The sequence below is a fragment of the Gemmatimonadaceae bacterium genome, from assembly GCA_020852815.1.
Lineage (GTDB): Bacteria > Gemmatimonadota > Gemmatimonadetes > Gemmatimonadales > Gemmatimonadaceae > SCN-70-22.
Genome location: JADZAN010000010.1, coordinates 115344 through 173014 on the forward strand (window position 1 = coordinate 115344; position 57671 = coordinate 173014).

The window sequence follows — 57671 nt, forward strand, 5'->3', positions numbered from 1 at the left end:
TGAGGGGCGGCGCGGGCACGGTCGCGCGGCGAAAGCGATCGAGGATCGTGGCCACGGGCTCCACGGCGTGGATCCCTGCCACGCTGCGGCCGGCCTGCCAGTAGTCGCGCGACGCGTCGCCGCGCGCATTCGAACGTTTGAGCGACAGCACGGAGCGCAGTGCGTAGATGGTGCGCATCCACTTCTTGGTGGTGCGAGCGCGCAGGAGCCATCGCGCCAGCGGGCCGGCGTGCAGCCCGATGCGCTGGATGTAGGGGGTGTTGATCACGGCGACCGGGACGCCGGTGAGGCGCTCGGTGAGGACGATGTCCTGCGCATCGGCGTCGACGATCCCCTGCTTGTAGCGGGGGTGCGCGCTGCACTCGTCGGTGGCAATGAAGCGCGTCCCCATCTGCACGCCGGCATAGCCGAGCGAGAGTGCGCGCGCGTAGTCATCGACGTCGCCGATCCCGCCCGCGCACACGAGGGGGAGGGCAAACGGGGCGAGTTCGTCGTACAGCGCTTCCATGGTGCGCGAGCCGGCATGCCCGCCGGCACGCGCGTTTACCCCGATGAGGCCATCGCACCCGGCGTCCACCCCCTTGCGCGCCCACCGCGCCTCGGTCACGTCGTGGTAGACGACTCCGCCAGCTGCATGCACGCGGTCGCACACCCAGCGCGGGTTTCCCAGCGACGTGACGAAGAAGCGAACCCCTTCCTCGAGCGCGATCTCGACCCATCGCACCATGCGCTCGTGATAGGTGCGCGAGGTGGCCTCGATGAGCGCGTTCATCCCGATCGGGCGTCCGCCGGCGAGGCGCCGCATGAGGCGCACCCCCTCGCGGAAGTCGTGCCCGTGCACGTAGGTGAGCGAGATGGGCTGCAGGATGCCTAACGCGCCGGCCGCGGAAACGGCGGCCACCAGCGCCGGGTTGGAGCAGGGGTACATCGCCCCGCACAGAATGGGGAGCTCGATGCCGGCGTGGCGCGTGAGCGGCGTATCCATCGGTGCGGCAGAACCTACAGCGTGCGCCCCTGCCTGACGAGGGGCGCCGATGGTTGCCGCGACGAGCGCCCGACGTTCCTCACAGGTGCCGGAGGAATCGATCGGGGCTCGCCAGGAAGTCGCGCGTGAGCGCGACGTGCTCCAGCGCTCCGTACGGCACGGCGCTCACCGGGAGCGCGTCGAACGAGTAGATGGTGGAGTCGGGAAAGGCGAGGAGGATGGGCGAGTGCGTGGCGATGATGAACTGGGAACCCTGCGCAATCATCTCCTTGAGCATCGCCATGAGCGCGAGCTGGCTCTGCGGCGAGAGCGGCGCCTCGGGTTCGTCCAGGAGATAGAGGCCACCGGGGACGAAGCGCGACTGGAACAGCTTGAGGAAGCTCTGCCCGTGCGAGTTGGCGTCGAGGTCGATGCCGTAGCGCGCCTCCATGTCATGCAACGAGGCGGCGATCGGCCCGCGTCGCAACGCGCGCGCGTACGCCGTGCGATCGCGGTACTCCTCGTCCACCGCGGCCAGTTCGGCGACGAAGGCGGCTCGCATCAGCGCCAGCGTCTTTGTGAAACCGAAGAAGTCCTCGGCGCGCAGGAAGAAACCGCGCCGCGCCCGGCCGCGGCGCCAGCTGAGCGCAATGCTCGCCGCCAGCGATCGTTGGGCGACGAGCGTCTCGTCGGCCTCCACGCGCATCTCGCTCCCTACCGCGGGAAGCCCGGCGGCGGCAGCAACGGCCTCCAGCAGCGTCGACTTCCCCGACCCGTTCTCTCCCACGAAGAAGGTGACCGCCGACGGGAAGTCGAGCACGTCCATCGTGCGGATGGCGGGGACCGAGTACGGAAAGCGCTCGCTCCCGCCGGCTGGCGCCGGGCGCAGTCGCAACGAGCGCAGCGGGAGGGAGGTGGTCGAACTCGACATGGATGCCCGAACGGGCAGCATTGTGGGGAGGCGCTTCGTATACGGGCGTCGGCACTGGCGCCGCACGTCGCCCGGCCGGAGTTTAGCGCCTGAATCATCACGTCTGGAGCCATCTCATGCGAACATCCGTCAGCATCGCGCTCTCGTCAGGGGCGCTGCTCGCCATCAGTACGCTCGCGCCGGCGGGCATCGGGGCTCAGGGAGGAGGGCGTGCCTTCACCCCTGCCGACTGGTACAAGGTCACCACGCTCGGCAGCCCATCGATTTCCCCCGATGGCAAGCGAGTGGCCTTCACCGTGACCACGGTCAAGGAGAGCGAGAACCGGCGCCACAGCGAGGTCTGGGTGGTCTCGACGGCGGGCGGTGAGGCGCAACGCTTCACGACCGCTGCGTACGAGTCCTCGAATCCGCGCTGGTCGCCGGACGGGACGTGGCTCCTCTTTGCGTCGCAGCGTCCGGGAGGCGGACGGGGGCGCTCGTGGGGGCTGCGCATGGATCAACCTGGTGGTGAGGCGGTCGCGACCGATCGCTACCCGGCGGGTTCGGTGCCGAGCGACAAGCGATTCGTGGTGTGGAGTGAGGGGGGAGCGGCCGACTCCGCGGGCGTCGACACCACGCGCCGCGATCCGTTCGCCCGCATGCAGCCCATGGCGCGCCCGCCGTTTGGCGCGATCACGCGCCCGGTGGAGCCGGCGCGCTTCGACGGGCGGCATATCACCGAGATGCGCTACAAGTCCAACGGGCCGGGCTTCCTTCCCGGGCCGCGCGAGAAGCGGACGTATCGCCCCATGCAGGTGTGGATGCAGCCGCTGGACGCGACGGGGAAGAAGCGACTCATCGATAGCACGGCGTATTCGCGGCGGTCGGCGGTTGTTTCACCTGACGGGAAGTCCATCGTCTTCATTGCCGATCCGGCGCTGCGCCCCGACTCGGTGGTGGAGGCCGAGCGTGATTCGCTGGCCCGGTTACCGTACAACGCCAAGCGCGACGAGGCGCCGCGTAACGACGCGGACCTCTTCATCATCCCGGTTGGCGGCGGCACGCCGCGCCGCCTCACGAGTGCGATGGGGAGTGAGGGAGACCCGCAGTGGTCGCCCGACGGGAAGTGGATCGCCTTCACCGGCTCTCCCACGCGCACGAGCAGCGAGCGGCTCTATGTCGTCGACGCGAATGGCGGGACGCCCACCAACCTGCTGGGTGACTGGCAGTACGAGCCGGGCGCCTTCGAGTGGCTCCCCGACGGGCGCATCCTGATGGGCGCCGAGGTCGGCGGGCGTTCGGCGCTCTTTCACCTCGACCCCAGGGACAAGTCGCTCAAGGAAGTGCTGGGCGGGCGCCGCCAGCTGCGCGGCTTCTCCACCGACGAATCGGGCCAGCACGTGGTGTACGTCGCGACGAGCATGGACAAGCCGACCGAACTCTACATCGCGAATGTCGACGGGAGCAACGAACGCCGCCTCACGAGCTTCAACGATGCGCTCCTCAAGGATGTGGCCTTCAGCGATGCGGAACGCTTCACCTACAAGAGCGTCGGCAACCTCGACATCGAAGGGTGGCTGATGAAGCCGTACGGATACCAGCCGGGGAAGCGGTATCCGGTGGCGCTGTACATCCACGGCGGCCCGCACTCGGCTTATGGCGAGGGATGGTTCGACGAGTTCCAGAACCTGGCCGGCGCCGGGATGTTTGTCCTCTTCACCAATCCGCGCGGCTCGTCAGGCTACGGGGCCAAGTTCACGTACGCCACGCGCGGACGCTGGTTCGCCGAGGACTACGAGGACCTGATGAAGGCGGTGGACCTGGTCGCGAAGCGCCCCGACATCGACTCGACGCGCATGGGAGTCACCGGGGGGTCGTACGGCGGCGTGATGACCGCGTGGGTCACGGTGAAGACCAGCCGGTTCCGTGCGGCGCAAACCGATCGCATGATCAGCGACTGGTGGTCGTGGTACGGCACCTCGGATGCACAGGGGCTCACGGAGTTCGAGTTCTATGGCAAGCCGTGGGACAACCCGGCGATGTACGACTCGCTCTCTCCCATCCGCTACATCCGCAAGGTGAAGACGCCGACGCTGATGGTGCAGTCGGAAGAAGACCACCGCACGCCGATGACGGACGCCGAGCAGTGGTTCATCGGGCTCAAGAAGCAGGGGACGCCGGTCGAGTTCGTGCGGTACCCGCGCTCTACGCACGACCTGTCGCGCACGGGTGAGCCGTGGCTCCTCGTCGATCGCCTGGGGCGGTTGCGGCAGTGGTTCGGCTATTGGCTGTTGGGGGAAACGGGTGAGAAGGCAGCCAGCGGTCGATAACCTGACGCCTGGCGACGTTGCATCATTCGCGCGGCGCGGAACTGTCCGCGCCGCGCGCTTCGTTTGCCTGGTGTGACAGCGATTCTCGCTTGGCTCGCCGCCTTGCAGGGGGCGGCGCTCGTGCTGGTCATCGCGCGGCTCCTTCCGGGGCGGACGCGCCGCCCCCCCGTTGCACCGCGTCCCGAAGGGCTGGAGGGGACGTCGGTGTCGGTCGTGGTCGCCACGCTCAACGAGGCGCGACGCATTGGGCCGTGCCTTTCGGGGCTGGGGCGCCAGGGGGCGCCACTCGCCGAAGTGATCGTCGTCGATTCGCATTCCACCGACGGCACGCCGGAGTTGGTGGAGGCCGTTGCGGCTGGCGACGCGCGCTTTCGCCTCGTGAACGATCCGCCGCTCCCACCAGGGTGGGTGGGAAAGGTCTGGGCGCTCCAGCATGGATTGTTCGCGGCAACAGGCGAGTGGGTGCTCGGCATCGACGCCGACACCGAGCCGCGACCGGGAATGGTGGCCGCCGTCGTGCATTCGGCGCGTGAGCACGGCTACGACGTGGTCTCGTTCTCCCCGCGCTTCGCCGACATGACGGTGGGCGAGCAGTGGTTGCAGCCGTCGATGCTCCTCACGCTCGTCTATCGCGTCGGGGCCGCCGGGATGGTCGATCCGCCGCCCCATCGCGTGATGGCCAATGGGCAGTGCTTCCTGGCGCGCCGCGACGTTCTCCTGGCCAACGGCGGCTACGAAGGTGCCCGGCAGTCGTGGGCCGACGATGTCACCCTCGCGCGCACACTGGCCGCGCGCGGCGTCCGTGTAGGCTTCCTGGACGGGTCTGAGCTCTACAAGGTGCGTGCATACGAGGGACTCGCGCACATGTGGCGGGAGTGGGGGCGCTCGTTCGACCTGAGCGACGCCACCACCCGCGCCCGGCAGTGGTTCGACGTCGCCCACGTCGTCCTCGCACAAGGGCTGCCGTGGCTCGTGCTCGCGGCGTTCGCCTTGGGCCTCGTCACCGGCGAGGGGTGGGCCGCTCGCGCACTGCTGGGCGTGAACGTGGCGCTGGTGATCATCCGGCTGGCGATGCTTGGGGCGCTCCGCGGGAGCTATGAGCGGTGCGGTATCGGCTTCTGGCTGTCGCCGCTGTCCGACCCGGTGGCCGCGTGGCGCCTGGTCCTGTCGTCGGCGCGCCGACCGCGGGGGTGGCGTGGTCGGACCTTTTCGTTAGGCGAGACGGACGCCGGGTGAGCGGGGCGCCGAGACACCGGTGCGGTCCGACCGCCCGAACCTATTGCTGACGTCGCCGACAAACCAACTCCCCTATTCAAGAAAAACAGGAGAAGACGCACGGCGATTTGGTCGCGTCAGCGCTTCCCCTCCATTTCCCCGGAAGTCGTCAGCGGGTTTCCCGACAGACGAATCCCGTCCCAAGTCCGATGCTCTCTGCGTCGGTACGCAACGACCGGAGGCGCTGTTCCCTGCAGCGCTCGCGTTGGCGGGCAGGTGACTCCGGGAGGTACTACACCACAGGCGCATCATGCATCAGTGACCCGCCGACGGTCACATGCGCCGCCCGGAGGAGTCCGTCGTGTCCGTGACGAACGAAGTCGTGGCGAGCGGCAGAACCCTCGCGCCCAGAAGGGCGCCCGAGGTCCGTCGACTGCGTGAACACACCGTCGAAGTCGTCTCCGACTCCGGTGAAGGGGCGCAGAAGTGTTCGCAGATCTTCGGAGCGGTTACCGCCAAGATGGGCAACGGCGTGTGGACCGTGGAGATCATCCCCGCCGAGATCCAGCCCCCGGCCCGCGTGCCCGAGGGGGCCAGCGGCAACCGAATCCGCATCGGTGCCACCGCGGTGACCAACTGGGGCGACCAGACCAACCTGGTGGTCGCCTTCAACGAGCAGGTCCTGCTGGCGCGCCACCGGCTGGCGGCGCTCGCCCCGGATGCCACGATCCTCATCGAGGACAAGTGGGCGACGCACGAGGATCCGGACATTCGCGAGCAGTGGACGCGCGCCATGCAGGAGCTGAGCGGCGCGAGCTACCGCATTGTCCCGGTGCCGATGGAGGAGCAGTGCCTGACGCTGGTGGACAACCCGCGCAAGGGCAAGAACATGTTCGCGCTCGGCATGCTCGCGTGGATCTACGACCGCGACCTCGAGCGCATCCACGAGCAGATTGCCCACACCTTCCGCAGAAAGTCGGAGGCGGTCTACCAGAGCAGTGTGGACCTGGTGCGGCTGGGCTACGACTGGGCGAGCGAGCACCTGGACTTCCGCGTCGAGGTGCCGCCGGCGCCGAGCGATCGCGCCATGGTGGTGATGAACGGCAACGAGGCGTTGGGGATGGGTGCCATCGCCTCGGGAATGGAGCTGTGCGCGATGTATCCCATCACGCCGGCCACCTCGGTCTCGCACTACCTGTCGGAGGTGTTCGAGCGCTTTGGAGGCGTGGTGCACCAGGCGGAGGACGAGATTGCGGCTGCCGGTGTGGCGATCGGCGCGTCGTACGCGGGCAAGGTCGCCTTCACCATCACCTCCGGCCCCGGACTCGCGCTCAAGACGGAGTTCATCGGCCTCGCGGTGATGACCGAGATCCCGCTGGTGGTGGTCGACGTGCAACGTGGCGGCCCCAGCACCGGGCTCCCGACCAAGGTCGAACAGTCGGACCTGCTGGCGGCGCTCTACGCGCAGCCGGGTGACGCCCCGCGCGTCGTCATCGCACCGGCGACGATAGAGGAGTGCTTCCACGTCATGGTCACCGCGCGCCGGATTGCCGAGGCGTTCCGCTGCGTCGTGATGGTGCTGTCGGATGCCAACCTCGCCACCGGGGTGCAGCCGTATCCGCGTCCGGCGATCGATGCGCGGTGGCAGGCCGACCCGATCGACCTCTCGGCGATCCCGGACGGGCTCAAGCCCTACCAGTGGAATGCGGAGACAGGGCTCTCGCGCCGCGTCATTCCCGGGCAGGGGGGCGGGATGCACACCGTCACCGGGCTCTCGCACGACGAGGGGAGCAAGGTGGCGTACAGCGCCGGCGTCCACGCGAAGGGGATGGCGATGCGCAGCCGCAAGCTCGCCGTGCTCGGCTCGCTGCTCACGCCGCCCACGACGTACGGGGCCGACGAGGGCGAACTGCTGATCGTGGGATGGGGGAGCACCAAGGGGGCGATCGAGGAAGCGGTGGATCGAGCGCGCGCCGCGGGGCTGTCGGTGGCGGCGTTGCACCTGCGCTTCCTGTCGCCCATGGAACCGGGGCTCAAGGAGATCTTCTCGCGCTTCCGGAAGGTGGCGACGGTCGAGATCAACTACAGCGATTCGATGGGCGATCCGTACATCACCGAGGACAACCGCCGCCGCGGCCAGCTTTCGTGGTTGCTGCGTGCGCAGACGCTGATCGATGTCGACTGCTGGACGCGGACCCCGGGCGAACCGCTGCGCCCCGGCGCCATCGTCGAGGCCATTCACTCCCTGATGCCACAGACGCGCGCGGCGCGAGGTGACGCATGAGCGCCTGTTCCCTCCACGTCCTGGCCACGGACGACGAGCGTACCTTCGAGGTGAACGATTACGAAGGGGCGCGGGCGAGATGGTGTCCCGGCTGCGGCGATCACTCGGTACTCGCCGCGGTGGAACGCCTCCTGGCCGCCGAGCAACTCAAGCCCGAGGAGACGGTCTTTGTCTCCGGGATCGGGTGCTCGTCACGCTTTCCGCACTACCTCAGGACGTACGGCTTTCACGGGATCCACGGGCGCGCCCTGCCCGTGGCAACGGGGATCAAGCTGCATCGTCCGGAGCTGTCGGTCTTTGTGGTGATGGGCGATGGCGACTGCACGTCGATCGGGGCGGGGCACTGGGTGCACACGTTGCGCTACAACCCGCACATGGTCGTGATGATGCTCGACAACGGCATCTACGGCCTCACGAAGAACCAGACGTCGCCCACGACGCCGCAGGGCGTACCGAGCAACACCCAGCCGCACGGCTCGATCCTGATGCCACTCAACCCGCTCTCCGTGGCACTCGGCGTGAGCAATGCATCGTTTGTCGCGCAGACGGCCGAGTTCGTGCCGGCGCACCTGTATGCGACGCTGCGGGCCGCCTACCATCATCGCGGTCTCTCGTTTGTCCGCGTGCTGCAGCGCTGCCCGGTCTTCACCCCCGGGATCTTTGCCGACGCGGTGAAGAAGCCGGCGCTGGTGGAGATGCTCGTGCACGACGACGGCGTGATGGTGCCGGAGCTGGACGCGATCTACAAGTCGCGCATCGCGCACGACCCGCGCGACCTCGATCGCGCGCGGCAGCTGGCGGATGCCACCGACACCATCAAGCTCGGCGTCTACTTCAAGGACCCGGCGCGACCGCGGTACGAGGAGGTGCGTCGCGTGACGCCGCGCACTTCGCAGGAGCGCACGGACCTCCTCAATGCGGAGCTCGATCGCTATGCCGTCTGATCCGAGGGTCCAACTGGCGCTCGACCGGCTCGCGCGTCCCATCGGGGAGTTCCGCTCGACGGTCGCGGGCGCGCTCGCCCAGGCGGAGTCGTTCCTCGCCGCCGAGGAGCCTGACGAGTCGGCGCACGTCGCGCGCGTTGGCGTGGAGCTGGGGGAGTTCGCGCGCGGGCGGCTCGACGTGGCGCGCTTTGCCGCGGTTGCGGCCGTGCGCCCGGCGCTGTCGGTGGCGCACCGCGACCGGCTGCAACGCGCCATTGACGTGTTGCGCGACGTGCTTGCCCGCGGTGTGGCGCTGCACTTCGTTGATGTCCCCGCTGCCAGCTCGCTAGTCGCGGCGGTTGACGCCGCGCTGGCGCGTGCGGGGCGGGCGTTCGGGGCGGTTCTCGCCATCGAGCTGCTGCGCGGCGGGCGCTACGATCCCGCGCAACATGACGGGCTCCTCGACACCTTCGCGTTTCGCACGTGGACCAAGGCCGAACGTCGCTTCGCGCCGCCGCTGGTCGTCTCCGTGGACGGCGCCGACCTGCACATCGGCGGCCTGGCCGACTTCCTCGATGGTCGCGAGAAGCTCGTCCTCGTGGTGCGCGGCGCCTCGCCGCCGGCGCCACTCGTCCGGTTGATCACGCCGGGGACGCTGGTACTGCAGACCGCTGACGAGACGGGGCTGGACCTCGTGGCGACGACCAGCGGCACGGCGATCGCCGCCCTGGTTCCGCGCGAGGCCGCGCACTTCCAGCACGATCCGTCGCGCGGGCGCGAGCCCTGGCAACGGCTCTCGGTGTGGCACATGCCGGCGGCGCCACGCTCGGCGTTAGGCGGGATGAGTGCGTGGCAGATGCAGGAGGACCTGCGGCAGCTGGAGGCACTGGCGGCTGGCTCGTCGGCGGGGGCCGGCGTAGTTCGTGGCGGGGGGGAGCAGGGAGCCGAGGCGGTCGACGTCCTGGCGCGCTGGCTCCTGGGGCAGGCGGACCTCCAGGGCATGGCGTGACGGCGCGCGGAGTGTCGCAATGATCCTCTCCTCTATCCTGATCCTCGGCGGCGTGGGGCTCACCTTCGCCGTCCTCATCGCGCTGGCGTACAACCGGCTCAAGGTGTGGGAGGATCCGCGAATCGACATCGTGACGTCGATGCTTCCCAACGCCAACTGCGGCGCCTGCGGCCTTCCCGGCTGCCGAGCGTTTGCCGAGCAGGCGGTGGCGGGGAAGGTGGCCCCCGCCGGGTGCACCGTGTCCAACGAGGAGGGGGTCCTGGCGATCGCCGGCTTCCTCGGCGTCGACAAGGGCGAGGCGGTCAAGCGCGTGGCGCGCCTGCGCTGCGCTGGCGGGACCGACGTCGCGCTGCAACGCGTGGAGTATCGCGGCCCGCGGTCGTGCGCGGCGGCCACCGCCGTCGCGGGGGGTGGCAAGGGGTGCACGTGGGGATGCCTGGGGCTGGGCGACTGCGAGGTGGCGTGCGACTTCGACGCCATTGCCATGAGCGTCACCGGCATTCCGGTGGTAGACCCCGTGAAGTGCACGGCGTGCGGCGACTGCGTCGAGGCGTGCCCCAAGGACCTCTTCGTCCTCATGCCCATCGACCATCACCTGCTGGTGCAGTGCCGCAACCTGGTGGCGGGCGACGAGGTGCTGGAGCAGTGCAAGGTGGCGTGCACCGCCTGCGGGCGGTGCGTGCAGGACTCGGCGCCGGGGCTGATCAGCGTGGCGTCGGGGGTGGCGGTCATCGATTACGACCTCATCGCGCAGGAACAGGCGAGCGCCGTCGCGCGCTGCCCCACCGACGCGATCGTATGGCTTGAAGGGGCGCAGTTCGCCTCGATTCGTCGGACCACGGCTCGGAGTGCCGTCGCATGAACATCTGGCCTGGCAAGAGTGCCGCGCAGCCGGCACCGGCCCCCGCTGCTCCCCCGCCGTTCCCGGGCGTCGTGGAAGCGATGGACGGGAGCAGCGCAGTGGTGGAAATGGAGACCGCGGCCTCGGAGGCCGCTGGCGCCTATCCAATCACCCCGTCCACGCAGATGGGTGAGGGATGGGCGGCAGCGGTCGCCGACGGCAAGCCTAACGTGAATGGGCGCCGCCTCCTTTTCTTCGAGCCCGAAGGTGAGCATGCCGCCGCCGCCGTCACGGCGGGGATGAGCATGATGGGGCTCCGCGCCACCAACTTCTCCAGCGGCCAGGGGATCGTGTACATGCACGAGTCCCTGTACGCGGCGGTGGGCAAGCGCCTCACGTACGTGCTGAACGTGGCAGCGCGCGCCATCACCAAGCAGGGGCTCAACGTGCACGCGGGGCACGACGACTACCACGCCATCGACGACACCGGCTTCTTCCAGTTGTTTGCCAAGGACGTGCAGGAGTCGGCTGACCTCAACCTCATCGCCCATCGCATCGCGGAGCTGTCGCTCAATCCCGGCGTGTGTGCGCAGGACGGCTTCCTGACCAGTCACGTCATCGAGTCGATGCGACTCCCCGAGCGTGCGCTGGTGAAGCAGTACCTGGGCGATCCGTCCGACTTCATCGAGTCGCCCACGCCCTCGCAGCGCCTCGTGTTCGGCGCCAAGCGCCGGCGCATCCCCGAGATGTTCGACCTCGACTACCCGGCGATGCTGGGGGTGGTGCAAAACCAGGACAGCTACGCGCAAGGCGTGGCGGCGCAGCGCCCGTTCTACTTCGACCATGTCGCCGAGCTGACCGACCGCGCCATGGAGGAGTATGCGGCGCTCACCGGTCGTCGTTATGCACGGACGTCCGGGTACCGTGTCGACGATGCGGACTACGTGATCGTCGGGCAGGGGTCGGTCGTCTCGAACTCCGAGGCGGTGGCCGACTACCTGCGCGCGCAGCGCAACCTCAAGGTCGGCGTCGTCAACGTCACGATGTTCCGCCCGTTCCCGGCCGACTGCATCACGCGACTGCTCAAGGGGAAGAAGGGGGTCGTGGTGCTGGAGCGCACGGACCAGCCGCTCGCCGTCGACCTTCCGCTGCTGCGCGAGATTCGCGCGGCGATGGGGCAGGGGAGCGAGAACGCGCGCGTCGCGCGCGGCGAGCCGGTGCCGTATCCCAGGCTCGCATCGATTTCGCCAGACGACGTCCCGGTCTTCTACTCGGGGTGCTACGGTCTCGGGAGCCGCGACCTCCAGCCGGGCGACATCATCGCCGCGGTGGACAACATGCTCCCGAATGGGGCGCGCCGGCGCCAGTTCTATCTCGGCGTCGACTTCATCCGCAAGGGGACTAACCTTCCCAAGCTGCAGATCTGGCAGGAGCAGCTCGAGGACGAGTATCCGCAGCTGGCGAGTCTCTCGCTCCCTTCGGCGGGTGACGTCAACCTCATGCCCGCCGGGGCGCTGTCGATCCGCATCCACTCCGTGGGTGGATGGGGGGCGATCACGATGGGGAAGAACCTGGCGATGACCGCCTTCGAGCTGTTTGGCGTCAACGTCAAGGCCAACCCGAAGTACGGCTCGGAGAAGAAGGGGCAGCCGACGACGTTCTACGCCACGCTGGCGCACGAGCCCATCCGCCTCAACTCCGAGCTCAAGCACGTCGACGTCGTCCTGTCGCCTGACCCCAACGTCTTCCGCCACTCCAACCCGTTTGCCGGGTTGTCGGATGGCGGCGTCTTCGTGCTGCAGAGCGAGCTGTCGCCTGACGAGCAGTGGAAGGCGCTCCCGGTGTGGGCCCGCCAGGCCATCACCGAGAAGCACATCAGCTTCCACGTCCTCGACGCGTTCAAGATCGCGGCGAGCGAGGCGTCGGATGTGGAGCTGCGCTACCGCATGCAGGGAACGGCCTTCATGGGGGCGTTCTTCGCGGTCTCGCCGCTGGCCAAGCGCGAGGGGATCGACGAGGCGGCGCTGTTCAAGGGGTTGCGCGACCAGCTGGTGAAGAAGTTCGGCAAGAAGGGCGAGCGCGTGGTCGAGGACAACGTGCGCGTGATCCGGCGCGGCTTCGACGAGGTGCAGGAGGTGAAGCCGTTCCACGTCCCGCTCGACGACAGCTTCGTGGGCGAGGTGCCCGGCATTCCGGACGTGATGGACACGCCTAACGCCGAACCCGGCGTGGGGAATCCCGGGCGCTTCTGGGAGCAGGTGTGCGGCCTGTGCAAGATCTCGCAGGATGGCATTGCCGATCCCTTCGCCGCCATCAGTGCGATTCCCGCCGCCACCGGCGCCGTGCGCGACATGTCGGGCGTGCGGCTCGAGGTGCCGGACTTCATCGCCAGCAAGTGCACCGGGTGCGGCCAGTGCTGGACGCAGTGCCCGGATTCGGCAATCCCCGGTTTGGTCAACAGCGTCGAGGACGTGATTGGCGCCGGCATCGACCAGGCCACCAACGGTGTCCCGCTCGATCGCGTACGGCAGATCTCCAAGCCGTTGGCCAGGGAGGCGCGCCGACAGATGGATGCGCTCCCCACGCTCCTCTTCCACGATGCGCTGGCCGCCGCCTACCCGATCGTCGCCGGCAAGATGGGCTTCGAGGGAGAGAAGCGGGCCGCGCTCGACAGCGAGTTTGCCAAGGTGCACGCGGCCATCGCGGACTTCCCGCTGGCGCGCACCAAGCCGTTCTACGACCTCCCGGAAGGAAAGGCGAAGGGGAGCGGAGGGCTGCTGTCCATCACCGTGAATCCCGAGGCGTGCAAGGGGTGCAACCTCTGCGTCGAGGTCTGCCCGGATCACGCACTCGTGACGGTCAAGCAGGATGCCCCGATCCTGTCGCGGCTGCGCAAGAACTGGCAGCTGTGGAAGCAGCTTCCCGACACCGACGACCGCTTCATCAACGTCTCCAACCTCGAGGAGGGGATCGGCGTCCTGTCGTCGCTCCTCCTCAAGAAGGAGACGTATCGCTCGATGGTTGGGGGCGACGGGGCGTGCATGGGATGCGGCGAGAAGACCGCGGTGCACCTGATCGTCTCGTCGATCGAGGCGATGATGACGCCGCGCGTGACGAAGTACGTGGCGCACCTCGACACGCTCATTGCCGGGCTCGAGGACGCGTCGCGCGCACTCCTGCTCGAGGGCGCCGACATGGAGGCGATGACCGCCTCCGTCAGCAGCAACAGCGTCGCCGTCCCGGTGGACCCGTCCAAGGGCGAGCGCCTCGCGCTGCTGGCGCGCGAGATCCACGCACTCAAGGACCTGCGCTGGCGCTACACCGAGGGGCCCAGCGGGAAAGGGCGTGCTTCGCTCGGCATGGCCAACTCCACCGGCTGCTCGTCGGTGTGGGCCAGCACCTATCCGTACAATCCGTATCCCTTCCCCTGGGTCAACCACCTCTTCCAGGATTCCCCCTCGGTCGCGATCGGCGTCTTCGAGGGGCACATGCGGAAGATGGCCGACGGCTTCGTGCATGTGCGCCGTGTCCAGGCAATCCTCGACGGGTCGTATGACGCGTCGGTGCTCGAGCCCGAACTGGCAATCTTCGATTGGCGCCAGTTCGACGACGAGGAGTTCTCGATGTGCCCGCCGATCATCTCGATGGGCGGCGACGGGGCGATGCTCGACATCGGGTTCCAGAACCTGTCACGCCTGATGGCTTCGGGGAAGCCGATTCGCGTAGTCGTGCTCGACACGCAGGTGTACTCCAACACCGGCGGGCAGTCGTGCACGTCGGGATTCACCGGCCAGGTGGCCGACATGGCGGCGTTTGGGCCGGCGCAGCATGGCAAGACGGAGATGCGCAAGGAACTCGCGCTCATCGCGATCGCGCATCGCGGCACCTTCGTGCACCAGTCGTCGCCAGCGTCGGCGTCGCACCTGATTGCCGGTGTGCTCAAGGGGCTGCAGAAGCGGCGCCCCGCCGTCTTCAACATCTACACGCCGTGCCCGGTGGAGCACGGGCTGGCCGACGATGCGTCGCAGCACTCGGCGCGCCTCGCGCTGGAGGCGCGCGCCTTCCCCTTCCTGACCTTCGATCCGGATGCGGGGAACTCGGTCGCCGACTGTCTCGACCTCAGCGGCAATCCGTCGCTGGAGAGCGCGTGGCCCGAGTACGAACTGCGCTACGACGATGCCGAGGGGAGGGAGCAGGTGATGACGCTGCCGCTCACCACCGCCGACTGGGCGGCGACGGAAGGGCGGTTCAAGAAGCACTTCAAGGAGCTCAAGGAGGTCTCCGACGACCTCCTCCCGTTCCACGAGTTCCTGGCGCTCGACGCCGAGGGGCGCGAGGGAAAGACACCGTTCATCTACACGCGTGGCGCCGACGGCAAGTTGCACCGCCTCAAGGTGTCGGCGGAGATGGTGCAGCTGGCGGAGGAACGGCAGCACTTCTGGGCTGAGCTGAAGGAGATGGCCGGCGTGGAGCAGCCCGCTTCGGTGCGCGAGGCGATGGCGGCGTCGCTGGAGGCGGAGTTCGAGGCCAAGGCGGCGGCGCTGACGCAGGAGTACGAGCAGCGCATCGCCAACCTCAAGGCGACGTATCCGACGCTGGTGGCGCGCAAGCTCGCCGAAGGGCTCCTGCGCAGCGCCGGCGGCCAGCACCTGGCCAAGGAACTGATGACCAGCCTGCCGTCGCTCACCCTCCCGCTGCTCGTGGAACCAGCGTCTGGCAACGGCGCGGGGAGTGCCTCGCCGAACGGGGCGACGAGTGCCTTGCCTAACGTGGCGACGAGTGCCTCGCCTAACGGCGCCGTGGCCGTGGCGACAGCGCCAGTCGCGGCCGCGGCGACTGCCCCGGCCGCAACAGTGGCAGCCGCACCGGCGCCAGCTTCCGTCGTCGCGGCAGCCGCAACGGCGCCCGCGCCCGCCACGGACGACGACATGGCCATCGAGCCCTATGTCGAGTCGGCGCGGTGCACCTCGTGCAACGAGTGCACGAACCTGAGCAAGAAGCTCTTCGCCTACAACGCCAACAAGCAGGCCTATGTGAAGGACCCGAATGGCGGGACCTTTGCCCAACTCGTGCAAGCGGCGGAGAAGTGTCCCGTCGGTGCGATCCATCCGGGGACGCCGCTCAATCCCAAGGAGAAGGATCTCGCGAAGTGGGTCGAACGCGCCAAGCCGTTCAACTGAGCGAACAGGTGAGGCGATGCTGACAGCGAGTGGCTTCAGGCACGGCGTCCATCCGGAGGAGCGCAAGGAGTTGACGCAGGCGCTCCCCATCCGGCGGATGCCATTCCCGGACGAGGTGGTGCTTCCCGTGCGACAGCACGCCGGAAAGCCCGCCCGGGTGCGGGTCAAGGTGGGCGATCACGTCGAGCGCGGTGACAAAGTCGCCGATGCCGACGGGTTCGTCTCGGTCCCGATCCATGCGTCGGCGGCAGGGACGGTCGTCGACATCGACTGGTGGCCGCACATCGACGGCACGATGGCGATCGCCATCCGGCTCAAGGTCGACCGGCATGCCATGCAGCTGCCGCGCCCGCGCCTGGTGCCGCACTGGGAGGGGCTCACACCCGACCAGGTGATCCAGGCGGTGCAGGACGCAGGCGTCGTGGGACTCGGCGGGGCAGCCTTCCCGACGCACGTCAAGCTGGCCCCGCCCAGGGACGTATCGATCCACACGATCATCGTCAATGGAGCCGAGTGCGAGCCGTACCTCACCACCGATCACCGGACGATGGTGGAGTACCCGGCGCGCGTCCTGTTCGGCGTGCGGGTGATGATGCACACGTTAGGCGTGCGAAAGGCGGTCATCGGCGTCGAGAAGAACAAGCCGGACGCCATCGCCGCGCTCAACGCCGCGCTCCCGAAGGACCTCGACATCACCGTCTTGCCGCTGACGGTGAAGTATCCGCAAGGAGCGGAGAAGATGCTCATCCACGCGGTCACGGGGCTCGAGGTCGAATCGGGGAAGCTCCCGGCCTCGGCGGGCGTGATCGTGCAGAATGTTGCCTCCGCGGCGGCGATCGCCGAGGTCTTCGAGACCGGGCTCCCGCTCATCGAGCGCATCGTCACGGTAAGCGGCGATGGGGTGCAGAAGCCCGGCAACTTCATTGTCCCGGTGGGCACCAAGCTCGTCGACCTGCTCGACTACTGCGGTGGGCTCACGCCAGACGCCGCCGAGGTGATCATCGGCGGTCCCATGATGGGGGCCGCGCAGGGGAACCTCGAGGCCCCGGTCACGAAGGGAACGACTGGGGTGGTGGTCCTGACGGCGCAGCAGGTGCGTGGCGAGAAGGTCTGGCCGTGCATCCACTGCGGGCGCTGCCTGGAGGCGTGTCCGGTCTTTCTCAACCCGTCGCTCCTCGGCGACCTGGCGCGCAACCGGCGCTACGAGGAGATGGAGGCGCTGCACCTGACGGACTGCATGCTGTGCGGCTCCTGCTCGTACGTGTGCCCGTCGAACATCCCCCTCTCGCAGCAGTTCGCGTTCAGCAAGGCGGCGCTCAAGAAGCGCAAGGCAGCGGCATCATGAGTGCGTCGCAGCAATCCAGTCGCCTCGTCGTCACGGCGTCGCCGCACCTGCGGTCGACGGACAGCACGCCGCGAATCATGTGGACGGTGGTCGCGTCGCTCGTGCCGATCATTCTCTCGTCCATGTGGTTCTTCGGCATCGGGTCGTTGCTCATCATCGTGGCGGCAACCGCGGGTGCGCTGGTCACGGAGCGCGTCTTCGGCAAGTCCGGTTCCCTCCTGGACGGCTCGGCAATGATCAGCGGGCTCCTCCTCGGGCTCTCGCTGCCGGCCGGCCTCCCGCTGTGGATGGCGGCGCTGGGCGGCGCGATGGGGATCGGCTTCGGCAAGATCGTGTTTGGGGGACTTGGGCAGAACATCTTCAACCCGGCGCTGTTCGGGCGCGCCTTCCTCCAGGCCGCCTTCCCGGTGGCCATCACCACCTGGCCCGTCTCGCGCGCGCCATTCTGGACGCTGCACGGCGACCTGTTTGCCTTCCCGTTCACGCACCCGCGTGCCGTTGATGCCGTCACCGCCGCCACGCCGCTGGGGCTCTGGAAGTTCGAGGGGACGGGGACCTCGCTCCTCGACCTGTTCGTCGGCACGACGGGCGGGTCGTTAGGCGAGACCGCGACACCGGTGATCCTGCTGTGCGGCGCCTTCCTCGCCTGGAAGTCGTACCTCAACTGGCGCATTCCCGTGGGCGTCCTGGCGTCGGTGGCGCTCGTGTCCGGCGTCTTGCACCTCGCGGTCCCGCGCTTTCCGGATCCGCTCTTCATGCTCTGCTCCGGCGGGCTGATGCTCGGCGCCGTGTACATGGCCACCGACATGGTCACCTCGCCGGTCACCAACATGGGGCGCTGGGTCTTTGCCGCCGGTGTCGGCGTCCTTACCGTCGTCATCCGCATCTGGGGTGGGCTCCCCGAGGGGGTCATGTACGCCATCCTCCTGATGAACGCGTTCACGCCATTCATCAACAAGGCCACGCAGCCGCGCGTCTTCGGCACCACCAAACGGGTGATTGCATGAGTCACGCGCACATGCACGGTGGCGGCCAGGCAGGCGCGCAGGCCGGCGCAGCGGACCTTCCGGCGCCAGTCGACACCCCGGCGTGGAAGCTCATCGCCACGCTCAGCCTCGCCGGGGCACTCGCCGGGCTCCTCGTGGTGATCGTGTACCAGTGGACGCTCCCCAGCGTCCTGGCGCACAAGGCACTCGTCATGCGCAGCACCGTGAACGAGGTCCTGCACCACCCGGCGCGGTGGGACACGCTCTATCTCGAAGGCGGCGCCCTCACCTCGACACCGCGCGGCGAGCGTTCGGAACTCGCGACGGCGTTCGTCGGCTACGACTCGACCGGGAAGGAGGTCGGCGTCGCCGTCTCTGCCGGCGAGCCCGGCTTCCTCGAAGTCATCAACCTGATGGTCGGCTTCGACCCGGCGACTGGGAAGCTGCTCGGGATGAAGATCATGGACCAGAAGGAGACACCGGGACTCGGCGACAAGATCGAGAAGGACACGGTCTTCGCCACGCAGTGGCCCGGGCTGGTGGCGCCGCTCAAGGCAGTCAAGACGCGCAGCGGGAGCAACCCCAACGAGGTGCAGGCCATCAGCGGGGCCACCATCTCGTCGCGCGCCGTCACGCGCATCATCAACAATGCGGTCGCCAAGTGGCAACCGCTGCTCGTCGCGTACAAGAAGCAAGGAGCTCCATGACCGCCACCGCGCACGCTCCTGGCGAGTCGACGACGGCGCCGGCCGTCACGGCACTCGAACGCCCGCTCATGACCGACTTCATGCGCGGGGTCCTCAAGGAGAATCCCGTCGTCGTGCAGATGCTCGGCATGTGCCCGACCATGGCCGTGACCAACAACGTGGCGAACGCCTTTGCCATGGGAATGGCGACGCTCTTCGTCCTCGTGGGCTCGGAGTTCTTCGTCTCGCTGCTCAAGAAGTGGTTCCCCAACGAAGTGCGCATCGCGTCGTACATCCTGATCATCGCGACCTTCGTCACCCTGGCGGAACTTCTCCTGCAGGCACTCGTCCCCGACATTCACAAGGCGCTCGGCCCCTTCATCGCGCTCATCGTGGCTAACTGCCTGCTGCTGGGACGACAGGAGGCGTTCGCGGCCAAGGAGCCCGTCGGCCGCTCGGTCCTCGATGCCCTCGGGATGGGACTCGGCTTCACCATCTCCCTCACGACGCTGGGGTCGATTCGCGAGATTCTCGGCAACGGGTCGTGGCTGAGCTTCCGCGTGCTGCCGGCGAGCTATGAGCCGTGGACCTTCATGGTCCTCCCGCCGGGGGGCTTCTTCACCCTCGGGTTGCTGCTGCTGGGAATCACCGTCGTGAAGGACTGGCGCGACAAGCGCGCCGTCGCCGTGAGGGCATGATGGGCAACGTTGCCTGGATCATCGTCTCGTCGCTGCTGGTGAACAACTTCACCCTGGTCATGTTCCTGGGGCTGTGTTCGTTCTTTGGCGTGACCAAGCAGATCGAGACCGCGTTCAAGCTCGGGCTGGCCAACACCTTCGTCCTGCTGATGACTGCGCTCTCGGCGTGGTTCCTCAACAAGTATGTGCTGGGGCCGGCGCCGTACCTTCGCACCATCGCCTTCATCGTCGTCATCGCGTCGGCGGTGCAGATCGTCGAGATGGCGGTCAAGAAGCACTATCCGCTCCTCTTCCGGCAGTTGGGGATCTACCTCCCGCTCATCACCACCAACTGCGCAATCCTTGGGCTGGCCATCTTCCAGACCAATCGCGGCTACAACCTCATCGAGGGGCTGGCCTTCGCGATCGGGGCCGGACTGGGGTTGACGCTGGCGCTGACGCTTCTCGCCTCCATCCGCATGCGCACCGAGCTGACCGAGGTGCCGCAGGTGGCGCGCCCCATGGCCATCGTCCTGTTCATCGCCAGTTGCCTGTCCATGGCCTTCATGGGCTTTGCCGGACTGGGGACCATATGATGTCTGCCGTTTACGGGATCGTTGCCTGCGCGATCCTCTTCGTCGTGTTTGGGCTCGTGCGCCCGCGGACCGAGTGCACCCAGGGCGGCTGCGGGGCGTGTGCAGGCGCGTGTCACCGTTCGGACCCTGCAGGAGATCACTTGTCATGACCGAGTCAACCCGAAGCGGCAGGCCGTCCCGTCGCGACTTCCTCGTCCTTGGCGTCGGTGCCTTCGTCGTCGCGTCGATCCCGCTGGCCCACCGGCATCGCCGGCAACTGGTGCGGCGCCAGCTCCCCATGATGGGGACCATCGCCGACATCACGCTCCTGCACGACGACGTGGCGCAGGGCGAGCAGGCGCTGGACGCGGCGTTCGCCGAGCTGGCGAGCGTGGAGCGCACCATGTCGCGCTTCCGCGACGACTCCGACGTGGGGCGGGCCAACCGGTTCGCCGCCCAACGTGCGGTGACGATCTCGCCGGCGACGTTTGCGGTCATCGAATCGGCGATCCGGTGGGCGCAGGCAAGCGATGGTGCCTTCGATCCGGCCATCGGGCGCGTCTCGGAGCTGTGGGACGTGCAGCACCGCCACGAGCCACCGCCCGACGCATCGGTGCGGCAGCTGGCGGCACGCCATTTCTACCGTCACGTGCAACTCGGTCACGAGGCGGGACACCCCGTGGTGCGCTTCAGCGATCCCGATCTCCACCTCGACCTCGGGGCGATTGCCAAGGGATACGCCGTGGACCGGGCTGGTGACGCGCTGCGCCGCGCCGGCATTCGCCAGGCGCTGGTGAACGTGGGTGGCGAGGTGGTGGCGATCGGGAATGGACCGGATGGCGGGAAGTGGCGCGTCGGCATCCAAAGCCCCGATGATGCACGCCAACTGATCGGGACGCTCGAGGTGTCCGACGAAGCCGTGGCGACGTCGGGGGACTACGAGCAGTTCTTCCGGTATCGCGGCGTTCGGTACCATCACCTCATGGATCCCGACACCGCGGCCCCGCGCCGCACGTCGGAGCACAGCGTGACGGTAGTGGCCGCGACGTGCATGGACGCCGACGCGGCGACGACGGCGGTGTTCGGAATGTCCCGCGAACGTGCGCAGGCGGTGCTCCAGGCCCGCACGCGTGGCGCTCGCGTGGTGTCGTGGGTGTAGTCGTGCCGTAGGCGACGCCCCGCGCGCACACGGTCGCGCGAGGCGGAATCCCAGCGAGTTAGTCGCGGAGGCGCCAATGAAGCAGTCGCAGATGTTCTGTCAGGGGTGCGACCGGCATGTGCACGTGCTGGTCACCGACGAATCGCACGAGGACGCGCAGGCCAACGTGCACGATCCGGAACTGGTCTGCCTCGAGATTGGCGACTGGTGCAGCGGGACGATGTGCCCCCTGGGGGCGGCGGCGCCGAGCGCGATGGTCACCCGCCTGATCAACAGCGGATTGCCGCTCGACAACCTCCGCACCGTCCTGGGGCATTGCGACGCCTGCGGGCTGGACGTCGACCTGGCCCTCTATGGGAAGGGGATGTGCGCCTGCACCGTTTGCGGCACCGCGCAGGCCAGGCCCGGCGCCTGACGTCTCGTGCCAGGCGCCTGCCGCCTGGCGCCTAACGCGGCAGGTACTGGGCGGGAATCTCGTTCCCTGGGCGCTCGGCGTCCCAGAAGATCGAGACCACCCACCAGCGATTGCCGTCCTTGAGGAGCTGGATGGAGTTGATCCCGCGGGCAAACGGCTTCTCGCCCGGGTCGGCCGTGCGGCGCGACTCGTAGGTCGAGAAGGCGTGCATGATGTTGCCGTACGTCTCGGTCTTCCGCGCGATCTCACGCTCGAAGAAGCCGTTCTTCTCCAGCCCCGCCCCGGCAATCGCCGCGTAGTCATCGGCGCTCCACACCGACACCGAGGCCCCGCCCGACGGGTGCTGGCGCGTCGGGATGAGGCGCGCGTTGAGCACGAAGAGCGAACGAAAGCGGTCCCAGTCGCGCTTCGCGCCCGCGGGCCCGGAAATCACGTCATAGAGCGCCTTGAGAATTGCATCCGGCGACGACACGTCGGCGGGGTTGGCCGCGGGGCGGGGGAGCGAGTCGATCGAGAGCCGGCGTGGCGCGGCGCCCTGCCCGCTGGCGACCGATGGCGCGGCGAGACACATCGACAGGGCGATGGCGGAGGCGACGAGAAGGCGTGAAGGCGTCATGGCTCGTGACTGGGTGGACGGTCTGGTTGCGCGCGGCGCTGGGAGAGTACCCGATCGCCTCGCGCGGCACCATGCGTGGGGGACGACACGACCACCCGGCGTGACGCGTACACCGCGCCCCTGTGGCGATCCTGCCGCACTCGTGCGTCGCGCCGCAACGCCGAATCCGCGCGCGCCTCCTCCGCGCCCCCTCGCGGCGCTGGCGCCACATCAGCATGAGCCCGGTAACCCATTGCTTCGGGCACGCTTACCGAATTCCGGTCATTCTGCCCGCCCCCCCCGTCGCGCCCCGGCGACGACTGCGGGGCATCGGCACCATTCCCGCACTCCAGCCCGGCAACGGCTCTCTGTGAGCCAGGTCACATTTCACCGGGTGCAGCGCTGTCATGCAGGGTCGCCGTCTTCGCCACATTGCCTCGCTCGTCGCCGTGGTCGTATGCGCTGCCGGCTGTCGTTACGAGCCCGAAGGGGCGGCACCGCTCGAGGTCCCGTCAGTCTATCGGCAGTGGTGGGCCGAAGTGGAGGAGTGCGCGCAGCGGAAGGCCACGATGGACCGCGTGCGCTTCTGGGTGCTCAAGGGCGACAAGTTCCCCTGTCCCAACGGCCCGTGTATCGGGCGCTGGAACTCGCCGCACGACGTGTACATCGCCGAGACGTGGGTGAACGACGCCGCGCTCGTGAAGCACGAGATGCTGCACGACCTCCTCGGCACCGGCGACCACCCGCCGGCGATCTTCGGCGAGAAGGCGTGCAATGTCGCCTGGATGACGCGCGAGTCGTGATCGTGCCCGCCTGCCGCGGGCGGGTTGCGCCTCGCGTGCGCGCCGCGCATGCAGCTCACGGCCGATAGGTGACGCTCACGTACGGGCGGATCTTCTCCTTGTAGGGTTCATCCATCGAGTAGCCGATGCCGGCGCGGAGCCTCGTCCCCGGCAAACGCGCGAAGCCGATGCCGGGCACGTCCACCGAGCGCTCGGCGCCGAGGACGCGCTGGTAGCGCGTGAGCTTGTCGCCAGCCGCAATCCAGAGCGCATACGGTTCCAGGCCGAGCAGGCGTGTGGAGAGGCGTCCGATGCCCACCTTGCGTCCGGACGAGTAGCCCACGGGGACCGAGGGGACCGAGATGCGCTGCGAGAGGAACGCCTGGTCGAAGAAGGGGAGGTAGCTCCCACCGACGGCAAACTGCTCGAAGGCGCGCCCGAACTCACCGGGACCGGCGGTCGTCGTCGTCCCCACCGACCCCTCGGCGCGGATGCCGACCGACGAGGTCCCGATGGCCAGCGCGCCTGACGAGTAGCCGCGCGTCCACGAGTCGCCGCCGGTTCCGCCTTGCGCCATCTGTGCAAAGACCTGCGGGGAGACGGTGAGTCCGCGGAAGGTCCAGGTGAGGCGCGCGCGCAAGTCGGCGAAGCCCATCACCCGCCCCGCGCCGTCGAGTTGGTTGCCGTTGACCTGTGCCACGCTCCCCCCCGCGCGCAGCGCGAAGCCCCACGCCCCGCCATCGCGCGCCACGCGCGCCGCGAGGCCTAACCCGGTAAAGCGGGAGTCGATGTTGAGCGAGGCAAAGCTCCCCGCCGCCTGCTCGGAGGGGGCGTGCTCCGTGTACCATCCGCTGGTCTCGAGCTGGACCGGCGACAGGCGCAACGCCGTGGCGATCGATCCGCCGCGCCATGCGCCGCGCTGTCCGTAGCCGCCTTGCGCCACCACGCTGAGGCGCCCCACGGGATCGATGTTGGCGATCATCAGCGACGCCATGTCGCCATCGGGCCCAAAGGAGCCGCCGGGGAGGATGCGCCAGTGCCGCGGCCCCGTGCCGTAATCGGCGGGGCCGCGTACCTGCTGCGGCGCGAAGGTCGCGCCGCGTCCCGTGGGGGCGGGGGGGGCGGCGGGAAAGAGGCGCGGCTCCAGCGCCACCACGCCTCCCTCGAGCGTGCCTAACGCCTTGGCGATCGACAGGCGCCGCACGTCGTACCCCTTGGCGTGGAGCGCGAGGAACCAGACGCTGCCGTCGGGGGCGGCGTCGGGGGCGGCCACCGCACCCGTGACGCGCGTCAGCGGGCGCGGCACCGCCGTCTCCGGGTCGAGCAGTTCGAGGTTCGCGACGCCACCTCGCTCGCTCACGACAACAAGCTTTCCCTCTTTTGTCCACGACGGGGCGTAGCGATTGGCGCCGTCACCCGGGTCGACGGGCGCCGCGCTCCCGGTCGCCGCGTTGACGACGAAGGTCCACCAGCGCCCGTCGCGCTGCACGCTCGCGGCCAGTCGCGTTCCATCGGGCGACCAACGCGGGCGATGCCACACGACGAACGGCGAACCGGCCACCAGCGTGGTGATGCGGCCATTGGCCAGATTGACGCGCACCAGGTCGCACACGCCGGCCGAGCAGCGCACCGCGGCCGCGCTCCGGCCGTCGGGGGCGGGGTCGGCGGAGCGGATGCCGGCGCCGTGCGTCACGCGCCGCACGCCGCCGCGCCGTACGTTCCAGATGAACAGGTCGGGGCGGAAGGCGCCGTCGCCTAACGGTTCATCGCGGCTCACGAGCAGGCGATCGCCGTCGGCGAACCAGCGCGGGTTGTCGTGCCCGCGCCCGGCCACGGCGAAGAGCGTCTTCTGCGCCCGCTTGGGCGCCGGAAACGAGTCGAACGGCGCCACGTCCTGCGGGTCACGCGCCAGCATGCGCCGGCGCGCGCGCACCACGTTCGAGTCCAGCCCCTCGTCGCGCGACGACCAGACCACCACGCGCGACGGCTTGTTTGGCGTGCGCAGCACCACCGCCACGCGCGACCCATCCCGCGACAGCGCCGGCTCACCCGTCCCCCACGTGAGTTTCTGCACCAGGTCTCCCTGCACCAGCCCCTCGCCTTGCAACTGACGGCGCGACTCGAGCGCCTTCTCCATCACCTCCGTGTAGAAGGCCCCGTACAGGTCGTCCGGATCCGCGCCATACACGCCGCGGAATGCCTCGGCGAAGCTGCGACGCTCGCGCGCGCTCATGCGGCGCCACAGGTGGTTGAGGCTCTCGTCCCCCTTGCGCGCGACCAACCACTCCAGAAAGGCGCTCCCCACCAGGTATCGCATGGCCCCGCCCAGGTAGGGTTCGGCATCGTTCAGCTGTCCGTAGGTAGGGAGCCGCCCCTCGAGCGCCCACTCCCGCAGGACCGCCGCGCGCCCCACCGAGTTGGGGCGTCCGCTCGCGGTCAGTTTCCCCTCGATGTACGTCGCGTACCCCTCGATGACCCACGCCGGACTCTTGCGCGCCACCGGACCCAGACGCGTCGGGGCAAAGCGCCACAGCCATCGCTCGCCTCCGCTGCGCGTCGGGATCGTGAGGTGCGCAATGTGCCCGTACTCGTGCACCGCGAGGATTTCCCCCCAGCCGCGGTGCGGCCCGAACGTCAGCGACGGCGCCGGGGGCGTGGGCCAGAGGAAGATCACCGGCCCCTCCAGCAGCGGGACGGCGAACCCGTTCGAGACATTCGAGGGATCCTCGACCATTACCGTGACACGCGCCGTGGGAGCGTTCCCCACGAGGGCGTTCACCGACGACGCGACCGACTCCATTCGCTCGGCGACCGGACGAACCCACACCCGCATCTCTGCGGGATAGTGCAGTCGAAAGTGCGCCGTCTCGATCGTCTCCCACTTCCGCTCGGGACGCGTGAGGTACTGCGCCTGTGCGAGCGAGACCGGGCGAAAGGCGAGCAGCGCCGCGAGCAGCGTCGGCACGACGAGGGAGAGCGCGCGGCGGTCGCGCCGCACGCGTGAGGACATCGTGAAGCTGGCAGGCATGGGAGATGGACGTACGTGGAGCACGCAGGGGAGAGGAGCGGGACGAACTTACACGGTCTGGCAGCGGCCTCGGCTCGGCGTGGCACACACGGATTGTGTGAGCAGGGTCGCGGAGCGACTAGGCTCGAGGCGCCGACCTCCCCGTCAGCTGCTCCTCGCCCGAGCCGGCATATCCCATGGCGCGCAGCCGTTGGATGCGTGCGGCCATGGGGGGATGCGTCGCGAAGAGCGTCGCCACGCGGCGCGACGCGCCGAGGGGATCGGCGATGCAGAGGTGCGCGCTCCCCTTCTTGATGGCGCGCGTTGGCGACGCGGCCCCCTCGATTCGCTCCAGCGCACTGGCCAGCGCCAGCGGATTGCGCGTGAACTGCGCGCTCATGGCATCGGCGAGATACTCGCGCTCGCGACTCACGCTCATGGCCAGGAGCCGCGTGATGAGCGGGGCGAGGAACCAGCTCATCAACCAGAGCAGGAGCAGGACGATGAGCAGGATGTTCGCGTCCCCCTTCTTGCCGCTGCGCCGCCCGCTCCCCGAGGAGAGGCGCACCCCGCCGCGCCCCATCATGCGCCACATCCCGTCGCCCAGCAGCGCCACCGCCCCCACCAGCGCCGCAAGGATCGTCATCAGGCGCACGTCGAGGTTCCGGATATGCCCCATCTCGTGAGCTACGACGCCTTGCAGCTCGTCGCGCGAGAGCGTGCGCAGCAGACCCTCCGTGACCGCCACGTGCGCGAGGCGCTCGTCTCGCCCCGTGGCAAAGGCGTTGGGGTCGTCGTCGGGGACGATCCAGATGCGAGGGCGGGGGAGCCCGCTCGCGATCGCCATCTCATCCACCACGTTGACCAGTTCGCGCTCGACGGGGGTGACGGGATCGATCACCTCGCGCGCCCCGGTCGACCAGAGCACCTTTTGCGCGCCGGTGCTCCACGCATACGCGGCGATGGCAGCCGCCACCACCGTCAGGAGCACGCCGAGCGCGGGGAAGACGTGGTGATACGTTCCCGGTTCCGCATCCCGCGTTGCGAGATAGGCAATGACGTCGCCGCCCAACCCCAACCAGGCAAAGAAGGCGATGAAGCCGGCGACGACCCAGCGCGAGCGCGAGCGGTTACGCGCCTGTTGCGTGAAGAGGTCGGTGCCCAGGTGCTAGAACTCCACCTTGGGAAGCGCGCGCTCGGCGCTGTCCTCGATTTCCCAGAGTTCCACCGGGGACGCGCCCGCCATGCCGGCCACGAAGACCGTCGGGACCTGCCGCTGCCGAGTGTTGTACTGCGTGGCGGTGTCGTTGTAGAGCTGTCGCGCGAAGGCGATCTTGTTCTCGGTCGAGACCAGCTCCTCTTGCAGCTGCGACATGTTGGCGGTCGCCTTGAGGTCAGGGTACGCCTCGACCACCGCCATGAACCGCCCCAGCGAGGCGGTGAGCTGTGCCTCGGCCTGCGCCGTCGCCGCCACCCCGCCGCCGCCCTGCTCCACCTGGATCGCCTTGTTGCGCGCCGCCACGACCGCCTCGAGCGTCTCGCGCTCGAAGTGCATCGCCCCCTTGACGCTGTTCACGAGGTTGGGGATCAGGTCGTGCCGACGCTTGAGCTGCACGTCGACCTGCTTCCAGGCGTTCGCCACCTGGTTCTTGAGCGCGATGAGGCCGTTGTACGCGCCAACCAACCAGAACGCCACCACCACGATGACCAGCAGGAGGATCACGAGCATGGAAGGCTCCCGTGCACGGCAGTGAGGCGGGCGTCGCGCGCCCCGTGTGGTGCGCGCCGCAACCGCGATGTCCCTAACGAATGATGGGACGAAGGCCCGGTGCCTTCGTCCCACGCTGCGATGTCACTGCTGCAATTCAGACGCGCCCTGGCACGGCCGCGTCACGCGACGCTACGCGCGCTTGCCCTTCATGGCGTCCTGCAGCCAGGTGAGGGGGATGAGAAAGAGCGGCGTCAGGAAGTGGCCAAGGAGGAGGTTGACCCAGGTGAGCGCGAGGTAGAAAGCGCCCAGTCCGAGTCCGGCCCACAGCGTGCCCAGCGGCGTTGAATGCTCCACGATCCGTCCTCAGGTCGAAAAAGGTCGTCAGTGACGACGAAAAAGTAGTGGGCGCGCCGACACCGCGAAAGTGCGCCACGCCTCCCGACAACGGGCGATCATCCGCTCAGCTTTTCACGATAGATTCCGAGAGCATTCGCGCTGGCGCGGCATGCGAACTTCAATCGTGCGCCTCGCGAGCGCCGTCAAGCCGAGGCCCCACGTCCATCGCCTTCTCTCCAAACGCCGCCGCGCGCATTCGCACGCTCGTCGCCTCGCTACTCGCTGGTGACGACCGATTGGTGCTGGCCGTCTCGGGAGGCGTGGATTCGATGGTGCTCATGCACGCGATGGCGCAGGCGTGCGCATCGGCGAGGGCTGGCGGACGCGTCGTCGTCGCCACCTTCGACCACGGTACGGGCACCCACGCCCGGGCCGCCGTGCAGCACGTGCAACGTTTCGCGGCGGAGTGGGGACTTCCCGTGGTGACGGGAGCGCCCGAGCAACCGCTTGCCGGCGCCAGCGAGGCGCAGTGGCGCGCTGCCCGCTGGGCCTTTTTGAGAGGGGTAACACGCCAGCACGACGGACACGTCGTCACGGCCCATACGCGCGACGACCAGCTCGAGACCGTGGTGATGCGCGCCATGCGCGGCGCCGGCGCGCGAGGGTTGAGCGCGCTCCGCGCCCCCTCGGCCATTCGGCGCCCCCTGCTCGACGTCTCGCGCGAGGACGTGCTGGCTTATGCTGCCGCGCACGCCGTCGCGCACGTCGACGACCCGGGAAACGCTCGGCGCGAGCACCTGCGCAATCGAATTCGCCTCGACCTGCTCCCGGCCATGTGCGCGGCGGACCCGCGCATCGCCGGCGACCTGCTCGCCCTGGCCGATCGCGCCGCCGCGCTGCGAACGGAGTGCACCGCTGCCGTCGCCCCGCACCTGCTGGAAACGGGGGAGGGGCGGGCGCTGGCTCGGCAGGTCACCGACCGGAGCTGGACGCCGCTCGCCTGCGCGCTCTACTGGCAGACGGTGGCCGAAGGGGCGGGGCTCGCACTGGACTGGCGCGGGACCGAGCGCCTCGTGCACTTCGCCGTCAACGGCCGTGGCGGGCTCCGCATCCCTCTCTCCGGCGGGTACGAGGCCGTGCATCGTCGCGACGTGGTCGAGATCAGGCGGCGCGAGCCACCCACGGCGCCGGATGCGCGCCTCAACACCGACGCCGAGACGCGTTTCGGTCGCTTTCGCTTCCGCCCTGTGTGGGAGCTTCACCCAATGACCGGCGACGCGCACGAGGAGATTATTCCGACGGCCGGAATCGCTGGGCGAGGGGAAGGGCACCGTGACGCGGAGATGGAACCGGGTAGTGAGCAGGATCCCTGGTCGAGCTGGCTCCCGGCCGAGGCGACGCTGGAGGTGCGGGCGTGGCGCTCAGGCGATCGCATGGACTCGTCAGGCGGCCGGCCGCGCCGCGTGAAGCGCTTCTTTGCCGACCGGCGGGTCGCCGCGCCAGATCGCGAGGGGTGGCCGGTTGTCGTGGCGGATGGCGAGATTGTCTGGATTCCCGGAGTGCGCCGCGGAAGCGCGGCAACCGTTCGGCCCGGTCGGCCGCGAGTCTGCTTCGTCTGTGAACGCCTCCGTTCATGATCCGCGTCTCGAGGGACGCACCGTCAAGCGCATCGCCTTTCCCGCCGAGACCATCGCCGCGCGCGTGGTGGAACTGGGAAAGGAGATCACGGCCGCGTATCCCGATGGCGACCTTCTCGTCCTCGGGTTACTGAAAGGGAGCTTCATCTTCCTGAGCGATCTGGTGCGCTGCATCGAACGGCCGCTCAAGGTCGACTTCCTCGTCGCCGCCTCCTACGGGAACGAGACGATTTCGAGCGGATTTGTACGTTTGGTGTATGATCCGGAAACCGAGCTCGAAGGAAAGCACATCCTGTTGGTGGAGGACATTGTCGATTCCGGCCGAACCTTGAGTAAGGTCATGGCGCTGCTGCAGGAGCGCCGTCCGCGCTCGCTCGAGGTCTGCGCCCTGCTCGACAAGCACATCGCCACGCACCTGACGTATCCGCCCAGGTTCTCCGGCTTCGACGCCCCGCACGAGTTTCTCGTGGGCTATGGCCTCGATCACGCCGAGAGCTTCCGGCACTTGCCGTATATTGCAAGCTTGCAGTAACCAGAGACCGCAGACATGCCGCCGATTCCTCCCAAGAAGCAGTTCAATTGGGGTCGCTTCTCGAAGGGGCTCTCGTTCTGGATCCTCGTGATCCTGATCCCCGTCGCGGTGATCCAGTTCTCGGGCTCGAAGGGTGAGCCCGCGACGTCCGTCAACTATTCCGACTACCGCGCCGAGCTGGATCGCGGGAACATCGCGCGCGCCACGATTCGCGCCGGTTCCACGGTCACGGGCGAGTTCACGCAGCGCGTGATGGTGCAGGGGCGCGAGGTGAAGAAGTTCACCGTCAAGCTCCCCATGGCCGACAGCCCGGACGAGGTGAAGGAGCTGCTGGCCAAGAAGGTCGTGATCGACGCGCAGGAAGCGCGTCCGTCGGTCGGCACCTTCCTGCTCAACTTCCTCCCGTACTTTGTCCTGATTGCGATCTGGATCTTCCTCTTCCGCCAGATCCAGGCGGGGGGGGCCAAGGCATTCTCGTTCGGCAAGTCGAAGGCGAAGCTCCTCACGGGCGACACGCCCAAGGTGACGTTCGCCGACGTCTCCGGCTGCGACGAAGCCAAGATCGAGCTGCAGGAGATCATCGAGTTCCTGAAGGATCCGCAGAAGTTCACCAAGCTCGGTGGACGCCTCCCCAAGGGGGCGCTCCTCATCGGGCCGCCGGGCACGGGGAAGACGCTGCTCGCCAAGGCCGTCGCCGGCGAGGCGGGGCGTCCGTTCTTCTCCATGTCGGGCTCCGACTTCGTCGAGATGTTTGTCGGCGTTGGGGCGTCGCGCGTGCGCGACCTCTTCGAGCAGGGGAAGGCGCATGCACCGTGCATCATCTTCATCGACGAGATCGACGCCGTGGGGCGTCACCGCGGTGCGGGGCTGGGCGGTGGACACGACGAGCGTGAGCAGACGCTGAACCAGCTCCTCGTGGAGATGGACGGCTTCGAGTCCAACGACGGCGTGATCCTCATCGCGGCCACCAACCGTCCGGACGTCCTCGACCCGGCGCTCCTGCGCCCGGGGCGGTTCGACCGCCAGATCGTCGTGGACGCGCCGGACCTGCGCGGGCGCGAAGGGATTCTGCGCGTGCACATGCGCAACAAGCCCATTGCCGACGATGTCGACATCAATCGCATCGCGCGCGGGACACCTGGGATGGCCGGCGCCGACCTGGCCAACCTCGTGAACGAAGGGGCGCTGCTGGCGGCGCGCCGCGGGCACGACAAGATCTACATGACGGACCTCGAAGAGGCGAAGGACAAGGTCATGCTGGGCGCCGAGCGCAAGTCGCTGGTGATGAAGGAGGAGGAGCGCCGCCTCACGGCGTACCACGAGGCGGGACACGCCGTCTGCGCCGTCATGGTCAAGGGGAACGATCCGCTGCACAAGGTGACGATCGTTCCGCGCGGCCGTGCGTTAGGCGTGGCCTTCACGCTCCCCGAGGACGATCGCGTGTCGGTGACGCGCGAGCAGCTCGAGGCGCGCCTGGTCATGGCGTACGGCGGCCGCGCCGCCGAGGAGATCATCTTCGGGCGAGACCGCGTGACGACCGGGGCCGCCAGCGACATCCAGCAGGCCACGGCAATCGCGCGCCGCTATGTGACGCAGTGGGGGCTGTCCGACGCGATTGGCCCGATCCTCGTTGGCGACAACGAGCAGGAGGTCTTCCTCGGCCAGCAGATCATGAGCCGGCGCGAGGTGTCGGAGAAGACGGCGCAGCTCGTCGATTCCGAGGTGAAGAAGGTGATCGACGACGCGTACTCGCGCGCCGTGCAGACGCTCACCGAGCACCGCCTCCTGCTCGACTCGGTGGCGGCGATGCTCCTCGAGCGCGAGACGCTGACGCGCGAGGACTTCGAGATCCTGGTGCGCGGCGAGAAGCTCCCGCCGCGGGCTCCGCTTCCGCCGTCGTCGCTGCCGCCGGCGGCGCCGGTCACGCCGATCCCGATGGCGCAGCCCAAGCCGGTCCCGCCGCTGCTTGGCGGGCCGGAAGTCAGCCCGGCCTAACGCGAGCGTTGGACGCTCGCCTGTCGCCCAGGGGCGCCGCCGCGATCAGCGGCGGCGCCCTTCTCGTTGCCTACGTGGCAACGCTTGCCCCCACCGTCACGCTGTGGGACAGCGGCGAGTTCCTGGCGGCGATCCACTCGCTTGGCGTTCCGCACCCGCCCGGCACTCCGCTGTTTGTCTTTGCGGCGCGCGCGTGGTCGATGGTCCTGGGGTGGCTCCCGTTCGCCGTGGCGGTCAACCTGGCGTCGGCCGCTTGCACGGCGGGGGCGGCGGCGATCATGGCGGGGCTCATGACGCGCTGGACGGGGCGCGCCGCTGCCGGTGTCGCCGGGGCACTGGCGGGTGGCGGGATGGCGGCGGTGTGGCAGAGCGCCACGGAGACGGAGGTCTACGCCTACGCGACACTGCTCATCGCCGTGGCCCTGCTGCTCGCGGACCGTGCCGGGACACGTTGGAGCGTGCGTCATCGCGTGGCCATTGCCTTCTGCTTCGGGCTTGCCGTTCCGCTGCACATCAGCGCGCTGGTGGCGGGCCCGGCGATCATCCTGCTCGCGGCCACCGATCGCTCCGCCGCCGTCTCGATACGCGCGGCGCTGGCCCCGCTCGCCGCATGGTGCGTGGCGGTGGGGCTGGGAACGGTGCGGCCGCTCCCGGTCATGGTCGGCGTGCTGCTGGCGCTGGCGGCCTGGCTTGCGCCTGACGGAAACGATTCCGGCGAGGCGCGGTGGGGGGCGTTCGGTTCGCTGGCGATGGTCGTGCTTGGGGCAAGCTTCGTCCTCGTCATGCTGGTGCGCGCCCGTCACGACCCGACGATCAACGAGGGGAGCGCCACCTCGTGGCAGGCACTGGTCGACATCGTCGCCCGGCGACAGTACGACGTTCCCCCGCCCTGGCCCAGGCGCGCTCCCTTCTGGTTGCAGCTGGGGAACGTGATCCAGTACACGGACTGGCAGGTGGCCGCGGGGCTGAGTGATGCGCCGGGGATTTCGCCGGTGCGCACGCCCATCACGGTCGCCTTCGTCCTGCTGGGAATCGTTGGGAGCGCCTGGCACCGGCGCCGCGACGAGCGAAGCTGGAAGGCGATGACGCTCCTCTTCCTGTGTGCGACCGTCGGGGTGGTGATCGTCCTCAACCTGCGCGCCGGCCCCTCGTTCGGCATCGGCATCCTCCCGCCAGATGCAATGCACGAGGCGCGTGAGCGTGACTACTTCTTCTCCCTCGCCTTCCTCGTCGCTGGGCTCTGGTGCGGCTGCGGACTCGTGGCGCTCTCGGATCGGCTCGCGCGCTCGGTGACGCGTCCGCCCGCGTCAGCTACGCGCCCGGATGCGCGTCTGGGTGCTCGCCCGCAGGCGCGCCCGCTCGCACGAGCGGTGATGCTGCTGGCGCTGCTTCCGCTGGCACTCAACTGGCGCGCGGTCGATCGCCGACGCGCGCCCGACGCCGTGCTGGCACGCGAGCTGGCGGTGGAACTGCTGGCTCATCTCCCCGAGAGAGCGGTGCTCGTGGTGGCGGGCGACAACGATTCGTTCCCACTCTGGTACGTGCAGGAGGTCGAGGGGCTGCGCCGCGATGTGACGACGGTGACCATTCCGCTCCTTGGCGCAACGTGGTACCGCACGGAGCTGGCGCGCCGCCACGACCTGCTCTCCGAGCGCGTTGCGGCCGAGTGGCGCGGCCTGGAGCCCACACTCGCGGCGATTGGCGATGGCGCACGAGCACGGCGGCGTCCATTGCACGTTGCCGTCTCCGTGAGCAGCGACGATCGGCGCGCCGTCGCCCCCGGGAAGGGGTGGCGCCTGGTCGGGATGTCATACGCGGCCAGCATCGCCCTCATCGCCGACAGCGGACGCGGCGATGCAGCACCCGTCATCGACTCCACCGCCATCGCGCTCTCGCGCATCGAATCGGCGGGGCGGCGACGCGCAGTGGGCGGTAAGACGGCGAGCGCGCCAGCCGCACGCGACGGCACAGGACGCTACGTTCAGCGCCTGCTGGACTGTCCGGCCGCCGCACTGGCGCGTGCACGCGGGGTGAATTCGTCGCCGCCCGGTTTACTTGAATCGACTTGTAACTTCCGATAGTTTATCATGTTATGCCTTTTCCGGGGTTGGCGGATCGACTCCAGTCGGTGCAGGCGCGCATCGCGTCGGCGGTCGCGCGTGGCGCTCACGGCCAGCGCGTCGAGCTGATCGCCGTCACCAAGACGCATGGCCCCGACGCGGTCGAGGCTGCGTGGGCGTGCGGCATTCGCTCGGTGGGGGAAAACAAGGTGCAGGAGGCGCTCGACAAGATGGCGCACGTCGCCGCACCGGTGGCGTGGCATCTCATCGGGCACCTGCAGCGGAACAAGGCGAAGCACGCGACCCGCTTTGCCCTGGTGCATTCGATGGACAGCGCGCGTTTGGCCGATGCGCTGCACGACGTGGCGCAGAAGGCCGGGACGCGTCTGCGCGTCCTGGTGCAGGTGAACGCCAGCGGTGAGGAGAGCAAGGGAGGGTACGACCCATCGGAGCTGGCGGCCGAGGCGGCACGCCTGCGCAGGCTCGAGGCGCTGGACGTGGCGGGCGTGATGACGATGGCGCCGTTCGATGCCGACGAGGCGCTGCTGCGCTCCACGTTCGCACGGGCGCGTGCCGCGCGTGATGTGTTGCGCGAAGCGGGACACGCCGCGCACGAGCTGTCGATGGGAATGTCGAACGATTTCGAAGTTGCGGTCGAGGAGGGGGCGACGATGGTCCGCCTGGGGACGATCCTGTTTGGAGAGCGCACGCCATGACCGACGAATCATTTCACCTGACACCGCTCGACATCCGGCGCTACGACTTCGGGAGCGCACTGCGCGGTTACGATCGCGCGCGCGTCGACCAATTCCGGGAGCAGGCGGCTGGCGAGGTTGAGCGATTGGTGAAGCAGTGCCAGGTGCTCGAGGGGAAGGCGCAGGGCTTTCACGAGCAGCTGCGCGCCTTTCGCGAGCGCGACAAGGCCATCAACGAGGCGCTGATTTCGGCGCAGCAGCTGCGGGCCGAGGTGCGCGAGCAGGCGGAACGCGAGGCGCAGCTCATCCTGCGCGAGGCGCGCGCCGAGGCGGAGCGCATCGTGGCCGGCGCAACCAACGAGATCCGGAAGGTCCAGGGCGACCTGGAGCTCCTCACTCGGCAGCGGCGGAGTTACCTCGCGCAGCTACGCACGATGGTGGAGCGTCAGCTCTCGGAAATCGAGGCCGCCGAAGGGAGTGCGGCGGCGACGCCCGCGCTGCGGCGCGATGACCCTGGTACGGTTTCGGGCGCCGCGGCCGAGGCGCGCGAAAGCGATGCGGCGGCTGCCCCGGAGTGGATCGACTCGCTGTTCAAGGAACAGTAAGACGAGAAGACGAGAAGACGAGTGACTAACGAGAGCGGGCATTCCTTCGAGGGGATCGAGCGCGCGGCCGCGGCCGTGCGGGGGCGGTTTGTACGGGTCCCCGATGTGGCGATCGTGCTGGGGACTGGGCTGGGCGGCTTGGCGAAGGCGATCGAAGTCGAGCAGGTGATCGAGTACGGCGACATCCCGGGCTTCCCGTTGTCGACCGTGGAGTCGCACGCCGGGCGGTTGCTGTGCGGGACGCTCGCGGGGAAGGCGGTGATCGCGATGCAGGGGCGCTTCCATCGGTACGAAGGCTACTCGCTGCAGCAGGTCACCTTCCCGGTGCGCGTGCTTCGCGCGTTAGGCGCGCGGACGCTGGTGGTCTCCAATGCCTGCGGCGGGATGCACCCGTTGTGGGAGGCGGGCGACCTGATGCTCATCGCCGACCACATCAACCTGCTGGGCGACAACCCGCTCCTTGGGCGCAACGACGATCGCCTGGGGCCGCGCTTTCCCGACATGTCGGAGCCGTACGATGTCGCGCTGCGCGACGCGGCGCGCGCCGAGGCCAGGCGACAGGGGATCACGTTGCGCGAGGGCGTCTATGTCGCGGTGACCGGCCCTAACCTGGAAACGCGTGCCGAGTATCGGATGCTGCGCACGCTTGGCGCCGACGTCGTCGGGATGTCGACGGTGCCGGAGGTGATCGTCGCGGTGCATGGAGGGATGCGCGTCCTCGGCGTCTCGATCATCACCGACATGTGCCTCCCCGACGCGCTGGAGCCGGCATCGCTGGAGAAGATCATCGCCGTGGCGGCCAAGGCGGAGCCGCAGCTCACGTCGCTCATCACCGGCGTGCTGGAGCGGGTGTGAGCGTGTCGCGCTTCCAACTCCTCCCCGGCGACCGCCCGGCCGACGACCTGGAGCAGGAGGTCCTGGCGCGCTGGCGCGCCGAGCGGCTGTTCGAGCAGACGCTGGCGGCGCGCGCCGGCAGTCCGCCGTTTGTCTTCTACGACGGCCCGCCCACGGCGAATGGACGACCGGGAATCCATCACGTCTTTGCGCGGACGGTGAAGGACCTCTTCTGCCGTCATCGCACCATGACCGGCCACCTCGTGGACCGGAAGGCGGGGTGGGATACGCACGGGCTCCCGGTGGAGATCGAGGTGGAGAAGGCGTTGGGGCTGACGGGGAAGCCCGACATCGAGGCGTACGGCGTGGAGGCGTTCAACGCGAAGTGCCGCGAGAGCGTGTGGACGTACCGCAAGGAGTGGGAACGCCTGGTGGAGCGCGTGGCGAACTGGATGGACTACGACGATCCCTACGTCACCTACACCAACGACTACATCGAGAGCGAGTGGTGGGCGCTCAAGACGCTGTACGAGAAGGGGCTGCTGTATCGCGGGCACAAGATCCTCCCGTACTGCGCGCGCTGCGGGACGGCGCTGTCGTCACACGAGGTGGCGCAGGGGTATGAGGATGTGGAAGATCCGTCGTTGTTCATTGCAGTAGATCTTCGAGAAGACGAGAAGACGAGAGGACGAGAAGACGAGGGGCGGCGCCGGCTGCTTGTGTGGACGACGACGCCGTGGACGTTGGTGTCCAACGTCGCGCTCGCGGTGCATCCCGATCTCGAGTATGTCGAGCTGCGGAAAAAGACGGGGGCCGACTGGACCATCATCCTCGCGGCGGCGCGGGCGATGGCGGTGCTGGGCGACGACTACACCGATCGGTGGGACGTGGTGCAGCGCCTCACGGGGCGCGACCTCGAGGGGAAGCGCTACCGGCGCCCGCTGGATTGGGTGCCGTTTGGCGAGGGAACCGGGGAGCACGAAGTCATCGTCACCGCGGATTTTGTCTCGGCGGAGGATGGGTCGGGGATCGTGCACATGGCACCGGCGTTCGGCGCCGACGATTACGCCATGGGGCAGAAGCATGCCCTCGTGATGCTGCAGCCGGTGAATGCGCGCGGGCGCTTCTCGGAAGAGATCCCGGTGGTTGGCGGGATGTGGGTGAAGGACGCCGACGCGAAGATCGTCGATGTGCTCAGGGAGCAGGACACGCTGTGGAAGGTGGGGAAGCTCTTTCACGCGTATCCGCACTGCTGGCGATGCAAGACGCCGCTGCTGTACTACGCCCGCGTGTCGTGGTTCGTGCGCACGACGGCGTTCAAGGACGACATGATGGCCCGCAACGCGGCGATGAACTGGCATCCGCGCGAGGTGGGCGAAGGACGCTTTGGCGAGTGGCTCAAGAACAACATCGACTGGGCTGTCTCGCGCGACCGCTACTGGGGGACGCCGCTCCCCGTGTGGGTGAACGACCAGGACCCTAACGAGATCGAGGCGATCGGTTCGTTCGCCGAGCTCGCCGAGCGGTGCGGGACCACGCTCCCCGCGGACTTCGATCCGCACAAGCCGTTCATCGACGCCTACACGTGGCCAGCGTCTTCCGGCACGGGGACGATGCGGCGTGTACCCGAGGTCATCGACGCCTGGTTCGACTCGGGATCGATGCCGTTTGCGCAGTGGCACTTCCCGTTCGAGAACCAGGAGCGCACGGCGCAGCAGTTCCCGGCCGACTTCATTGCCGAGGGGCTCGACCAGACGCGCGGGTGGTTCTACTCGCTGCTGGCAATCGCCACGGGGTTGGGGGATGCGCTGCCTAACAACAGGGCGGACGGGGGACGGGGGACGGGAATGGCGCGGCGGTGGCCGCGCCGTATCGCGCGGTGGTGGTGAATGACCTTGTTCTCGACAAGAACGGGGTCAAGATGTCGAAGACGCGCGGCAACGTCGTGAATCCGTGGGAGGTGATTGCCTCGCACGGCGCCGACGCGATCCGACTCTTCCTCATTGCGTCGAGCCAGTTGGGAACGCCCAAGCAATTCGACGTCGACGCCATTCGCGACACGGCGGCGCGCTTCCTCGTCACGCTCAAGAACGTGTACAGCGGGATCTTTGCGCTGTACGCGAACTTCGGCTGGGAGCCGTCGGCCAGCGATCCGGCGGTCGCGAGTCGGCCGGTGCTGGATCGCTGGATCCTTTCGCGCCTGGCCGACGTCGAGGCGAGCGTCCAGGGGGCGATGCAGGCGTTCGATGCTACGACGGCCGCGCGCGCCATCATGTCGTTCGTGGTCGACGATCTCTCCAACTGGTACGTGCGCCTGTCGCGAGGGCGTTTCTATGACGTGGATGGAGCGGACAATCGCGCCGCCTTTGCCACGTTGCACGAATGCCTCGTGGTGACGACGCGATTGCTGGCACCCATCGCGCCTTTGGTCACCGACTGGATGCATCGCGAGCTGACGGGAACTTCCGTGCACCTTGCCCGTTACGTGCGGGAGCCAGGCCTGTCCGCGGAACGCGACTTGTCGCTCGAGCGCGGAATGGCGGAAGTGCGCGAGCTGGCCACGCTGGGGCGCGCCGCGCGTGAGGAGGCCGGGATCAACGTGCGCAAACCGCTGTCGCGCGTGGTGTGCGTGGTGCCGCGCGACGCGGCGGACCACGTCACGCCGCTGCTCGGGTTGCTGCGCGCGGAGCTGAACGTGAAGGAGGTCGCACTGGCCACGTCGGCCGACGACCTCGTGACGCTGGAGGCCAAGCCGAACTTCCGCTCCCTGGGGAAGAAGTTCGGGAAGGCAACGCCACTGGCCGCCAAGGCGGTGCAATCGCTGGCCAGCGAGCACCTGCGGGCGTTCGAGCACGGGGAGGCACTGGCGCTCACCGTGGAAGGGGAGACGCATACGCTGGACGCGGAGGACCTCACGATCGTGCGGCGGGCGTCGGGGGCGCTGGTGGTGAAGGAGGCGCAAGGGCGGTTTGCCGCCATCGATCCGGCGATGTCGCCGGCGCTGGTGCAGGAGGGATTGTCGCGCGAGGTGGTGAGCCGCGTGCAACGCTTGCGGAAGGAATCGGGATTGGCGGTCTCCGACCGCATTGGCCTCCGGATCTGGGGGGCGGGCGAGATCGAGTTGGCGGTGACGGAGTACAAGGAGTGGATCGCGGGCGAGGTGCTCGCTCGCCGCGTCACGGTCGGCCGTGACGATGTGCTGGATGAACACGAGGCACACGAGGTGGAGATCGATGGACTCCACGCGCGTGTGGCCCTGACCAGGGACGAATAGCGATGGCATCGACCAGTGGCGGAAGTGGCGCGGCGGCCCCCAAGAAGCCGAAGCCGATGAACAAGAAGAACCTCCAGCACTTCGAGAAGCGCTTGATGGAAGAGCGCAAGCGCGTGCTGAAGGAGCTGGGGAAGTACGACGAGGTGTTCAACGCCACCGACCAGTCGTCCGATGGCGACCTGTCGTCGTACTCGTTCCACATGGCCGACCAGGGGACCGACGCCATGGAGCGCGAGAAGGCGTTCCTGTTCGCGAGCCAGGAAGGGCGATTCCTCTGGCATATCGACCAGGCACTGCGTCGCCTCTACAAGTCGCCGGAGACGTTCGGCAAGTGTCACCAGTGCGGCGACGACATCGCCTTCGAGCGGCTCGACGCCCTTCCGCATGCTCGCTATTGCATCAAGTGCAAGCAGCGGGAAGAAGATGCCAAGAAGGGTTAGTCACGCCGCGCTCTTCTGGCCGATCGTGGTGGTGCTGGTGCTCGCCGACCGCATCACCAAGTCGGTGGCCGAGGAGCTGCTCTGGCCACGCGGCGTTCCGCGCGCGGTCTTCGGCGACGCCGAGTGGTTCCGGTGGACGTTGGTCTACAACCCCGGTGCCGCCTTCGGCTTTCACCTGGGGCCGTACTCGCGCTGGATCTTCCTTGCGCTCACCGTCGGCGCGCTGGCGATCCTGTGGCACCTGTACCGGACCACCGAGGCGGGGCACAAGGTGCGCGTGCTGGCCATTGCGCTGGTCACGTCGGGGGCGCTGGGAAACCTGATCGATCGCATCGTCTCGCCTAACGGCGTCGTCGACTTCATCGACATCGGGGTGGGGGACATGCGCTGGCCCACCTTCAACGTCGCGGACATGGCGGTGTCGTGCGGTGCGGTCCTGCTCGCGATGGTGCTGTGGCGCGAGGACGAACTCGCCGATCGTCGCAAGGGCGAGGTGGGGGTGGCAACGGTTGCCGAGTCGCCGCGCGCCGGCTCGTGACGGGCACGGCCGCGTGAGCGAGCGCGCCGTGAGCGAGCGCGCCGTGAGCGAGCGCGCCGAGAGCGATCGCCTCGAGGGGACGCGGCGTTCCTTCGTGTGCGAGGCGAACAGCGATGTTCGCCTCGATGCGTTGGTGGCCCGCGAGATGGGAGTCTCGCGCACGCAGGCGGCAACGCTCATCGCCAACGGGCACGTGACGGTGGCCGGGCGGCGCGAGAAGGCGGCCTACAAGGCCGCAGCGGGGGAACCGGTCGACGTCTTCCTCCCGCCCCCCGCCCCCCGCGAGATCCGCGGCGAGGCGATCGCGCTCTCGATCGTCTTCGAGGACGACGACCTCGTGGTCATCGACAAGCCGGCCGGGATGGTGGTGCATCCGGCGCCCGGCAATTGGACGGGGACGCTGGTCAACGCGCTCGTGGGGCGCGGCGGCGCGCTGTCCGATGTGGGGGGCGACGAGCGACCAGGGCTGGTCCATCGCCTCGACAAGGACACATCCGGGCTCCTCATCGTCGCCAAGAACGATCGGGTACACCGCCTCCTCTCCTCGGCAATTGCCGAGCGGCGCGTCGTCAGGCGCTACGCGACGCTGATCTGGGGCCATCTCGACGCCGACGAGCGCACCGTTGACAAGCCCATCGGGCGCGACCCGCGCGACCGCCAGCGCATGGCAATCGTGGAGACGGGGAGGGCCGCCCGGACGACGTTTCGCCGGCTGGCGCGCTTCGACGCGGGGGACTTGTTGCGCGCCCACTTGCACACCGGGCGCACGCATCAGATTCGGGTGCACCTGGCGTCGATCGGGCACCCGGTGGTGGGGGACGATACGTATGGCGGCGGTGGGGGACGCGCCCTGGTGGGGTTGCCGCCCCGCCGTCACTTCCTGCACGCGGCGTGGCTTCGCTTCCAGCACCCCGTGACGCGCGTCGCCATGGACCTGCGCGCCCCCCTTCCCGACGACCTGCGGCAGTCGCTGGCCAAGGTCGCCGACGACGCGACGTTGCTCTCCGAGGGTGACCCGCTGGAGCATTTCGGCTTCTACGTCGAGCCGGTGGCGGAGGGGCGATGAGCCAGGGCGCCAGCCAACCGCATGTAATCGTCGAGGGGGCCGGGACGCTCTTCGCGATCGAGCAGGGGGCGGTGCGCGAAGTGGTGCCGGCGCGAGCGCTCACGCGACTCCCCGGCGCGAGCGCCGCCGTGCGCGGCCTGCTCAACGTGCGCGGGACGCTGGTGACGGTGGTGGACCTCGCGACGCGCTTTGCGCGCGGAACGTCGGCGGGAGAGGAGTTGTCGGTTGTGATCGTCGTCACGCAGTCGCGCACCTTGGGACTGCTCGTGAACGACGTCATCGACGTGCAGGCGTACTCGGCCGATGACTTCGTCCCGACCGGGCTCGAGCCTCCCGATCCGGCGCTGCGGGGGATGGGACATTTTGACGGCAGAATCGTCCTCTCCGTGGACCTGCAGGAGTTGGCGCGGCAGACGTTCGCCTAGGGGAGCCTTGGCGCCGTGGTGTCGCGCAACGCTGCCCGGGGAGAGACGAGCGTGAGCCACACGGTACTGATCTGCGACGACGCCATCTTCATGCGCACCATGCTGAGCGACATCCTGCAGCAGGCGGGATTCGACGTGGTGGGCGAGGCCGAAACGGGAGCCCAGGCGGTGGACAAGTACCGCGAGCTGCGCCCTGACCTGGTCACGATGGACATCGTGATGCCCGACATGGGGGGGATCGACGCGGTGCGCGAGATCACGCGCCAGGATCCGGCCGCCAAGGTGCTGATGTGCAGCGCGATGGGGCAGCAGGCGCTCGTCGTGGAGGCGATCCAGGCGGGCGCGAAGGACTTCGTCGTGAAGCCGTTCCAGCCCTCGCGCGTGTTGGAGGCGGTGCAGCGCGTCCTGGGCTGATCGCGCGCACCCACCTCGGAGCGCGCGCATGGATTCGGCCCGGTACCGCGACCTCTTCCTGACCGAGGCACGCGACCACCTCGTCGCGATCAACCAGGCGCTGATCGCGCTGGAGCACATCCCGCGCGCGTCGCAACCGGCGGCAGGGGCGGGCGATGGCGCGAGCGATGGGGCGACGCGCGCATCGGTCGACGCGCTTTTCCGCGCCGTGCACACGGTGAAGGGGATGAGCGGGGTGATGGGTTACGTGGCGGTGGGTTCGTTGTCGCATGCGATGGAGACGCTCCTCGCGCGCGTGCGCGCGGGGGAGGAGGCGCTCGACGGCGAGCAGCTCGCCCTCCTCTTCGACGCGTCCGATGCGCTGGAGGCGGCGATCGAGGGGGCGGCGGGTGCGCAGGAGTCGGCGCTCGACGTGACGTCGCTCGTGGAGCGTCTGCAGGGGCGTGCCTCGGTCGTGAGGGCGATGGCGGCCGACTTGGCGGCTGTTGCACCCGGCGGTCCCGCGCTCCCGGCGGGAGACGGCGTGGCGGTGCACGTCGTGCTCGAGCCTGGGACGATCCTTCCCGGGGCGCGGGCGCAACTCGTCGTGGCGCGCGCGCGCACGTTGGGCGCGGTGACCGCCGTCGTCCCCGACGAAGGGGCGATGCTGGGCGACGAATTCGACGGGACGTTCGCGCTGCGCCTCGTGTGCGACGCCGACGATGCGGCGATCGAGGGCGCGTTGCGCGCCGCGGGATTCGTGCAGGGCGTGCGCGTGGTGCATGGCGCCGCCGGCGCGCCGCGCCCCGCGGCGGGGCGCGTTGCGCCTGACGGCGACGCCGATGCGCCGGATGCCGCCGTGCCGCGCACCGCTGCGCCGCGCCCCGACGCCGAGGCGCGGTTCGCTGCCGCGTGGGGGAGCGAGGCGCTCAAGGCACCGCTCCAGCGCTACGTCCGCATCGACCTGCGACGCCTCGACCAGCTCATGGCGCTGGTAGGCGAGCTGATGATCGTGCGCGGGCGGCTGGCGCAGCGCGCCACGCTGCACGCGGATCCCGCGCTCGACGAGGCGGTCTCGGAGGCGTCGCGCTTCATCGGGGAGCTGCAGGACGCGGTGCTGGGCGGACGCATGGTCCCGGTGTGGCAGGTCTTCGACCGCTTTCCGCGTGTGGTGCGCGATGCGGCCCGGACGCTGGGCAAGGACGTGGAGTTCGTCATCGAGGGGCGCGAGATCGAGCTCGATCGCTCGCTCCTGGAGCAGGTGGCCGATCCGCTGGTGCACCTCCTGCGCAACGCCATCGATCACGGGATCGAGGATCCCGACGCGCGCCTCGCCGCCGGGAAGCCCGCCGCCGGCCGCCTGACGCTGAGTGCGTCGCGCGAGCGGAACGCGGTGGTGATCCGCTTGCGCGACGACGGACGCGGGGTGAGCCGGGCTCGCGTCCTTGCCAAGGCCAAGGCGCTGGGGCTCGTGGACGAGGAGCGCGAGTCGCTCGAGGACGAGGAGATCCTGCGCGTGATTGCCCGCGCCGGCTTTTCCACGGCCGAGCGGGTGACGGAGCTGTCGGGGCGCGGGGTGGGAATTGACGCGGTGGTCTCGCGCGTGCGCGCGCTGGGTGGGGTGGTCGACCTGCGGAGCGCGGAAGGGGAGGGGACGACTTTCTCGCTTCGGCTTCCGGTGACGCTGGCGGTGATCCCGGCGCTTCTGGCCCGGGTGGGGGGGGAATCGTATGCCCTCCCGCTGACGCACGTGACCGAGACGCTCCAGCTGTCGCGGGGGGTGGTGAGGACGGTACGCGGGCGCGAGGTAATCGTCATTCGTGAGGAGGTTCTCCCGCTCCTCCACCTGCGGGACGTGGTGGGACTTCCCGGACGCGACGCGGGGCACGACGCCTCGGCGTCGCATGTGGTGCTGGTGGAAATGGCGGAGCGGCGCGCCGGGCTGGTGGTGGACCAGTTGGTGGGCCAGGAAGAGATCGTCGTGAAGCCGTTCGACGCCGTGCGCGGCGCCGCTTCGTGCTTCAACGGCGCCACGATCATGGGCGACGGTTCGGCGGCGCTCATCCTCGAAGTGGGCAGCCTGCTGTAGGCGTTTAGGGATCCCAAAGGAGCGAGTGATGCACGACCTGCTGAGCCTCAAGCCGGTGCAACTGGATGCCCTGCGCGAAGTCGCCAACATCGGCGCCGGGCATGCCGCCACGGCGTTGTCGCAGATGACGGGGCAGACGATCATGATCGCCGTCCCGACCATCAACATCACGCCGCTGGAGGAGGTCCCGCCGTCGATCGCGGCGCCTGACGAGCCGGTGGCGGCGGTGCTGATGAACATGCTGGGCGACCTCACCGGGCGCACGCTCCTGGTCTTCCCCAAGCCGACGGCGATTCGACTGGGGGAGTTGCTGCTGCGCCGGCCGCACGTGGGCAGCGGCGAGCTCACGGAACTCGAGCAGTCGGCCATCAAGGAGGCGGGCAACATCCTGAGCGGCGCGTACATGAACGCGCTCAGCGAGTTCATGGGGCTGCTCCTCCTCCCGTCGCCGCCGTCGCTGGCCATCGACATGTCGCGCGCGGTGCTCACCACGGCGTACCTGCAGTTCGGCTCGGATCGCGACCTCGTGTTCTGCGTGGAGACCGAGTTCTTCATGCAGGAAGCCGGCGAGCACCTGCGCGGCTACTTCCTCCTGCTCCCGGACATGCCGTCGCTGCGCGCCATCCTGCGGGCGGTGAACCTGGGCTAGCGCATGACGGTCGTGTTGTCCTCCGAACGCGATCGCGAGGTCTTGCGGTCGTTCGCGCACCGGATCGATGCCGGTGACGCGGGCGCGCACAACAACCTCGGCGTCCTCTACTTCAACAAGGGGATGACGGCGGAGGCGGTGGCGGCGTTCACGCGCGCGCTCGAGCTCGACCCCCGCATGACCATCGCCCAGCGCAACCTCGAGATTGCGTACTTCAACTCGGGCTACTACGACGCGCGCCTGCGCGCGCTGCGCGAGCGGCTGGCGACGCATCCGCGCGACCGCGCCGCGCGCTGGGAGCTGGGGCGCACGTACGCGCTGCTGGGCGACACGCGCCAGGCAGCCGACGCCTTCGGGGCGCTGCTGCGCGAGGATCCCGACGACGTGGACGCGATGTTGCAGCTGGCGCTGGCGGAAGGCGCCGGCGGCGATGCGGAACACGCCGAGCGGTGGCTGCAACACGCAGTGCAGCTCGCCCCCGCGCGCGCCGACCTGCACGTGCACCTGGGGCAGACGGCGTATCATCGCGGGCTCAATGACGAGGCGCTGCGTCACCTGCAGCGCGCCGTGCAGCTGGCGCCGGACGACGCCGACGCGATGTACCTGATGGCGTTCGTGCTGGGCGACCTGGGGCGGCACGAGGAGGCGCGCGAGGCCTCGCGCGAGGCCATGAAGCGCAATCCGGCGTTGGGGAAGGCACAGGCCAACCTGTCGCTCGAGCGCTTCGATGCCCGCTCGTACGAGCGCGTGCGCGAGGCGCGCGAGGCGCGCGGCCTCCCCGACCAGATGCACGTGGCGGAAGATGGGCAGCTCGCGCACTTCAACCTCGGCCTCGCCTTCCGGCAGAAGGGATACCTGGCCGAGGCGCTGCGCGAGTACCGGCTGGCGCTCGATCGCGGCGAGGATCGCACACTGGTGCTGCAGGCAATGGCCGAGGTCCACCTGCTGCGCAAGGAGTCGGCGGCGGCGGTGCAGCTGTATGACCGCCTGCTGCAGGAGCTGCCGCACTCGCCCAAGCTGTGGAACGAGCGCGGGATCGCGCTGCACCAGGATGGGCGGCACGCCGACGCGGCCGCCAGCTACGAGCGGGCCATTGCGGCTGACGAGCACTACGTCCTGGCGCTGAACAACCTCGGCGTGGCGCACGACCACGCGGGGCGGCCGGATCGTGCCTTCGATGCCTTCCGCCGCGCGCTGCAGGAGGAACCGGGCTTCCTGAAGGGACGTCTCAACCTCGCGCTCCTCCTCTTCCGGCAGGACGACCACCAGAACTGCCTGGAGGCGTACCGCCAGGTGCTACGCCTGGCGCCGGAGCATCCGGTGGCGTGGAACGGGGTGGGGCTGGTGCTGTCGCACCTGCGCAAGTTCGAGGATGCGCGCAACGCCTTTGCACGTGCGGTGGAGGCGCGGCCGGGCTACGCCGAGGCGCACTACAACCTGAGCTTCGCGCTCTCGAACCTCGGCGACTTTGCCGGGTCGCTGCGCGAGACCAAACGTGCGCTCGAACTCGATCCGTACTACACACCGCAGAAGTTCGAACTCGCCGTCGACCTCGAGTTCGAGGACCCGCTGCTCGAAGTTGCCCCCGACCTGGGTGGCGAGCGACGCGACCAGGGCGTGGACGAATTCGCCTTCGAACCACAGGCACTGGAACGGTTGTTCGAGGAGATCGCGCCCGAGCACCAGCCGCTGAAGGCGGGGCGGGGGAGCACGCCCTTCGCGGCGGGGCTGGCGCTGGCGGCGGAGGGAAGCCTCGAGCGCGCCGCGGCCGAGCTGCGCCGCGCCATCGCCGAGGGGGCGCCGCGCGACCTGGGGCTCGTGGCGTTAGGCGATGTCTTCCTCGCACACGGTGCGGCGGGTGAGGCGCTGGAGCGCTTCCGCGAGGCGCGCACGCTCACCCCGACGCTGCGCGCCGCCGCCGTCGGTGAGCTGCGTTCGCTCGCGATGCTGCGGCGTCACCGCGACGCCATCGACGTGGCGCGGTGGGTCGAGGAGAACGCGGCCGACGATGTCGACGCGCTCCTCCTCGTGGCCGACGTGCTCGCCGAGACCGACGCGACCGACGACGCCCACGCGATCCTGGCGCGCGCGCGGCGGCTGGCGCCGATGCGCCCGGACGTCCTGCAGGCGATTGGTCGCGTGGCGCACGTGGTGGGCGACGACCTGCTGGCGATCGAGTCGTACCGGCACGCGATCGCGCTGGACGAGGACTTTGCCGCCTGCCGCGTGCAGCTGGCGGAGCTGCTGCGCGCCGCCGGACTGCTCGACGATGCGGAGCGCGAACTCGAGGCGGCGCTGGTGAGCGTCCCGACCTACGGGGATGCGGTGCTGGCGCTGGCCGCGCTGCGGCGGGAGACGGCTCGCGCCCTGGAGACGATCGACCTCCTCGCCACCTTTCTCGAGAGCGACCCGTATCACCTCGATGCGCTCGCGTCGCTGGGAGAATCGCTCTTCCTGGCCGGGCGCCGCGACGACGCACGCTTCGCCTTCACGCGCGTCCTGCGCTTCGACGGCGACCACGTCGGGGCGCTCTACTTCACCGCGGTGCTGCTCGCCGAGGCGCACCGCTACGACGAGGCCATGGCGCACTGGGAGCGCGTCACCGACCTGGAGCCGGCCTCGCCGTTCGCGCGCCGCGCCCGGCGCGACACGCGCACCGCGCAGGACCTGCAGCGCATCTTTGTCGGTCGTCCGCACCGCGACGACGCGAGCGCCTGAGCCATGGCGATCGAGGGCCCGCTCCGCGAACTCGGCATCCATGACGTCTTCCAGCTCCTCGACCTGAGCCGGAAGACGGGACGGCTGCGCGTGACGTCGGCGCTGCGCGACAACGAGGGGACGGTGTACTTCAAGGACGGGCGCGTCATTTCGGCAAACGTCCGCTCCAACCCGCACCCGTTAGGTGCGGTCCTCCTCCGCGCCGGCAAGGTGGTGGGCGACGACCTCGAGGCGGCGCGCGCCCTGCAGCAGGCACCTGGCGAGTCGCGCCGCCTGGGGGAGATCCTCGTCGCGATGGGCGTCATCACGCAGCGCGAGCTGGAACGCCAGGTGCGCCGCCAGGTGGAGGCGGTGGTCTTCGAGCTCATGTCGTGGCAGGAAGGGTTCTTCTCCTTCGCCGAGATCGAGCTGGACGGCATCACGGTCGACGCGACCACCACCGTCGCTACCGAGGCGCTGCTGATGGAAGGCGCGCGCCGCGTGGACGAATGGACGCAGATGCAACAGCGCATCCCGCACATCGGCGTCGTGGCGTCGCTGGCACCGGTCGATGCCGAGCACCCGACCTCACTCGACCTCCTCCCGAATGAGTGGGAAGTGCTGGCGGCGATCGATGGGGAGCGCGACCTGCGCGGGGTAGCGGCGTCGCTCGGGCGCAGCGAGTTCGAGGTGGCCAAGATCGCCTTCGGGCTTGTGGCGACCGGCGTGATCGTGGTCCGCGAACCGGCGCCGCTCACGGCAACACGGCACGAACCCGGCGAGCTGGCCACGCTGCTCAACGATGCACGCGACGCGCTACGCGACCAGCGCGCCGAGGATGCGCTGTCGTTCGCCGCCACCGCGATTGCCCTCTCCCCGCGCGACCCCGAGGCACGGCTGCTCATGGCGCGCGCCCTTTTCCACCTCGAGCGCGACGTGGAGGCCGAGGAGGAGTTGCAGCTGTCGCTGGAGATCGATCCGCGCAATGCGAGTGCGCTGATGGACGCGGCGCGCCTGGCGGCGCGTCGCGGCGAGCTGGCGTCGGCCATCGCCTACTGGCAGCGCGTGGTGGCGGTGCATCCCGGCTCCCTGCTCGCCGAGCAGGCGCGCGACGCGATTGCGCATGCCACTCGGCTGAGCGCGATGCTGGAGGCAGTCGATGCCTGACGAGATCGCGCGCCTCAGCGAGGCGCTCGCGCACGACCCGGCGGGGATGGGGTGGATCCCCCTCGCCGACGCGCTGCGCCGTGCCCGCCGCCTTCCCGCCGCCGAGCGCACCGCGCTGCGCGGGCTGGAGCGGCATCCGTACCAGGGCGATGGACACGACGTCCTGGCGCGCATTGCAGCCGACGGCGGTGACCTTGGGCGCGCGCGCGACGAGTGGGAGATGGCGTTGCGGCTGGAGCCGCGACACGTCGGGGCCCGGCTGGGACTGGGGTGGCTGGCGTGGCGGAACGGCGACCAGGCGGGTGCGCAGCGCTGGTGGCAGGGGGCGCACGACGTGGCGCCCAACGACCCGCGTGTGCGGGCCGCTGGTCGCCAGTTGCAACGCGCCGCGGGGACGGGGGAGGCATCGCCATCGCCCCAGATGACCGCCGCCGCCACCACCGCCGCCACCCTCACCGCCACCGCCCCTTCGCCCGCACCGTCGCCGGGTGTGGCCCCCGCCGGCGCGCGCTCCATCCTGCGCCCCCTCACCCCGTCGGACGAGGCAAACGAAGTACAGCCGGCGCCGGCCCCTCCGCCCGCGCGCGCCGCCGAGCCGCGGCGCGGCGGAGTGAAGCCGGCGGTGACGTCGTCGCTCCCGGCCAACGCGCCGGTGCCGCTGCCAGCCAACGCGCCGGCGCCGGCCGAACACCCGGGCGACGCGCGATCGGTCTTTGCCTCCATCGTGCGCGGTGGGGCGAGGTTCGCCCTCCTCGTCGATGCCGATGGGCTGGTACTGGCCGGGGCGACCGCCGTTGCGTCTGGCGAGGACCGAAGCGACCTGCTGGCCGCCGAACTGTCCGGGCTGTCGGCCGAGGCGCAGGTGGCGCTGCAGCAGTTGCAGCTGGGGGCCTGGGAGCACGTGCTCGTCGAGGGCGACGCGGCCACACTGGCGCTTGCGCCCGGCGGCGCGGCGACCATCACGCTCGTGGCCACCGCGGCGGGCACCCCCGCCGGCTTGCCGCGCCTCCTCCTCGACCGCGCGCGTCAGCGCGCCGAGCAGTGGATGGCGTCGCTGTGAACGCGCGCACCATTGCCCCGGGGCTCGATGCGCTGGCGCGCCTGCGCGGCGTGCGCGGTGTCGTGCTGACGTCGGAGCGCGACGCGCTCCCCATCGAGGCGCGCGCGCATGTCGACGTCGATGTCGATGCGCTCGCCGCCTTTGGCACCGGACTGTATCGCCGCGCGTGCGCCGTGGCCGACGTCTCGGACGCCGGCGGCGTGCGCATCGTCTCGATCGACGCCGCCCACGGACGCGTGGCGGCAACAGCACGCGGCGAGTTGCTCATCGTCGTCCTCGCCGATCGCGAGGCGCATCCGGGACTGCTGCGCGTGTCGCTGCAGCGGGCGCTGGAGGGGCTGGCCTGACGGGATTCCCGCGCTAGCACATCGCCCATGCCCATCGTCAACTACGCCTCACGCGAGATCACCTGCAAGATCGTGTACTACGGTCCCGGTCGATCCGGCAAGACGACGAACCTGCACTACATCTACGACCGCGTCCCCGACGCACGGCGCGGCTCGATGGTCTCGCTCGCCACGCAGAACGAACGCACCCTGTTCTTCGATTTCCTCCCGCTCGACCTCGGGACGATCTCGGGCTTCAAGACGCGCTTCCAGCTGTACACCGTTCCCGGCCAGATCTACTACCGCGCCACGCGCAAGCTCGTCCTCACGGGCGCCGATGGCGTGGTCTTCGTGGCCGACTCGCAACGCCGGCAGCTCGACGAGAACATCGAGAGCCTGCGCGACATGCACGAGGTGCTGGCGGAGCAGGGGGTCGACGCGCGCGCGCTCCCGCTGGTGCTGCAGTACAACAAGCAGGACCTGCCGCACGAGCTGATCTGCACGCCAAGCGCGCTCGACGATGCGCTGAACTTCCGCGAGGTGCCGAGCTTCGCCGCCGATGCGCTGGCGGGGAATGGCGTCTTCGAGACATTGCGCAAGGCGTCGGAACTGGTGCTGCGCCGGCTGGGCAGCGCCGCCACCGTCGGGGCGGGGAGGTAGCGATGCTCGACGGACGCTTCCGCTTCGACAACTTTGTCGTGGGGCCGGCCAATCGCCTGGCGGCGTCGGCGGCGCGCGCCGTGGCCGAGGCGCCGGGGGCGGCGTACAACCCGCTCTTCATCTACAGCTCGTCCGGCCTCGGCAAGACGCACCTGCTGGGGGCCGTTGGGCATCTCGCCCGCCAGCTGCATCCCGGGCTCGCCATCGAGTACCTCACGCTCGACGACTTCGTGGCGCAGCTGCACCAGGCCATTGCCACGGGGCAGGCCGACGCCTTCAAGCGACGCTATGCCGGCGTCGGCCTCCTGCTGCTCGACGACGTTCAGTTCCTCACGGGGCGCGTGGAGACGCAGAGCGAGCTGCTGCGCGTCTTCAACGCGCTGCAGGGAAGCGGGCGACAGATCGTGATGACGTGCGACCGCGCGCCGTCGGACATCGCCGACGTGGATGAGCGACTCGTCTCGCGCCTGGCGGGCGGGCTCCTCGTCGACGTCGGTGTCCCCGACTACGAAACGCGGGTGGCCATTCTCCGCGCCAAGTGCGCCGAGCGCGACGTGCGCTTTGCCGCTGGCGTCCTGGAGGAGCTGGCCCGCTCGCCCGTGCACAATGTCCGCGAGCTGCAAGGTGCACTCAACCGGCTCATCGCGCACCAGGCGCTGCTCGACGCGCCGCTCGGGCTCACCGAGGTGTGGCACGTGTTGGGGAACGCGCGCACCACCGAGTCGGCACCGCCTGACGAGTTCGAGAACTTCCTCACCGACCTCGCCGCCACGGTCGCCGAGTCGGTCGAGACGTGGCGCGTGACGCTCGGCGAACGCATTGCGCGATGGTCGGGCCAGGGGATCCTCACCGGACGCCTGGAGCGCGAACTCGCGCGACAGGATCCCCCGGACCTCGACGCGCTCGAGGCAACGTTCGCCGCCGACGTCGAGCGGTTGCGCGCGCTGGAAGGCGAGGCCATCCGTCTCGATCCAACCGCGGCCGGCCTCCCGGTCTTTCGTGACCCGGAGCGCCTGGCCGAGGCGGAGGACGTCGTGGCGCGCCTCATCGTGCAACGCGAACCGCTCCCGGCGCCGCGCGCGGGCTATCGCCTGCACGACCTCGTGCGCACGGCGCGCAACCGCATGGCCATCCAGGCGGCGGCGGCGGTGATCGAGTCGCCGGGGTCGCGCTACAACCCGCTCGTCATCCACGGACGATCGGGCTCCGGGAAGACGCACCTCGCGCACGCCATCGGCAATGCGCTCCGCTCCCGCGACGAGCAGGGGTGCTCGGTGGCCTGCGTCGAGGCAAACGACTACATCGAGGAACTCATCGACGCGTTGCAGCTGGGCACGGTCGAGCGCTGGCGTGCCCGCTATCGCACCGCCGACGTGCTCATCGTCGACGGCGTCGAGGCCCTGGCCGGAAAGGAGCGCACGCAGGAGGAGTTCTTCCACCTCTTCAACGTCTTGCAGCAGGCGGGGCGCCAGCTCATCCTCACGCTCGATCGCCCGCCCGCAGAGATCCCGGGGTTGCAGTCGCGCCTGCGCTCGCGCTTCGAGGGAGGGCTGGTCGTGGAGATGGCGGCCGTCGACGGCGACGATCGATGGGGACGCACCACGCCAGTGCACGCCGGCGACGAAGCGGCCGCCCCGACGATCGACGCCGTGGTCGAGGCCGCGCTGTCGCCCGCGGGCGACGAGGAACGCGACGACCACCTTCCCGACTTCGACGCACTTGCGCGCGCCTCGCAGCCGCTGGATTCCTTCTTCCTCGACGCCGAGAAGGTCGTGGCCGAATGGCCGCTGGTTGACGGGCGCGTGCTCGAGGAGTGGCGCTGATGGCCATCCGGGGCTCACTCCGCGAAGCGTCGCTCCCCGACGTCCTGCAACTCCTCGCGATGGGGAAGAAGAGCGGCTGCCTCAGCGTCACGCATCGCAACGCCTTCGGCAACATCTATTTCGACCGCGGGCGCATCTCCTATGCGTCCATCGTCAACCGGCGCGACCGCCTGGGCGACATCCTCGTCAAGGACGGCCTCATCTCCCACGCCGACCTCGAGGCCGCCATCGCCGTGCAGGCGCTGTCGCCCGAGCGCAAGCTGGGCGAGATCCTCGTCGCGCAGCGCGTCCTCGCGCGCGAGGAGTTGCACCAGTACATCAAGCACCAGATCGAGGAGGCGGTCTACTTCCTCTTCACCTGGAACCAGGGGACCTTCTCGTTCGAGGCCGACATCCGCCCCGACGCGCAGGACATCCTCGTTTCCATCAACCCGGAGTCGCTCCTCCTCGAGGGGGCGCGCCGGGTCGACGAGTGGTCGCTGATCGAGAAGAAGATCCCGTCGTTCGACATCATCTTCTCCATCGATCGGCAGCACCTGCTCGACAGCAAGGTGGAGTTGACGCCGGAACAGGAGTCGCTCGTCCCCAGCATCGACGGGCAGCGCGACGTGGCCGCGCTCATCGACGAATCGGGGTTGGGGGAGTTCGAGGTGGGGAAGGCGCTCTACGGGCTCATCACCGCCGGCTTCATGCATCGCGTGGGGCGCACGCGCGCCCCGGAGCCGGTGAGCCAGGAGGCGCGCATCACGGAGCACCGCAACCTCGGCGTCGCCTTCTACAAGACGGGGATGCTCGACGAGGCGATGCGCGAGTTCCGGCGCGTCGCCGAGTTGCGCCCCGGCGACGAGCACGGCGAGTTCTACCTCGGCCTCCTCGCGCTGCGCCAGGGGCGCCTGGAGGAGGCGGTGCGCACGCTGCGCACCGCGGCTGCTCGCCCCGCCGCCAAGGGGGCCACGCACCTCAACCTTGCCTATGCGCTGGAGCGCTCCGGGCGACTGGACGAGGCCCGCCTCACCCTGGCGCGCGCCGAGCAGCTCCTCGGGAACGACCCCACGTTGCGCCTGGCGGGGGCCGTCCTGGCGCTGCGCCGCCACGACGTCGCCGCCGCCGACGAGGCGTTGCGTGATGCTGCCGCGCTTTGGGGAACGCGCAAGCGCCCCGCGGCATGGTTCCACTACGCCGGCCTGGTCGCCGCCATCCTCGGCGACCTCGATCGTGCGCTCACCGTCCTCGAGGAGGGCGTCACCGTCCACCCGCATTCCGCCGTTCTCCTCAACAACCTCGCCACCGTGCTGGAGCGCCGCGGGCGCCATGCCGAGGCGACCAGCGTCGCCGATCGCGGGCAGATCGAGGATGCGTCGCTGCCGCAACTGCACAAGAACGCCGGCGACCTGCACTACCGCGCCGGTCGCTACGACGACGCGCTCGATTGCTACATGCGCGCCGTGCGCGCCGCCCCCGACCTCGGCGGCGACGTCTGGCTCAAGCTCGGCAACATCCGGTTCCGCCGGCGCGAGCGCGAGGAGGCCATCCGCTGCTGGGAACGCTCGCTCGCGCTGGCCCCCGACAATCCCATGGCGCGCACCAACCTCGAGACCGCGCAGCGGCTCGCCTGACGCGTGACGATCGTGACCACTCCCGTCGCCGCTCCTGACATTCACGTGAATGTCGGCGAAGCCGCCGTGCTCCGCGAGCGCGGCGTGATGGCCAGCGTGGGACTGGGCTCATGCGTCGCCATCGTGCTGCACGATCGCGTGGCACGCGTGGGCGGGATGGCGCACGTGCTCCTTCCGCACGAGGCGCTGTCGCGAACGCCCGGGAAGCCGTCGCGCTTTGCCACCACCGCGGTGGGGCACCTGCTCACGCTGATGCGTGACCTCGCGCGCGCCGCCGAACCCGGCGCAACGGTCGATGCCGCCGAGGCGCGCATCGTGGGCGGCGCGTCGATGTTCGCCGCGCTGCTCAACGGTGGCGGCATCAACATGGGAGAGCGCAACGTGCACGCGACGCGCCGTGCGCTGGCCGCGGCCGGCATTCCCCTTGTTGCCGAAGATACCGGCGGCGATTTCGGGCGCAGCGTCTACTTCGATGTGGCCACCGGCGAGCTCCGCGTCACCTCGATTCGACATGGCGAACGCCTTCTCTAGCCGGCGCACGGTGCTCGTCGTCGACGACTCGCCGTTCATCCGGCAGGTCGTGCGCGACCTCATCGACAGCTCACCGGAGTTTGTCGTCATCGGGGAGGCAGGGGATGGCCACGCCGCTCTGGCCATGGTGCACGAGCGCCAGCCCGACCTGGTCACGCTCGACGTGCAGATGCCGGGGCTCGATGGCCTGGCGACGCTCGGCTATCTCATGAGCGAGGCGCCACGCCCGATCGTGATGCTCAGCGCCCTGGGCGACGGCGGCGAGACGACGATGCGCGCGCTCGAACTGGGAGCGGTGGACTTCGTGCGCAAGCCGGGGAGCGGCGATGTCCTCGACCTCGTCACCCTGCGCGAGCGACTGCTCGGTGCGCTCCGCACCGCGGTCTCGGCGCACTATCGCTCGGTCCCCGTGCTGGCGCGCGCGCGCTCGGCGGCGGGTGGGCGCGTGCGCACACCGCCGGCGCTGAGCGCGCTCCCCGTACGAGCGGCTACGCACGTCGTCATCATCGCCTCGTCCACCGGTGGGCCGCGCGCCCTGGCGGAGATCGTGCCCTCGCTCGCCATCGGTGACGCGGCCGTCGTCATCTGCCAGCACATGCCGCCCGGTTTCACGGAGAGCCTGGCCCGCCGCCTCGATGCCCTGGCGAGCGTTCCCGTCACCGAGGCGGTGGATGGGGAGCTGTTGGCCGCCGGGCGTGTCTACGTTGCACCTGGCGGCGTGCAGACGACGCTGCACCCCGGCCAGGGCACGTTGCGGCTGGCGGTGCGCCCCGGCCCCCCCGTCCACGGCGTCGTCCCCGCTGCCGATCCGCTCCTCCGCACGGCGGCGGAGCACCTTGGCCCCCGCGCCATCGCCGTGATCCTCACCGGCATGGGACACGATGGCGCGCGAGGCACGCGCCTCCTCCGCGAGGCCGGCGGCTTCGCCATCGTGCAGGACGAACAGACCTCCATCGTGTATGGCATGCCGCACGCGGCGCTCGCGCTGGCCGGCGCCGATAACATCGCACCGCTCGGCGAGGTCGCTGCCGCCATCGCGACCGGGCTGCAGCGCCGCGGGTGTGACGTGGAACGCATTCCGGCGAGCGCGCCGGGCCATGGTGACGTCGCACCGCGCTTGCGCGGCGATGCCGACACGAGGAAGGCGCGTGACGCGCGGCGCCCGGCAACGGTCAATTCCCAGGATGATGCCTGACGCCGCACTTTCGCCCAGTTCGCTCAGCGCCTTCGTGCGATTCCGCGACCGTGTGCGGGCGCGTACCGGGTCGGCGGAGCTGTTGGCGTTTCGCCTGGGGGATGAACGGTTCGCCTTCGACGTTCGCGCGCTCGACGAGGCCGTCGACCAGCCGCATGTCGAAATGACGCCGGTCAACGGCGCGGCGATCCTCGTTGGGCTCATGCGCCATGCCGACCGCTCGATTCCCGTCTTCGACACGGCACGAGTGCTCGGCGTGCGGCGCGACACCCTCGCGGCCGTCGACGCGCCATCGCAGGTGCTGGTGATGCGAAGCGGTGCGCGCCGTATCGCCCTGCTCGTCGATGCGATCGACGATGTGGTCACCCTCGAACTCACGACCATCCAGCCTCCCCCGTTCGATGCCGGCGATGAACTCCTCATCGGGGTGACATGGAATGGAGAGGACGGCGACCTGACCGCCATCCTCGATGCACGCGCGCTCATCGTGCATTGCCAGCAGCGCGCACCGGAGGTGGCGGGATGACCGCGCGCACGCGTTCCGCGTCGACGGCCGCAGGGGCGACGATACGCCTTGTCACCTTTGGTGTGAGTGACGCGTGGTATGCGGCCGACATCGCCTTCGTCGAGCGCGTCCTGCGCAGGGAAGGGGTGCATCCCGTTCCCAACATGCCCACGTGGATGGACGGCGTGCTGGAGCACCACGGGCGCTTCGTCCCCGTCATCGACCTCTGCCAGCGTTTCGCGCTCCCCGGTGCCGCGCCTTCCACTCCTGTCACGGCGCATGCCGCCACCGCGCACGCCGGCGACGCCCATCGGCACCCGGCCGCGGGCGGAACGCAGGGGCGACTCCTCCTCCTGTCGTCAGGCCAGGAGGTCGTGGCCGCCGCCGTGGACCGCGTCGTCGATGTGCGGGCGGTACAGCTGACGGACATTGCCCCGCCGCCGGCCCTCGTGCGCGGCGTCACCGGTGAGTTCATCACCGGCATGGTGCGGCGCGACCAACAGGTGGTCTACATCCTCGACATCGCGAAGCTCCTTTCGCCCGACGAGCATCGCGCGCTCGACGGATACCGGGTCGAACCCTCCGATCGAGCCCTCTCGCCGTCGTGATGCCTGACGAGTCCCTGGCCACCCTGCGCGCACACCATGAGTCGCTGCGCGTCGCACTCCTCGCCCCCGACGCCCCGGGGCGCCGCGACGCGCTCAAGGCTGAGATCATCGCGCTCTACAAATCCATCGAGCGCGAGATGGCGGACCTTGCCGCGCTCAAGGAAGACGTGAAGGGACTCGTGCAGCAGTGGAAGTCGCTCGACGAGGTACACGGACAGGCGGTGGCGGCCGTCGGCGCCGCGCCGGCTCCGCCGACCGAGACGATTCAACCGCCGGCGGCCGATGCTCCCACGCGCGCCGACCACCTCAACGCCTCCACCT

50 protein-coding genes (2 of these 50 cut by a window edge) are annotated in these 57671 nt (G+C 69.4%); 43 read left to right on the forward strand and 7 right to left on the reverse strand.

What is annotated here, in order from left to right:
• On the reverse strand, positions 1-985 hold the 5' portion of the coding sequence (locus IT359_05840; protein ID MCC6928498.1) for a nitronate monooxygenase. It extends 14 nt beyond the left edge of the window; the window shows 985 of its 999 coding nt (coding positions 1-985); its start codon is at positions 983-985; its stop codon lies off the left edge, out of view.
• Between the two features lie 79 nt (positions 986-1064).
• Entirely contained in the window at positions 1065-1895 is an 831-nt protein-coding gene (locus IT359_05845; GenBank protein MCC6928499.1) for an AAA family ATPase, read from the reverse strand.
• A gap of 116 nt (positions 1896-2011) precedes the next feature.
• On the opposite strand from IT359_05845, the gene IT359_05850 reads away from it, so the two are divergent.
• The 14 genes from IT359_05850 (at position 2012) to IT359_05915 (ending at position 21499) form a co-directional block, all read left to right on the forward strand.
• Positions 2012-4204 carry a S9 family peptidase gene (locus IT359_05850; GenBank protein MCC6928500.1) on the forward strand — a complete coding sequence of 731 codons (2193 nt, stop codon included), beginning with the start codon at positions 2012-2014 and terminating at the stop codon, positions 4202-4204.
• Between the two features lie 72 nt (positions 4205-4276).
• Positions 4277-5440, forward strand: a complete 1164-nt coding sequence (locus tag IT359_05855) for a glycosyltransferase (protein MCC6928501.1) — start codon at positions 4277-4279, stop codon at positions 5438-5440.
• Positions 5441-5780: 340 nt separating this feature from the next.
• Positions 5781-7703: a 2-oxoacid:acceptor oxidoreductase subunit alpha gene (locus IT359_05860; GenBank protein MCC6928502.1), complete on the forward strand. Its 1923-nt coding sequence runs from the start codon at positions 5781-5783 to the stop codon at positions 7701-7703.
• Positions 7700-8647, forward strand: a complete 948-nt coding sequence (locus tag IT359_05865; GenBank protein MCC6928503.1) for a hypothetical protein — start codon at positions 7700-7702, stop codon at positions 8645-8647. The genes IT359_05860 and IT359_05865 overlap by 4 nt, the downstream gene beginning before the upstream one ends.
• Positions 8637-9635, forward strand: coding sequence for a hypothetical protein (locus tag IT359_05870; protein MCC6928504.1), 999 nt, complete (start codon positions 8637-8639; stop codon positions 9633-9635). The genes IT359_05865 and IT359_05870 overlap by 11 nt, the downstream gene beginning before the upstream one ends.
• Positions 9636-9654: 19 nt before the next feature.
• Positions 9655-10497, forward strand: a complete 843-nt coding sequence (locus IT359_05875; GenBank protein MCC6928505.1) for a 4Fe-4S binding protein — start codon at positions 9655-9657, stop codon at positions 10495-10497.
• Positions 10494-15656, forward strand: a complete 5163-nt coding sequence (locus tag IT359_05880; protein MCC6928506.1) for a 2-oxoacid:acceptor oxidoreductase family protein — start codon at positions 10494-10496, stop codon at positions 15654-15656. The genes IT359_05875 and IT359_05880 overlap by 4 nt, the downstream gene beginning before the upstream one ends.
• Positions 15657-15672: 16 nt before the next feature.
• Complete coding sequence (rsxC, locus tag IT359_05885) at positions 15673-17001, forward strand: electron transport complex subunit RsxC (protein ID MCC6928507.1); 1329 nt, start codon at positions 15673-15675, stop codon at positions 16999-17001.
• On the forward strand, positions 16998-18008 hold the full coding sequence (locus tag IT359_05890; GenBank protein ID MCC6928508.1) for an RnfABCDGE type electron transport complex subunit D: 1011 nt from the start codon (positions 16998-17000) through the stop codon (positions 18006-18008). Before rsxC ends, IT359_05890 begins: the two co-directional genes overlap by 4 nt.
• Entirely contained in the window at positions 18005-18694 is a 690-nt protein-coding gene (locus IT359_05895) for an FMN-binding protein (GenBank protein ID MCC6928509.1), read from the forward strand. The genes IT359_05890 and IT359_05895 overlap by 4 nt, the downstream gene beginning before the upstream one ends.
• Positions 18691-19371 carry an electron transport complex subunit RsxE gene (gene rsxE, locus IT359_05900; GenBank protein MCC6928510.1) on the forward strand — a complete coding sequence of 227 codons (681 nt, stop codon included), beginning with the start codon at positions 18691-18693 and terminating at the stop codon, positions 19369-19371. The genes IT359_05895 and rsxE overlap by 4 nt, the downstream gene beginning before the upstream one ends.
• Positions 19368-19946 carry an electron transport complex subunit RsxA gene (locus IT359_05905; GenBank protein MCC6928511.1) on the forward strand — a complete coding sequence of 193 codons (579 nt, stop codon included), beginning with the start codon at positions 19368-19370 and terminating at the stop codon, positions 19944-19946. The genes rsxE and IT359_05905 overlap by 4 nt, the downstream gene beginning before the upstream one ends.
• A 145-nt stretch (positions 19947-20091) precedes the next feature.
• Positions 20092-21084, forward strand: coding sequence for an FAD:protein FMN transferase (locus tag IT359_05910; protein MCC6928512.1), 993 nt, complete (start codon positions 20092-20094; stop codon positions 21082-21084).
• 76 nt (positions 21085-21160) lie between these two features.
• Positions 21161-21499, forward strand: coding sequence for a hypothetical protein (locus IT359_05915; GenBank protein MCC6928513.1), 339 nt, complete (start codon positions 21161-21163; stop codon positions 21497-21499).
• A 31-nt stretch (positions 21500-21530) separates the two neighbouring features.
• On the opposite strand, the gene IT359_05920 is transcribed toward IT359_05915, so the two are convergent.
• Positions 21531-22115: a hypothetical protein gene (locus IT359_05920; GenBank protein MCC6928514.1), complete on the reverse strand. Its 585-nt coding sequence runs from the start codon at positions 22113-22115 to the stop codon at positions 21531-21533.
• A gap of 386 nt (positions 22116-22501) precedes the next feature.
• On the opposite strand from IT359_05920, the gene IT359_05925 reads away from it, so the two are divergent.
• Positions 22502-22897 (forward strand): hypothetical protein, encoded by a 396-nt coding sequence (locus IT359_05925; GenBank protein ID MCC6928515.1) that lies wholly within the window; start codon positions 22502-22504, stop codon positions 22895-22897.
• 55 nt (positions 22898-22952) lie between these two features.
• On the opposite strand, the gene IT359_05930 is transcribed toward IT359_05925, so the two are convergent.
• The 4 genes from IT359_05930 to IT359_05945 all read right to left on the reverse strand — a co-directional run bounded on the left by IT359_05930 (position 22953) and on the right by IT359_05945 (position 27948).
• Complete coding sequence (locus tag IT359_05930) at positions 22953-25904, reverse strand: PD40 domain-containing protein (GenBank protein ID MCC6928516.1); 2952 nt, start codon at positions 25902-25904, stop codon at positions 22953-22955.
• Between the two features lie 118 nt (positions 25905-26022).
• A complete protein-coding gene (locus IT359_05935) occupies positions 26023-26961 on the reverse strand; it encodes a M48 family metallopeptidase (GenBank protein MCC6928517.1) in 939 nt (312 codons plus the stop codon).
• Positions 26962-27051: 90 nt separating this feature from the next.
• The gene (locus IT359_05940; protein ID MCC6928518.1) at positions 27052-27612 is read right to left on the reverse strand and encodes a LemA family protein; all 561 of its coding nucleotides are present in this window, start codon (positions 27610-27612) and stop codon (positions 27052-27054) included.
• 171 nt (positions 27613-27783) lie between these two features.
• Entirely contained in the window at positions 27784-27948 is a 165-nt protein-coding gene (locus IT359_05945; protein ID MCC6928519.1) for a hypothetical protein, read from the reverse strand.
• Positions 27949-28259: 311 nt separating this feature from the next.
• On the opposite strand from IT359_05945, the gene tilS reads away from it, so the two are divergent.
• The 28 genes in view from tilS to IT359_06085 are tightly spaced (at most 51 nt apart) and all read left to right on the forward strand, a layout consistent with a single transcriptional unit that may run on beyond the window.
• Complete coding sequence (tilS, locus tag IT359_05950; GenBank protein MCC6928520.1) at positions 28260-29567, forward strand: tRNA lysidine(34) synthetase TilS; 1308 nt, start codon at positions 28260-28262, stop codon at positions 29565-29567.
• Positions 29464-30099: a hypoxanthine phosphoribosyltransferase gene (gene hpt / locus IT359_05955; GenBank protein MCC6928521.1), complete on the forward strand. Its 636-nt coding sequence runs from the start codon at positions 29464-29466 to the stop codon at positions 30097-30099. The genes tilS and hpt overlap by 104 nt, the downstream gene beginning before the upstream one ends.
• A gap of 15 nt (positions 30100-30114) precedes the next feature.
• Positions 30115-32094 (forward strand): ATP-dependent zinc metalloprotease FtsH, encoded by a 1980-nt coding sequence (gene ftsH, locus IT359_05960; protein ID MCC6928522.1) that lies wholly within the window; start codon positions 30115-30117, stop codon positions 32092-32094.
• An 8-nt stretch (positions 32095-32102) separates the two neighbouring features.
• Positions 32103-34175 (forward strand): DUF2723 domain-containing protein, encoded by a 2073-nt coding sequence (locus tag IT359_05965; GenBank protein MCC6928523.1) that lies wholly within the window; start codon positions 32103-32105, stop codon positions 34173-34175.
• Between the two features lie 11 nt (positions 34176-34186).
• On the forward strand, positions 34187-34870 hold the full coding sequence (locus tag IT359_05970; GenBank protein MCC6928524.1) for a YggS family pyridoxal phosphate-dependent enzyme: 684 nt from the start codon (positions 34187-34189) through the stop codon (positions 34868-34870).
• The gene (locus IT359_05975; protein ID MCC6928525.1) at positions 34867-35454 is read left to right on the forward strand and encodes a DivIVA domain-containing protein; all 588 of its coding nucleotides are present in this window, start codon (positions 34867-34869) and stop codon (positions 35452-35454) included. Before IT359_05970 ends, IT359_05975 begins: the two co-directional genes overlap by 4 nt.
• A gap of 21 nt (positions 35455-35475) precedes the next feature.
• Positions 35476-36309, forward strand: coding sequence for a purine-nucleoside phosphorylase (locus IT359_05980; GenBank protein ID MCC6928526.1), 834 nt, complete (start codon positions 35476-35478; stop codon positions 36307-36309).
• A gap of 2 nt (positions 36310-36311) precedes the next feature.
• Positions 36312-38177: an isoleucine--tRNA ligase gene (locus tag IT359_05985; GenBank protein ID MCC6928527.1), complete on the forward strand. Its 1866-nt coding sequence runs from the start codon at positions 36312-36314 to the stop codon at positions 38175-38177.
• The gene (locus IT359_05990) at positions 38174-39562 is read left to right on the forward strand and encodes a class I tRNA ligase family protein (protein MCC6928528.1); all 1389 of its coding nucleotides are present in this window, start codon (positions 38174-38176) and stop codon (positions 39560-39562) included. Before IT359_05985 ends, IT359_05990 begins: the two co-directional genes overlap by 4 nt.
• 2 nt (positions 39563-39564) lie before the next feature.
• Entirely contained in the window at positions 39565-40002 is a 438-nt protein-coding gene (locus tag IT359_05995) for a TraR/DksA C4-type zinc finger protein (GenBank protein ID MCC6928529.1), read from the forward strand.
• Positions 39986-40540: a signal peptidase II gene (gene lspA / locus IT359_06000; protein ID MCC6928530.1), complete on the forward strand. Its 555-nt coding sequence runs from the start codon at positions 39986-39988 to the stop codon at positions 40538-40540. Before IT359_05995 ends, lspA begins: the two co-directional genes overlap by 17 nt.
• 13 nt (positions 40541-40553) lie before the next feature.
• Positions 40554-41606 carry an RluA family pseudouridine synthase gene (locus tag IT359_06005; GenBank protein MCC6928531.1) on the forward strand — a complete coding sequence of 351 codons (1053 nt, stop codon included), beginning with the start codon at positions 40554-40556 and terminating at the stop codon, positions 41604-41606.
• Positions 41603-42031: a purine-binding chemotaxis protein CheW gene (locus tag IT359_06010; protein ID MCC6928532.1), complete on the forward strand. Its 429-nt coding sequence runs from the start codon at positions 41603-41605 to the stop codon at positions 42029-42031. Before IT359_06005 ends, IT359_06010 begins: the two co-directional genes overlap by 4 nt.
• 51 nt (positions 42032-42082) lie before the next feature.
• Positions 42083-42445 carry a response regulator gene (locus IT359_06015; protein MCC6928533.1) on the forward strand — a complete coding sequence of 121 codons (363 nt, stop codon included), beginning with the start codon at positions 42083-42085 and terminating at the stop codon, positions 42443-42445.
• A gap of 28 nt (positions 42446-42473) precedes the next feature.
• Positions 42474-44513, forward strand: a complete 2040-nt coding sequence (locus IT359_06020) for a chemotaxis protein CheA (protein MCC6928534.1) — start codon at positions 42474-42476, stop codon at positions 44511-44513.
• Between the two features lie 28 nt (positions 44514-44541).
• Positions 44542-45162, forward strand: coding sequence for a chemotaxis protein CheC (locus IT359_06025; protein MCC6928535.1), 621 nt, complete (start codon positions 44542-44544; stop codon positions 45160-45162).
• Positions 45163-45165: 3 nt separating this feature from the next.
• On the forward strand, positions 45166-47880 hold the full coding sequence (locus IT359_06030) for a tetratricopeptide repeat protein (GenBank protein MCC6928536.1): 2715 nt from the start codon (positions 45166-45168) through the stop codon (positions 47878-47880).
• Positions 47881-47883: 3 nt separating this feature from the next.
• Positions 47884-49026 carry a DUF4388 domain-containing protein gene (locus tag IT359_06035; protein ID MCC6928537.1) on the forward strand — a complete coding sequence of 381 codons (1143 nt, stop codon included), beginning with the start codon at positions 47884-47886 and terminating at the stop codon, positions 49024-49026.
• Positions 49019-50086: a roadblock/LC7 domain-containing protein gene (locus tag IT359_06040; GenBank protein ID MCC6928538.1), complete on the forward strand. Its 1068-nt coding sequence runs from the start codon at positions 49019-49021 to the stop codon at positions 50084-50086. Before IT359_06035 ends, IT359_06040 begins: the two co-directional genes overlap by 8 nt.
• Positions 50083-50433: a roadblock/LC7 domain-containing protein gene (locus IT359_06045; GenBank protein ID MCC6928539.1), complete on the forward strand. Its 351-nt coding sequence runs from the start codon at positions 50083-50085 to the stop codon at positions 50431-50433. The genes IT359_06040 and IT359_06045 overlap by 4 nt, the downstream gene beginning before the upstream one ends.
• A 27-nt stretch (positions 50434-50460) precedes the next feature.
• Positions 50461-51072: a GTPase domain-containing protein gene (locus IT359_06050; protein MCC6928540.1), complete on the forward strand. Its 612-nt coding sequence runs from the start codon at positions 50461-50463 to the stop codon at positions 51070-51072.
• Between the two features lie 2 nt (positions 51073-51074).
• Positions 51075-52895 carry an ATP-binding protein gene (locus tag IT359_06055; GenBank protein MCC6928541.1) on the forward strand — a complete coding sequence of 607 codons (1821 nt, stop codon included), beginning with the start codon at positions 51075-51077 and terminating at the stop codon, positions 52893-52895.
• A complete protein-coding gene (locus tag IT359_06060; GenBank protein ID MCC6928542.1) occupies positions 52895-54511 on the forward strand; it encodes a tetratricopeptide repeat protein in 1617 nt (538 codons plus the stop codon). Before IT359_06055 ends, IT359_06060 begins: the two co-directional genes overlap by 1 nt.
• A 12-nt stretch (positions 54512-54523) precedes the next feature.
• Positions 54524-55042, forward strand: coding sequence for a chemotaxis protein CheD (locus tag IT359_06065; protein MCC6928543.1), 519 nt, complete (start codon positions 54524-54526; stop codon positions 55040-55042).
• On the forward strand, positions 55023-56237 hold the full coding sequence (cheB, locus tag IT359_06070) for a chemotaxis-specific protein-glutamate methyltransferase CheB (protein ID MCC6928544.1): 1215 nt from the start codon (positions 55023-55025) through the stop codon (positions 56235-56237). The genes IT359_06065 and cheB overlap by 20 nt, the downstream gene beginning before the upstream one ends.
• Entirely contained in the window at positions 56227-56763 is a 537-nt protein-coding gene (locus tag IT359_06075; protein MCC6928545.1) for a chemotaxis protein CheW, read from the forward strand. The genes cheB and IT359_06075 overlap by 11 nt, the downstream gene beginning before the upstream one ends.
• Entirely contained in the window at positions 56760-57350 is a 591-nt protein-coding gene (locus tag IT359_06080; GenBank protein ID MCC6928546.1) for a chemotaxis protein CheW, read from the forward strand. Before IT359_06075 ends, IT359_06080 begins: the two co-directional genes overlap by 4 nt.
• Positions 57350-57671: the beginning of a tetratricopeptide repeat protein gene (locus IT359_06085; GenBank protein MCC6928547.1), read on the forward strand. The gene runs 581 nt beyond the window's last position; 322 of the gene's 903 nt are visible here — the first part of the coding sequence; the start codon lies at positions 57350-57352; the stop codon falls past the right edge of the window. Before IT359_06080 ends, IT359_06085 begins: the two co-directional genes overlap by 1 nt.

Coding starts and splice junctions, on each gene's coding strand:
- IT359_05845 (MCC6928499.1), bottom strand. CDS start 1,895: ATGTCGAGTTCGACCACCTCCCTCCCGCTGCGCTCGTTGCGACTGCGC.
- IT359_05850 (MCC6928500.1), top strand. CDS start 2,012: ATGCGAACATCCGTCAGCATCGCGCTCTCGTCAGGGGCGCTGCTCGCC.
- IT359_05865 (MCC6928503.1), top strand. CDS start 7,700: ATGAGCGCCTGTTCCCTCCACGTCCTGGCCACGGACGACGAGCGTACC.
- IT359_05870 (MCC6928504.1), top strand. CDS start 8,637: ATGCCGTCTGATCCGAGGGTCCAACTGGCGCTCGACCGGCTCGCGCGT.
- IT359_05875 (MCC6928505.1), top strand. CDS start 9,655: ATGATCCTCTCCTCTATCCTGATCCTCGGCGGCGTGGGGCTCACCTTC.
- IT359_05880 (MCC6928506.1), top strand. CDS start 10,494: ATGAACATCTGGCCTGGCAAGAGTGCCGCGCAGCCGGCACCGGCCCCC.
- rsxC (MCC6928507.1), top strand. CDS start 15,673: ATGCTGACAGCGAGTGGCTTCAGGCACGGCGTCCATCCGGAGGAGCGC.
- IT359_05890 (MCC6928508.1), top strand. CDS start 16,998: ATGAGTGCGTCGCAGCAATCCAGTCGCCTCGTCGTCACGGCGTCGCCG.
- IT359_05895 (MCC6928509.1), top strand. CDS start 18,005: ATGAGTCACGCGCACATGCACGGTGGCGGCCAGGCAGGCGCGCAGGCC.
- rsxE (MCC6928510.1), top strand. CDS start 18,691: ATGACCGCCACCGCGCACGCTCCTGGCGAGTCGACGACGGCGCCGGCC.
- IT359_05905 (MCC6928511.1), top strand. CDS start 19,368: ATGATGGGCAACGTTGCCTGGATCATCGTCTCGTCGCTGCTGGTGAAC.
- IT359_05910 (MCC6928512.1), top strand. CDS start 20,092: ATGACCGAGTCAACCCGAAGCGGCAGGCCGTCCCGTCGCGACTTCCTC.
- IT359_05915 (MCC6928513.1), top strand. CDS start 21,161: ATGAAGCAGTCGCAGATGTTCTGTCAGGGGTGCGACCGGCATGTGCAC.
- IT359_05920 (MCC6928514.1), bottom strand. CDS start 22,115: ATGACGCCTTCACGCCTTCTCGTCGCCTCCGCCATCGCCCTGTCGATG.
- IT359_05925 (MCC6928515.1), top strand. CDS start 22,502: ATGCAGGGTCGCCGTCTTCGCCACATTGCCTCGCTCGTCGCCGTGGTC.
- IT359_05930 (MCC6928516.1), bottom strand. CDS start 25,904: ATGCCTGCCAGCTTCACGATGTCCTCACGCGTGCGGCGCGACCGCCGC.
- IT359_05940 (MCC6928518.1), bottom strand. CDS start 27,612: ATGCTCGTGATCCTCCTGCTGGTCATCGTGGTGGTGGCGTTCTGGTTG.
- tilS (MCC6928520.1), top strand. CDS start 28,260: ATGGTGCTCATGCACGCGATGGCGCAGGCGTGCGCATCGGCGAGGGCT.
- hpt (MCC6928521.1), top strand. CDS start 29,464: ATGGCGAGATTGTCTGGATTCCCGGAGTGCGCCGCGGAAGCGCGGCAA.
- ftsH (MCC6928522.1), top strand. CDS start 30,115: ATGCCGCCGATTCCTCCCAAGAAGCAGTTCAATTGGGGTCGCTTCTCG.
- IT359_05970 (MCC6928524.1), top strand. CDS start 34,187: ATGCCTTTTCCGGGGTTGGCGGATCGACTCCAGTCGGTGCAGGCGCGC.
- IT359_05975 (MCC6928525.1), top strand. CDS start 34,867: ATGACCGACGAATCATTTCACCTGACACCGCTCGACATCCGGCGCTAC.
- IT359_05995 (MCC6928529.1), top strand. CDS start 39,565: ATGGCATCGACCAGTGGCGGAAGTGGCGCGGCGGCCCCCAAGAAGCCG.
- lspA (MCC6928530.1), top strand. CDS start 39,986: ATGCCAAGAAGGGTTAGTCACGCCGCGCTCTTCTGGCCGATCGTGGTG.
- IT359_06010 (MCC6928532.1), top strand. CDS start 41,603: ATGAGCCAGGGCGCCAGCCAACCGCATGTAATCGTCGAGGGGGCCGGG.
- IT359_06020 (MCC6928534.1), top strand. CDS start 42,474: ATGGATTCGGCCCGGTACCGCGACCTCTTCCTGACCGAGGCACGCGAC.
- IT359_06025 (MCC6928535.1), top strand. CDS start 44,542: ATGCACGACCTGCTGAGCCTCAAGCCGGTGCAACTGGATGCCCTGCGC.
- IT359_06030 (MCC6928536.1), top strand. CDS start 45,166: ATGACGGTCGTGTTGTCCTCCGAACGCGATCGCGAGGTCTTGCGGTCG.
- IT359_06035 (MCC6928537.1), top strand. CDS start 47,884: ATGGCGATCGAGGGCCCGCTCCGCGAACTCGGCATCCATGACGTCTTC.
- IT359_06040 (MCC6928538.1), top strand. CDS start 49,019: ATGCCTGACGAGATCGCGCGCCTCAGCGAGGCGCTCGCGCACGACCCG.
- IT359_06050 (MCC6928540.1), top strand. CDS start 50,461: ATGCCCATCGTCAACTACGCCTCACGCGAGATCACCTGCAAGATCGTG.
- IT359_06055 (MCC6928541.1), top strand. CDS start 51,075: ATGCTCGACGGACGCTTCCGCTTCGACAACTTTGTCGTGGGGCCGGCC.
- IT359_06060 (MCC6928542.1), top strand. CDS start 52,895: ATGGCCATCCGGGGCTCACTCCGCGAAGCGTCGCTCCCCGACGTCCTG.
- cheB (MCC6928544.1), top strand. CDS start 55,023: ATGGCGAACGCCTTCTCTAGCCGGCGCACGGTGCTCGTCGTCGACGAC.
- IT359_06075 (MCC6928545.1), top strand. CDS start 56,227: ATGATGCCTGACGCCGCACTTTCGCCCAGTTCGCTCAGCGCCTTCGTG.
- IT359_06080 (MCC6928546.1), top strand. CDS start 56,760: ATGACCGCGCGCACGCGTTCCGCGTCGACGGCCGCAGGGGCGACGATA.